The organism is Myxococcales bacterium (assembly GCA_016716835.1).
Taxonomy (GTDB): domain Bacteria; phylum Myxococcota_A; class Polyangia; order Haliangiales; family Haliangiaceae; genus JADJUW01.
The window spans coordinates 1260001-1317671 of record JADJUW010000001.1 but is presented as its reverse complement, the minus strand read 5'-3'; the positions used below and the strand labels follow the sequence as shown (position 1 = coordinate 1317671).

Here is a 57671-nt window from a genome sequence, read left to right as displayed (position 1 = left end):
GGCGATGAGCTTTGGCAAGTCCAAGGCGCGCCTGCTTGCCGAAGGGCAAAACAAGGTGACCTTTAAAGACGTCGCCGGCGTCGAAGAGGCCAAGGAAGAAGTCGAGGAAATCGTCGAGTTCCTCAAAGACCCGAAAAAATTTACCAAGCTCGGCGGCCGTATCCCGAAGGGCGTGCTGATGATGGGCTCGCCGGGCACCGGCAAGACCCTGCTCGCCAAAGCGATCGCGGGCGAGGCTGGCGTGCCCTTCTTTTCGATCTCGGGTTCAGACTTCGTAGAAATGTTTGTCGGCGTCGGCGCCTCGCGCGTGCGCGACCTCTTTGAGCAAGGCAAAAAGAACGCGCCGTGCATTATTTTTATCGATGAAATTGATGCGGTAGGCCGCCATCGCGGCGCGGGCGTCGGCGGCGGCCACGACGAGCGCGAGCAAACGCTCAACCAGTTGCTCGTCGAAATGGACGGCTTTGAGGCCAACGACGGCGTTATCATCATTGCCGCGACGAACCGCCCAGACGTCCTCGACCCGGCGCTGCTCCGCGCTGGTCGCTTTGACCGCCGCATCGTGGTGCCAAGGCCCGACGTGCGCGGCCGCGTTGGCATTTTGGAAGTCCACGCCGCCAAGGTGCCGCTGGATGCCAACGTTGACCTCGCGGTCATTGCCCGCGGCACCCCTGGGTTCTCCGGCGCCGATCTCGAGGCGCTGGTGAATGAAGGCGCGCTGATTGCGGCGCGCAAAAATCGCGAAAAGGTCGCGATGGCGGATTTCGAAGAAGCCAAGGACAAGGTCATGATGGGCGCCGAGCGCCGATCGATGATCATCTCGGATAAAGAGAAGAAGACGACGGCGGTGCACGAAATCGGCCACGCCCTGGTCGCGCGTTTTGTTGGCGTCGATGCCGACCCGGTGCACAAAGTGACCATCATCCCGCGCGGTCGCGCGCTGGGACTTACGCAACAGCTGCCGACCGAAGATCGCCTCAGCATGACCGGCGAGTTTGCGCGCAATACGATTTGCATCCTCATGGGTGGCCGCGTCGCCGAAGAGCTGGTGTTTGCGCAGAAAACCACCGGCGCCGGCAACGACATCGAGCGGGCGACCGAATTGGCGCGCTCGATGGTCACCGAGTGGGGCATGAGCGATGAGTTCGGTCCGCTCAATTTTGCCGGCAGCAAGCAAGAGGTCTTCTTGGGCCGCGACCTAAGCTCGGGCGAGCGGCACTCCGAAGACACCATGCGGCGCATCGATGCTGAAATTAGAAGCATCGTCGTGGCTCAGTATGAGCGTGCCAAGCAAATCCTCACCGATCAACGCGCCTTGCTCGACAGCATGTCGGAGGCGCTGCTTGAGTACGAGACGATTGATCACGACGACATCGAGGTCTTGTTGCGCGGCGAGAAACTCAACCGGCCGCTGCCGCCACCGCGCCGCAAAGGGCCTGAGGTCAAGCCGGAAGCCAAGGACGAAAAAAAAGACGGTCTGGCCGGGGTATTGGCCACCGAGCCAGCGCCAAAATTGGCGTAGCGCGCGATGCAGACGATGCGCCGCGCGGCGCTGCGCGCGACCTTTCGCACGGGCACGTGGGCCGCTTCGCGCCCCTACTGGCTCGGCGTCCTTAATGTCACGCCCGATTCGTTTTCCGATGGCGGTGAGTTAGTCGACGTTGCGGCCGTGATGCGGCGAGCCGAGGCGTTGGTGGCGGATGGCGCCGATATGCTCGACCTCGGCGGCGAATCGACCAATCCTCGCGCCACGCCCGTTAGCGAAGCCGAGGAGCTAGCTCGCGTTTTGCCCGCCTTGCGCGCACTGTGTCGCTGGGGCGTCGTGCCGATCTCGATTGATACGACCAAGGCCGCCGTCGCCGCGATCGCGATCGCAGAGGGCGCCGAGGTCGTCAACGACATCTCGGGCGGTCGCTTCGATGCCGGGATGCGCACGCTCGTCGCCGCGCAGCCGGTCATATATATTGCCGGCCACGTGGCGTCGTCGTCGCTCTCCGCCATGTTTGTCGACGAGCAATGTCCGCGAGCCGCCCAGATCGCCGACGCGTGGCACGCGCAGGTTCTCAGTTGGCCGCCCGGTCGCCGAGGCGATGTGTGGTGCGATCCGGGGCTCGGCATGGGCAAGGGCGCCTCGCCGGGCGCGCACCTCGAACTGATTGCCGAGATGCCCACCTTAATGGCGGCGACCGCCACGCCGGTGGTGATCGGTGCATCGCGCAAGCGGTTTATTCGCGCGCTGCTCGCCGACGAGGCGTGGGCGGCATCGCGAGGCTTGCGCGCGACACCGACACCCACCACGGCCGAGCTAGACGTCGCCACGGGCCATGTAAATGTCGCCGCGATCGCCGCCGGGGCGCACGTCATCCGCGTCCACAACATTGCGCAATCTCGCCAAATCTACGCGGCTTGGCGCGAGAGTGAGGCAGCGCCCGCCATTTCGCGGTAGCATGCAGCCCAGCATATGACGCGAAAGCTCTTTGGAACCGATGGCATGCGCGGCTTGGCGAATGTCGAGCCTATGACGCCCGAAACCGTAATGAAGCTAGGGATGGCAGTGGCGCTGCGCCTGCGCAAGGGCAACCGCGGGCCGCGCATCGCGATCGGCAAAGACACCAGGCAATCGGGTTATTTGTTCGAGTCGGCGCTCGCCGCCGGCATCGTCGCAATGGGCGGCGACGTGTGGCTCACGGGGCCACTGCCCACCCCTGGCGTCGCGTTTATTACGTCGTCGATGCGCTGCGATGCGGGCATCATGATTTCGGCGTCGCATAATCCGTTTGAAGACAATGGCATCAAGATCTTCTCGCACGACGGCTTCAAGCTCCCCGACGAGGTCGAGGCATCTATTGAGGCGCTAATGGCGTCGCCTGAGCTGGCCGATGGGCGTGTGCGTTCGAGCGAGATTGGTAAGGCCACTCGCATTGAAGACGCGCGCGGCCGCTACATCGTGTTTTGCAAACAGACCTTCCCGGCTGAGCTCACGCTCGAAGGCCTGCGCATCGTCATCGATGCCGGCCACGGCGCGGCGTACAAGGTCGCGCCGGCAATTATGGAAGAGCTCGGTGCCAAGGTCATCAGCATCCATTGCAAGCCCGACGGCCAAAACATCAATCGCCAAGCCGGCGCCTTGCACCCCGAGCAGCTCGCGGAGACGGTGCGGCTGTATCATGCACACCTTGGGCTGGCGCTCGATGGCGATGCCGATCGGCTCATCTTGTGCGACGAGCGCGGCAACGTGATCGACGGCGACGCGGTGATGGCGATCGCCGCGACGCGCATGCTGCAGCGTGGGACCTTAGCGCACAACACCTTGGTCACCACGGTCATGTCCAATATTGGGCTCGAGCGCGCCATGAAGGCGGCGGGCGGCGCCTTGGTGCGGACGCAGGTTGGCGATCGCTACGTGGTCGAGGCGATGCGCAAGCACGGCTACAACCTCGGCGGCGAGCAATCGGGGCACATGGTGTTTCTCGACCACTGCACCACGGGCGATGGCATCATCGCGGCGCTGAGCGTGCTCGCGACCATGGTGCGCGAAGACAAGCCGTTGTCGGAGTTGGCGCGCTGCATGGAAAAAAGCCCGCAGGTGCTGGTCAACGTCAAGGTGCCGCGCAAGGTGCCGCTGGCGCAAATGCCCGAGGTGGAGCGCGCGATCGCGGCGGTCGAGGCGCGGCTTGGCGACGAAGGCCGCGTGCTCGTGCGTTATAGCGGCACCGAGGCTAAGGCGCGCGTGATGATCGAGGGCCCGGACGAACCGATGATTCGCGAGCACGCCGAGGCGATTGCCGCCATGCTAGTCCAGGCCTGCGGGGCCGCTGCATGAGGCCGGTGGTCTCGATCGCCGACATGCTGGCGCTCGAGACCGCGCTCATGGCGAGGGGCGTACCGCAAAGCGAGCTGATGCGGCGCGCCGGGGCGGGCGTCGCGGACGTGGTGTTGGCGCGGTGGCGGCAGGCGCCGGCGGCGCGCGTGGTCGTGGTGTGCGGCCCCGGCAACAATGGCGGCGATGGCTACGTTGTCGCGCGCGTCGTGGCCGCGGCGGGCGTGCCGGTGCGCGTATGGGCCGTGGCGCCACCGCGGACGGAGGCGGCACGCACGGCGAGCGCCGACGCGGCCGCAGATGGCGTGATAGCGCGCGAGCTTAAGCCATTTGCCATGGCCGCTTATCTGGCCGACGTCGAGGGTGCCTTGGTCGTCGATTCGATTTTTGGCACCGGCGTGGCGCGCGCGGTGGATGGCGCCGCGGCGCAGGCGATCGCCGCGTATCCGCGCGCGGCTTATGTGATCGCGGTGGATGTCCCCTCGGGGATAAACGCCGACACGGGCATCGCGGCGGCGGCGGTACGCGCCGACATGACCGTCGCGTGTGGCGCCTACAAGCTCGCGCACGCGGTTTCGCCAGGCCTGGGGCTGGTGGGCATTGTCCGATTTGCGGACATTGGCCTCTCACCGGCCGAGACAAATGCCGTGGCACGCGCGCAGCTCATCTCGCCGCGCGATGCCGCCGCATGGCTGCCGCGTGAGGCGGCGGAGGCGCACAAGGGCGTGCGCGGCCATGTGCTCTGCGTTGGCGGCGGGCCAGGCATGCGCGGCGCGGGGCGGCTGGCTGCCTATGGCGCCCTACGCGCAGGGGCGGGCACCGTCGTGCTCGTCGCGCCAGATAACGTAGAGGTGCGTGCCCCAGCACCGGTGATGACCTCGTGGGCGCAGGATGCCGCGCTGTGGACGCGACCGGCGCATGCGTGTGTGGTTGGCCCAGGCCTCGGCCGCGATGCCGATGCCATAGAGGCGCTGGCGCGAGCGCTGCGCAGCGACCTGCCGCTCGTGATCGATGCCGATGCGCTCAATTTGTTAGCGGCGGGCGAGGTGCGTATGCCCGCGGCGCGGCGCGACGCCGGCGTCACCGTGCTCACGCCTCATCCCGGGGAGGCGGCGCGATTGCTCGACCTTTCTGTAGCCGAGGTGCAGGCCGATCGCGTTGCGGCGGCGCTCGCCTTGGCAGCGCGCTTCCGCGTAACCGCGGTGCTCAAGGGCGAAGGCACGGTGATCGCGCATGGAGCCCGCGTGTTGGTGGTCGCCGCGCACGTGCCGGCGCTGGCCACTGCAGGCAGCGGCGACGTACTCGCCGGCGTGCTGGCATCGCTGCTCGCGCAGGCGGCCGCCGCGCCGCGCCGAGACGATGCGACAGGCCTCGGCTTGCCGTCGCACGTAAGCGTCGTCGCGGCGGGCGTTGGCCTGCACGCGCAAGCAGGTGCGCTCATGGGGCGCCGGCTCGGCGCGCGCGGCGCGACCGCGCTCGATATTGTCCGCTATTTGCCGCGGGCACGCGTGTCCTTACTGACACGCCTGCCGCCGGCAACGCCTGCCGCGATAATTTAGCGCCATTTTTTCAGTAGGTTACAAGGCGCCGCGGGCGCGCGCGGCTTGGCATTTTGCTTGCTCTAGCAAGCCTCATGATCGCAGCCAAAGACGAATTCGCCGCCGTTTGCATGCCGCTGTACCCCGATGTGCTGCGCCTCGCGCGCTACCTCTGCAAAGATCAGGAGCGCGCCGCCGACCTCGCCCAGGATACGTTTGCGCAGGCGCTATCACATTGGCATCAGTTTACGCCCGAGACCAACGCGCGCGCCTGGCTCCTGCGCATCGCCCGCAATACGTTTATCAATCAGTATCGCCGCCGCAAGCGCGAGCGGCGCGCGGTCACCGAGCAAGGCGAGGTCTTGGTGAACGCCACCCACAGCCATGTCGCCCACGTCGACGTCGATGCCGCAAAATTGCGAGACGCGCTTACCAGCGCGGTGGCGCAGCTCGACGCGCGCTTCGCCGAGGTGTTTGAGCGCGCCGACGTCGAGGAGATGGCCTACGCCGCGATCGCCGCCGATCTCAAGATTCCCATCGGCACCGTGATGTCGCGCCTGTCGCGCGCGCGCGGCGCCCTGCGCAAGCAGTTAGCTCCTTGGCACAGCCAACATGAGCCACTGTACGCCGCCTGATCGCTTGGGCTCGACGCCGCCGTCCAGTACAATGCGGCGATGCAGCTCATTGCGTTTCCGTCGCTTGGCAGCGCGCCCCATGAAACGTGGGCCGGCGCGGCCATGGCCTTGGCCGCCATCGCGCAGGATGGCGAAGATGCCGTCGCCTGTCGCGCCCGTCTGCTCGGCGTCAAGCATATCGACGCACCCGCGGTCCCGATGTGGTTTGCGATGTTTGGCGTTGCGGTGGGGGCGGGCCGCGCGCGGCTCGACGCCCCGGTGCGCGACGCGCTTACGCCGCAACCCGGCGCTCGCCTCGCGCAACGGCTGTGGCAGGTCAATCCGCTGCTCGCCGCGACCGTGCATCGGTTGCTCGCGGAGCGGCCGCATAGCCGCGATGAAATTTACAAATTTCTCGGCAGCGCCGCCTATCAAGGCGAGCTCCCGTCGCATCCCGAGCTAGCGAATTGGCTTGCATGGGCTGCGCTGGTTGGGGTGGTGCGCCCGCTTGGCGTCGCGCTCGCCGCGGGCCCAGGCGCCACCGGATGGGATGGACTCGCCAAGGCGTTTGATGCCGACGCGTTTGTCGCGGAGCACGCTGGCGCCACAGTGGAGGCGGCTCCAGCCCCCGCACCTGACCACGCCGATGGCGCGGTGCGCGCGCTGAGCGTCGACGCCAACACGGCAGCCGTCGCGCGTACGTATGCGGCGTCAAGCCCTGGCGCGGCGGCCGCGGATGCTCATCGCGAGGTGCCACCTGCCGTCCTGCGTATCGATGAAACGGTTCCGCTCACGCCAGCCGCGCGGCTCGAGGCGCTCGCCGATTTGCCTGCGACGGCGCAGGCCGCGGTGCCCGCGCTAGTTGCGCGCGTGACGCCCACCGTACAACTGCTCACCGCGCAAGACGCGCAGCTCGATCCCTCGCTGTGGCAAGAAGATTCAAGTCGCGCCTTGCTGCAACTCGGGTTGCTCGCGGCGCTGGCGTTTCGCCCCGCGCCGTCTGGTCACTATCGCGATCGCACGGCGAGCCTCGCGCTGTATCGCACCATGCTCGAGGCGAAGCTGCTCGATGCGCTGATCGAGGGCCAGCTACCGGCAGGCGTCCCCGCCAGCGTCGATGCGTCGTCGTTGCTCTTGGCGTCCGTGCTCGCGCGTCGGCTCGCCGAGGCGCCGATGCTGCCCGACCAACTCGCGTCGGCAGGCAGCCTGCACGCAGCAATGGTTGCGCTTGACGTCGTGATGGGACGCGGCCTCTTAGGCCTCGAATTATTTTGGGTCGCGCGCGCGTTGGCGCAACTCGGCGTGCTGCGCTACCCCGGGCTCGGAGCTGGGCCGGCGATACCGTGGCGCGAGGCACGCAACGCCCTTGCGCGGTGGGGCGTGCTGCCGACTCCGTACGCTGCCGATATGGAAGCGCTTATAAAAGCTTCGAGCGAACTTTCCAAGTTTGCGACCGCAAGCCTGCCCGGCGACGCCGTGGTGCTCGCCTGGCAGGCGCATGGCGGGTGTGCGGCGTGGACGCAAAGCGCGCAAGCGCATGCGCAGGGTTGCCTTGGACGGTCGGCCTGCCTGCCATTTTGCCTTGAGCATAGCGACTTGGCGTAAGCAGCACGGCGAGGGGTGGGGGAAAAGTCCCACAAGGCCGGGGGAGAAGTCCTCACTGAAAATCGAAATACTGACGTAAATACAATTGCTTAGTAAGGTCTTCCACTCCGAAAGCCTGGCGCGACTTGGCGCCGCACTTGCAACATGTGGCTGTATGACGCGTTTATCTAGGCTGCTCGCGGTGTTTGTCTGCTCCTTCACGGCGGCGTGTACGGTCGGCGACGTCACCGATGGTCAGCCCGGCGGCGGCCGTTCGACCGACGACCCTGCGACCGAACCCGGCGCGCCTGGCACCCCAGGTGTCCCGACTCCTCCAGGGCAAACTGGCATCTCGCTGTCAAATCCTGCGGCCGTTTCCACCAAGCTTGGCACTACGATCGAAATCCCCATCGCGGTCTCCGCGGCGGGCGTGGCGGGCAACATTGCCTTGACCGCCACCGGCGTACCGGCCGGCTGGACCGCCAGCGTCGTACCCGCCAGCGTCTCGGGCACCGAGGCCACCGAGGTTCACCTCGTGGTGCAAGTACCAACTAATGCCACCGCGTCGGCCTATCAGCTTGGCGTATCGGCATCGGGCAGCGGCGCAAGCCAGGCAGTGGTTGCCCCGGTTACCGTGCAAAACCAACTCGACCTTTCGATCGCCAGCGGCGGCGTGCACAGCTTCAGCGGCGTCGTCTACGTCAAGGCGGGCGCGCAGCTCCTCATCAAAAATAATGACACGGTGAATCACCAGGTCCACGCCTCGGCGCCGCTGCAGCATCAGGGCAGCCCGATGGCACCGGGCGGCACGTATACCCAAACGCCGGGCGGGGCCGGACAAGTGACCGTCTATTGCCACATTCACGGCCAAGGATCTGGGGCGCTCAACATCATCGTGCAGTAGGCTAGCATCTGCCCAGGAGGGTGCATGACGACGCAACTAGCAAGGCCGCAATCATTTCGCGAATTCTGGGACTACTACGTTAGCCAACATCTAAATCGCACCAATCGCCGCTGCCATTTTGTCGGCACGACGATTGGCTTTGGCTGGCTCGTGCTCGCCATCGCCTGGCGCCAGCCATGGTTCATCTTGGCGGGCCTTGCATCGGGTTATGCCGGCGCGTGGTTCGGACACTTTGTTTTCGAAAAAAACAAGCCCGCGACGTGGGGTTCGCCGTTATTTGCGGTTTGGTCGTTTGGCAGCGATTGGATCATGTGGGCAAAGATGCTGACCGGTCGCATGGATCGCGAGGTAACCAGGGTTGGCGCGCTGGCCCGCAACGATTCATCGGGTGTTGCGCAGGCGATGGCTTGAATCACGCGTCACATCCCGGTAAAAATAGTTCATCTATGGATCTAGATGAAGTCAAAGAGGTCGCCGAGGATTTTTTTGCAGACAAAGACTCGGATCGCGGCGACGTCGAGATGACCATCGGTCGCGTCAGCACGGACGGCGAGACACTTTTTATTCGCTTCGTCTTTGATGCCGATGAGTTTGAAGACGGCGAGCTTTCGCCGCGAGCGACCAATGCGGCCAACGCCGCGGTCGATAGCTTTCGCGCCGAATACCCCGAATACGAAGATCTCGCGATCGAACTCGATTTCGCGACGGCGCGCTGAGCGCGCAAAGCGCCTCGGGCAGGCTAGCGGCGGCGCAGCCACCAGATAATCAGAGCACCAGCCGCGAGCCACACGGGGGCGTGCGCATCGCTGTGGTGTGCGCCAGCGCAGCTGCCGCATCCGGAATCGTCACACCCCTCGCTGTCCCCCGGGCATATTGCCCCTGGCGTGCCGTCTGGCTCAAGGCTTACGCAAACCTCATCCGAATCGGCGCCAAACTGCACGTCGCCCGAAATAGCGGCCGCGACAAAACAGATCGTACGCGGTGTGGTAACCGTCTCATCCGTCACCGCGTCATAGCGCAGCGGCAGCTCGGCGCGCACATCGACGATGGTGAGATCCGGATAGACGCTGCGGGCGGCATCTGCCGGATAGGTGTCACGCACGCGCAGGGCGTACAAGGCGGCGCCATCGCCGGCGCCCACCGGCGTCACCGAGAAGCTCGTAGCAAGCGCGTCTCCATCGCTGCAATCATTGCTCCCATCTGGCTGCAGCGGTGAGCTGGTGATGTCGGCCGCGGCTAGGGTGAGGTCGGGTGCGGCGGCAAGCGAGATGTCTTCCGCCGTGAACGAAAACTCGCCAAATTCGCTGCAGGCGACCTGATCCGGAGGTGATCCGCATGTTGTACGTCGTGCCGGCGGCGAGCGGCGTGCTAGGCAGCACCATCGCCACGTAGTGCTTTACCTCGGTCGCCTCTCCCGATGGAAAAATTTCGATGATGGCGGGCACATCGCTGCCACCGCTGGCGACAAATTCGGCGGTTGTCGGCGCGCTACCTGGCGTTGCGTCGTAGCGAATGAACACCGGCGCCTCAAGCGGCCGCTGCGCGACGTCGTCGCTCACGGCATCGCGAAAGCAAACCCCGGGGTCGCACGCCTCCGCGAGCTGGTGCCCGAGCAGCGGGGTAAGGAGGGCCGCCAATAAAGCGGTAGATGCTAACGCGCGCAGACCCATCATGCGGGCAGGGTAGTCGTTATGGCGCGCTATCGTCAAACCCAAGCGTGCGATAAGCAGAAAACAAGCGCACGCGCTTGGCGTAAAGGTCGAGCAAGAACAACGCCGCCGCCGCGATCAAAAAATAACCCCAGACGTCTTGCGTGTAGGTAATGCGGCCGCCTGCTGAGCGCAGGGCATCGCTGGCTGCGGCGCGTGGTCGACCCGCCGTGATGCTGCTCACGCTGGCGAGCAGCTCCTGCTGGACGGCAGTCGTTTCAAACTCGGGTGGGTACGGCAAGGCCAGTGAGCCCAGCGATTCGGCGACGATGCTGCCGCCGCGCTTATGCGTCGCTTTGAGCAGAAAGCTGCCATAGTCGCGCAGGTGGGCGCCGGCGCCAAAGCTGGCGCCATAGCGGCCGGCGGCGGTTTGCTGCATGGGCAGCACGAGCAGGGCCTTGCCGGTGGCGGGGTCGATCACGGTTAGCTCGGTATCGAGCTCGTTGACAAATTGTTCCGAGGCGTCAATCGCATCGACGGTGACGTGCGCGACGCCGCCGGCGACCTGCACGGAGAGGTCATAGCTGTCGTACGTCTTGCGCCGCATGGTGCTGCGCACCACCTGGGCCCAAAACTTGGGGTAATTGCTCCATTTAATCCATTCGCTGCCCCAGCGATTCTTCACGTCACTTGTCCACGCGACGCTGGTGCCGGTGCCGTGGCGCCAGCGCGCCAATATCGGTTCGCCAAGATCCGATACCAAGATCACCTCGGCGGTCGGCTTGGGCTTGGTCGTAACATAGCCGCGCAAGGGCGGGGCAGCCTCGACGCCTGTGCCCTCGATCGCCTCGACGCGCTTGGCGACGCGCACCGCGACCAGGTCTTCCACCAGCTGCGACTTTTGGACCTCGGTGGTTTCCTTCATAAAGATGCGCGGCAACGACCCGATGTCTTCGACCATGTAGAGCCGCCCGTCGCCCGCATCGACGATCATCTGCAAGAGCGAGCGGCTGGCGCCGGCGACGCCAACCGCCGACACCGTGATGCGCGAGGCGCGCATATCGCGCACTAGATCGGCGAGGCCATCGGTCGGCGCCTGGCCGTCCGAAAGCAAGATGACGTGCTTGACCTTGGCGTTGATGTTTTGCAAGAGCTCAAACGCATCGCGCAGGCCGGGATAAATATTGGTCCCGCCGCCGGCGCGCAGCGTGGCAATCTCGCTGGCGATGCGCATGCGATTGCTGGCGCGTTGCGGCCGCACGAAGACCTTGGCCTGGGTGTCAAACGCCACGACGCCGATGATGTCATTTGGCGATAGCACGCCCGCGGTGGCGCGCGCGGACTCCTTGGCGGCCTCGGCCGGCCACCTTCCTCCATCGAACCCGACTTATCCATCACCAGCATGAGCGCGATGCTCGGCTCGGCGCGATCGCGCTCGGAATCAAAACGCACCGGCATCATGGCCTCCATCTTGGTGCCCTGATAGCCACCCGAGCCAAATGAATCTTCGCCGCCGGCCATGATAAGCCCACCGCCGAGCTGGCGCACATAGGTGTCGAGCGCGGTCATCTGCACGCTCGAGACAAATTGCGCCGCGACGTCCGAGATGACCACCGCGTCAAACGGTTCCAGCTCGCGCGCGGTGGCGGGCAGGCCGCGCGGGGTGCGCAGGTCGACCTCGATATTTTCGTGCTCGAGCGCGCGTTTGAAATAGCTGGCGCTCTGCGGATCGCGCGCCGCGCCACCCTCGACGTAAAGCACCCGCGGCCGCCCCTTGACCGGTGCGGTCATCACGGCCTCGTTGTTGCGCGTCTCGCCATCCGCGGCCATTTGGCCAATGGTGAGCTTGTAGGTCGTCGTGCCGGCGCGCTGAGCTTGCGACTTAAACGTCACGCGATTGTCGCCGGGCTCTAGCGTCACGCGCTTGCTGGGCTCGAGCGCATTTGGAAAGGCGTCTTGCCGCAGACTCGCCACGACCGCGTCGGCGTGGGACGACCAGATGGTGGCCGTGACCTCAAACGGTTGGCCGGCCTTAATTTCGTCGGGCAGGGTTAGCGCTGCGACGCGCACTTCTTGCCGCGCATTTTCGCCAACCTCGGCCCACGACACCGCGATTCCGAGCGATTTGGCGCGATACGCCTCGGCCAACAGGTCGCCATCGGTTTGGTTGCCATCGGTGAGGAGCAGCAAACTTGGGACATAGCCGTCGGGAAACAGGCCATACGAGAATTGCATGGCGCCCTGGATGTCGGAGCCGGGCGCGGCACCGGCGTGGCGGGCGAGGGTAAAGCGGCTGCCCGACTTGGCGACGACGCGCGGCGTCGCGGCAAAAGAAACCACGCCTAGCCATTCGTCTGGGCCCGGCGCCAGCGCGTCGACATAGCGCTGCGACGTGGCTAGTTGCTCGTCCGAGATCGACGCCGAAACGTCGACCAGGACCACGGTGGCGGTGCGCTGCGAGGTCATCTCGCGGGTTGGCCGCGCCAAGGCCGCGATGACCAAGATGATGGTTGTCAGGCGCAGCGTCAGCTGCAGCGCGCGTTGCGGCCATGCCATGTCGGTGAGCGAAAAGCGCGCGCCGAGCCATAACAGCGGCAGCGCGGCGAGCAGCAAAAACCAACGCGGCGCGAGAAACACCACGTTGCCGCCGAGAAATGGCGCGTGCAGCACAGGGTGGCCGGCGAGGCCGCGATGCAGCAGGAGCAACACGCTTACGCACAGCGCGCCGATGGCCGTCGCCATCACCGCGTGGCGGCGGACGCCTTGCCACAAGGCACGCAGCCGCGCGCTCATACCGTCACCCGCCGATGATACGTGAACCATTCCACGGCCAAGAGGGCCAAGGCGATGATGACCAGGTAGAGCCAAATGCGGCGCGACACCGAGACCACCATGGCGGGCGGTGGCGTGAGTTGCTTACCGCCAAGCGTCCACGTCGTTTGCGGCGCTATGCGCGATTCACTCGGCGACGCGAGATTCGCCGAAAAGTCGACGTCGCCGCCGTCGGTGCCGGTTGCGCCGTAAAACCCCACTTCTTGCGGATAGTACGTCAAAATGCCGTCGATAACCGGCGCGCGGGTGCTGGTCCCCGAGGGCGTGGTGATTGCGGTCTCCGCGAAACCGATCGCTGAGCCGAGCGGCAATTGCGCTTTGGTGCCGGTGACCAGCGTCGTCATCATGTCGATGTTATCGCCGGCGAACCAATCCAAGGCGTTGATCAAGAGCACCGGAAACGACACGCGCATGACCAAATCGGTGCCGCCGAGCGAAAAGCCACACAGCACTTGGCGAAAGCCCCCGTGCGCCGAGGCGACGATCACGGGTGCGCCCAGCGAGCTGGCTAGCGTGACCTCACCGCGGTCGCGACGCGGCGCAAAGGTCTTAGCCTTGTCAAAGTTAGTATCTGACAGCGTTACCCACTTCGTCACTGGGTGGTCGGTTGCCACGTCCGTGATGCGCGGCGCCGCGAGCTCACCGGCAACTGGCACGGGGCTTCGCGCCGGGTCGGGCGCAAAATAAAGCGCGTGCGTCGCCGGCGGCGTTTGCGGCGTATAGTCGTTAAAGACCACGGCGTCATAAGTCGCAATGACGTCGGGCGCCGACTCGTAGGCCTCGGGCGAAATGACCTCGGCGTCGATGTTGCTGTAGGCCGAAATCGCGCCCTCAAGAAATTCATTGCGACGGCTGACGATGACGATGGTTTGACGCTTGCGAGGCGGCAGCAAGGCAAACGCCGCGTCGTCGAGCGCGAAGCTGTCGGCGAGGTCGTCCGCCGCGAGTGGCAGCAATGTCGCGGTGAGGCGGTGGTCATCGCTGCTGGGGATATCGCGATAGATTTGGCGCAGCGTCGCGCCAGCGCCAATTTCAATCTCGCGCGTGTCAACCGGCGTGCTGCCATTGGCAATGACCAGCTTGCGCTTGGCGGCGGCGTCGCCGGTGTTGACTACCTCGAGGTAGACCTCGTAGGCCTCTTTGTTGGCGACGTAGCGCCGCGCGCCAAAGGCGATGATGCCGACATTGGCGACATCGCGGCCGACGCTGAGGTAGTGCGCCTCGATGCCGGTAAGGTCGACCTGTGTTAGCTCGCCTGCCTTGGCGTCGGGTGTCGTAGCGGCGGCGGTCGCGGCCGTCCAACGCACCGCTGGCATCATGGCCTCGGGCAGGGCGCCATCAGAAATGACGATCAACATGGGATTGCTGCGGCCGGCGAGCGCGTTGGCTGCGGTCGCCAGGGCGCGCCGCATGTCGGCGGGTGTTTGGGCTGGCTTCGCGTCCGCCAGCGGCGCCAAGACGCGTGCCTTATCGCTCGAAAATCGCGAGAGCGGCGTCGCCTGGCTATCGGCGCGAATGATGAGGAGTTGGTCATCGGCGCCGAGCCCCGCAACGGTCTTGGCGACGAGCGCCTTGGCGGCATCAAAGCGGGTCGCACCGGCACCCGCCTCGCCGCCGTCGGTGGCGGTCATCGACGCCGAGGCGTCGAGGACGATGACGACGTGCCGACGTCCCTTGTTGCTGAGGCCCAAGATGGGATCGAGGGCGGCAAACATGAGCAAGAGCAACATCGCGATGATGAGCAAAAGCGACAACAACCGGCGCAGCCGCCGCCACAAGGCGCTCGCATCCTTTTCGGCCAGGACTTGCTCCCACAGCGCGGCAAACGGCACCTCGACGCGGCGGTGCCGCGTGCGAATGAGATAGGCTGCGCCCGCCAAGGCCACGGCGCCCAGCGCGAGCCACAGCATGGTCATGGGGGCAAACAGGCCGCCCCAGCTCATCGCAAAAAACCTCCGGTGCGAAAGATGCGCAGCACCAATTCTTCGAAGCTCACGGACGTGGCGGTGCGAAACTGTGCGATCGCGTATTTTTTGCAGTACGCCTCAAGTTGCTCCTGGTAGGCGGCGAGCGCGGCCTTGTAGCGCTCTAAGATCGCGGGCGAAATTGTCACCGATTTTTCGTCGCCGGTTTCGCAGTCGACCAAGGTGAGGTCGCCGTGTAGCTGCGGCGCCGCCTCCTTGGGGTCAAACACCTGCAGCACAAAAGGCTCAAACTTGGCGTAGCGCAAAATATTGATCGCCTCGGCAAAGCCGCGGGTGTCGTAGAAATCTGAGATGACGAGCGCCAGCCCGGGCCGCTTGGTCTGCGCCACGAACGCCCGCATCGCCGCGGCCATGTCGGTGCCGCCGCCCAGCGTCGCGCCGCGGAAGAAATCCAAGATGCCAAAAATACGCGACTTGCCGCGCGTGGGCGCAAAGCGCCCCGTCACCCGATCTGAAAACGATACGATGGACACTCGGTCGAGGTTGGCAAGCCCAACATATGACAGCGCCGCGGCGACCTTCATGGCATAGTGCAATTTGGGCGGCGAGCCGAGTGCCATCGAATCGCTGACGTCGACCAAGAAATAAATGTGGAGGTCTTGCTCTTCCTCGAAGAGGCGCAGCAGCAGCTTGTCGAGGCGGCCGTAGAGATTCCAGTCGATGTAGCGAAAGTCGTCGCCGCGCGCGTATTGACGGTAGTCGGCAAATTCGATGCCGGCGCCGACGATCTTGGTCTTGCGCTCGGCGCGCTGGCCACCGGCCTGCAGCTTGCGCGCCACCATGTGGAGCTGCTCCAGCGTGCGAATAAACGCTTCGTCAAACAGCGCGCTGCGATCGGTTGCGCGCGCGGCGGCAGGCGATTGGTAGCGAGATTTGGTGGCGGGCTCGGTCATGCGGATGGGCTAGCTAGTCGTGCAGGCGGCGGACGGGCGGGGAAGGCCTTACTTGGCGTCGCCGAGATGGGCGATGACCGCCGCGATGACCGCGTCGGGCGCGATGCCTTCGGCCTGGCCTTCGAAGCTAAGCAGCATGCGATGGCGCAACGCCGCCGCGCTGACGTGGCGGATATCGTCGGTCGCCACCGCGTAGCGCCCTTGCAGCAAGGCGCGCGTTTTCGCGGCCAGCACCATCGCTTGCAAGCCGCGCGGCGAGGCGCCATAGCGAATATATTTTTTAACCATCGCCGGGACGCCAGGTGACGAAGGATGCGTCGACTCAAGCAGGCCAACCGCATAGTCCTGCACATTCTTCGCCATCGGCACCTTGCGCACTAGCTCCTGCATTTCGCCGACGCGCGTCTTAGATAGCACCGGCCGCGCGACCGCGGCTTGATCGCTGGTGGTGCGCTCGACGATGGAGTTGAGGTCGCTGCGGCTGGGGAAGTCGACGATCAGCTTGACGAGAAAACGATCGAGCTGCGCCTCGGGCAGCGGATACGTGCCTTCCATCTCGAGCGGGTTTTGCGTCGCCAACACAAAAAACGGGCGCTCGAGCCGGTGCGTGGTCTTGGCCACCGTGACCGAGCCTTCGCTCATCGCCTCGAGCAAGGCGGACTGCGTCTTGGGCGTGGCGCGGTTAATTTCGTCGGCGAGCACGATGTTTGCAAACAGCGGGCCGCGCTGAAATTCAAAGCGCCGAGCGTTGCCGTCGTCGACTAACACCTGGGTGCCGACGATGTCCGCCGGCATGAGATCGGGCGTGAACTGAATGCGCGAAAAGCTCGCATCCATCGCGCTCGCGAGCGTGCGCACGAGCAAGGTCTTGCCTAGGCCCGGGACGCCCTCGAGCAGCACGTGGCCGCCGCCGAGCAACGCCATGATGACGCCGTCGATGATGTCGGCCTGGCCAACGATGACCTTGCCAATCTCGTTTCGAAACGCCGTGACGTCGGTGATGAAGGCGTCGACCTTGGGCTTGATGTCGTCGGGGGGGAGGGTAGTGGCTTTGGTCATGGCAGTCCTTGCGATCGCGTTAGCGGGGCTTGATGGAATCGAAATAGCGCTTTACGTAGTGGCGATAAGCCGACGGAACGTTTTCATTGCGCATTACCTCTTCGACAATTTTTTGATAATCGGCGTACACCGGCTTATAGGCCGCGCTGGCAAAGCCTTTTTGCGCCGCGGCCAAGATGGTCTCGCGACGCGATGGCCCCTTGCCGTGCAGCCCTTGGAGGTCTTGATCTTTGGTGTCACCCGAGACGCTGGTGGCGGCGCCGGCAAAATCTGGATCGTGGCCGTCGCCATAGTCGCTGTTGCCTTGCCCAGGCTGAGTGCCGCCTTGTCCGGGCGCGCCGCCTTGCCCCGGCTGCGTGCCGCCTTGGCCTTGTCCCTGTCCTTGACCCTGGCCTTGTCCGCGTCGCGCCGCCGCCGCGCGCCGCGCAAACTCGGATTCCTTTTTGCCAAAAGGGTTTTGCGGCCCCTTGCCGCCTCCGCGCTGCTTGGCGCGACGCAAGGCCTCACGCAGATCGTCCATTTGCGACGTCGCCTTGCCCGCCGCGGCTTGCTTGCGCTTGTCGCGATCGACGCGGCCGGTCTCGCGCGCGGCGTCTCGCAGCTTGCGCGAGGCGGGCGATTTGCCCTCGGAGGCCTGCTCGCCCTCATTTTCGCCTTCGTCGCCGCCGGCTTTGCCATCTGGGTCATCTGGCTTATCGCCGGGCCCGCCCGCTTGCTTATCAGGATCTTTGCCGTCTTTTGGATCGCCTTGCTCAGGTTTGTCCGGCCTTTGCGCCAAGTCCTCGGCGACCTTTTCCATGTCTTTGTGCAGGCGCTTGAGCGCGCGGCGCTGCTGTGACGCCTGCTCTTCGGCTTGTTGTTTTTCGAGACGCTCGAGCTCGCGCTTCGCCTTTACGAGGCGGCGCTCTTTGTCGGCCTGCTGGGCCGGCGATTTGGCGTCTTGCTTTTCTTTTTCAAGTCGCCGCACGGCCTGTTTGGCCTGCTCGACCTTGTCTGCCGCGGCGGCGTCCTTGGCCTCGTCCTTTTTGGCAAACGCCTTCGCCGCTTCATCGAGGGCCTTGGCGAGCTCATCTTTTTGTGCGGGCGAGAGTTGGTCCTTGTCGAGCTGCTCGGCGAGCTTGTCGAATTCCTGCTCGGCCTTGGCTAGGTCTCCCTTGGCGAGGGCTTGCCCAAGCGTCTTCGTCATGGCGGATTTGCTCAAGGCGGCGCCAGTTTGCGCGAGCGCCTGATCGACATCGGTCGGGGAGGGCTCGGCGCCAGCCGCGAGCTCTTCCTCGGCGCGGCGAAGGGCGTCGAGCAGCTGCTCCTTGGTGACCTCACCGCGCTCGGTGGCAGCGACCATGGTCGCGATGGCGTCGGCAAAGGCGGCTAACTCGGGGGCACGCTCGTCTTGCGCAATTTGTTTGAGCCGCGTGATGAGGCCCGCGATGTATTCTTTTTCTTCGGGCGATAGCACGACCGCCTCGGGCGAAAAGTAGCGCGCGTCGCGGGCATCGACGACATTGAGTGTCAGCCTGTCGTCGCGCCCAAGCGGCGTAGTGAGTTCGATTTTTGCGGCGCCGAGCGGCGTCTGCGTCGCGACCTTGAGCAAGATCTTGTCGCCTGACCATTCCAGGACGTTGGCGGTCTGGCCGCCAATACTAACCGTGCTCCCAACCGCGCCATTGCCAAGGCGTGTGCCCACCAGCGTGACTTCAGCGCCAGGTGCGGCGTTAGCGGGCTGCACCGATACCAACAGCGGCCCGCGATCGATAGTCGGTACGCCGATGCTCGAAAGCAGCGCGGCCGCTGCGGCAAAGGCAAGCGCGGCGCGGCCATGGCGCGGCATCGCATAGGGCGCAGCGCGCCTCGCGTCGACCGTGGCCGCGGCGGCTCGGCCGTCCGCAATCGCCGCATGCATCAGCCCGATGGTTTCGCTGTCGATCGCCGCCCGGCGCGCGTCGGAGAGTGAGTCCTCGAACGCCACCGCGTTGCTTACGCGATCAGCAAGCCCATGGCTGTCATCGATACGTCTCGCGACGTGGTGGTCACTTAGATGTCGCAGTTTTGCCCACAGTAGCCCACCAACCGCAAATAGGGCCCCGACGGCGAGGATGGCCAGTGCCGCGCCGCGCCCCAGCCATGTCATGCGATGGGCAAAGACCACCACCGGCGCGATAAAACTCGCCGCAAGCAGGGTAATCGCTGCGATTTCAAAGGTCTGCTGCCATTGCAGGCGCCGTCGCGTGGCGGCGATGGCGAGTGGCAGCGGACCCATGGCATGTATCATAGCACTTTCATTGCACGCATCACCCCCGCCCGCGGTCTATCAATGTGGCGCTGACCGGCCGATATGGGCGGCAGATCCGGCGGGGTAAAAAGCCAACCTCCTACCGTGGGAGGCGTTGGACCGCCCCGGGATCGTTTTCTGCAAACATCAATCCCACAGACGAGCTAGGCACATCTCGGACGGCGCCGGAGTGCTTCCCGCTTGCGTGCCCAGACACACGGGCGATAGGGTGCATTGCCCCGAGACCTCATGCAGCCAAATCTACGAACAACAATCGCGCTGCTCGGCGTGCTGCTTGGGTGCTGTACGCTCCGCGATGCGCAGGTCGCCCCCGATGCGCCCGCTACGATTGTGGACGGAAGCGATGATGGCCCCATCCCAATTTCGCACCGGGTCCTTTTTGTCGGAAATAGCTACACCTATGTCAATGATCTGCCAGCTGTGGTGCAAGCACTCGCGGCTGCAACGCCCGGCTATGCGTTTGATGTGGAATCGGTCGCTCCTGGTGGCGCGCGGCTTGCTGATCACTGGTCGACAACCGGCGCGCGGACTCTTATTGAGTCTGGAAACTTTGATGTCGTCGTGTTGCAAGGGCAGAGCCTAGAACCGTTGATGCAAACCGAGAATTTTGACGAGCACGCAACACTGCTTGCCGATGCGACCCACGCAGCAAGCGCGCGCGGGGTGTGGTTTGCCACCTGGGCAAGGCGCGAAGGAGACCCAGTTTACGCAAACTTGGGGTTGGTCGACCCGGCGTCGATGACGACCAATCTCGAGCTACGCTACGAAGCGGCGGCTGCGCTGCACGAAGATGCAGTGGCTCGCGTTGGGGCGGCGTGGCAGCTCGCCTTGACAACCCTGCCTGAGGTTGTCCTTCATAGCGACGATGGCAGCCATCCTACTGCGGCGGGGACCCTTTTAGCCGCCTGCGCAATGTTTCGCGCCATTAGCGGAATCGCGCCCCAACTGCCCAGCCCGCCGCCACTAGGTATTCCCATAACCACGGCGGAAGCGCTATGTGCTCTCGCGACCTCATCCATCAGTCAAGGCACCGCAATCCCCCGGTGAGCTATTGATGCGTTGACACTTCTTGAACGTCCAACCCCATCGCGGCGGGAGCCATCCCGTTTCCCCACCGACGTTGACGATCTCAACGGTAGCCCCGGCTGAATTGGCCGCGGCATCGGACACAAAATAGAGCTCAATGGGGCGTGGGATGTTATCCGAACACGCCCCATCGATCACCATGCGCTCGCTTCCAATACTGCGCCAGCCCGCGCCAAAGAAGCATACAGGGGCGTCAAGGTCGTCACTTGGATGGCGCACGTGGCCTTGCGAATGCATCTCGCCGTAAAGTCCCGCATCCCAAATCATCGCAACCGAACCGTCGGCGGCGAAGCGAAACAGGGATTCTCCATAGAGTGCGTGCGGTTCGGTCTCGGATATCAACCACTGCCCGACAAAACGCTCGGTTGCCTCTATCGGAGGGTCCATGTCGTTGTCGCCACAAGCGAACGTGCCGAGCACCTGCCCGAAGATGAAAGGTAGCAGAAAGGATGTTTTCATCAGGACGAACCTAAAGCGATTGCCGGCGTGCCGCAAGACTGCACTGCCCAAACCGGCCACGAGGACCTAGCGCGCCGATGCTAATTGAGACGGCGACCAGGTTCGTATTCTCGCTTAGGGAATCAGCTCGAACGGGAATTTTAGGTAGATAATGCCTACGGGCGTGATGTGCGCCGCATGACACGCTGGGCGAGGTTAGCCACTAAAAGTCGGGTTGAGTCGACTCAAACATCTGACGCGAGAAGGCAGCCTCGAGAAATTCGTTGTAGTGCGGATGGCTCTTGGCGAACGCGGCGGGCGACGTCTTCCATTTCGCTACCAAGGCCGCGTGGATTTCCGGCAGGCCGGCCTTGGCGGGTATCCCCTCGGCAGGCGCATCTAGCGCAATCGCTACGCTCATCGCGCTATGATCAAAATCCCAGAACGCGAGCGTTCCCAAGGCATAGATTTCTAGGCGCGTCGGCACGGCCGAGTCGAGCTGGCCATCTGCGCCCGTATACAAACGGAGCATGGGGCGAAGTTGTTTGCCTGGCGCATTCGCGTACGTTGTATTTGAGTCGACCATAGTCCCAATCGGTTCGGCTCGCTTGGCGCCGGTAGCGTCTAACGCGACTTCAATCGATGGCATCACGATGGGTGCGGCGCCAAAGCTTCCTGTGTGGGCGCTGACCCGCTTCAAGTAGTGCATCGCAATTGGTGAAACCTTTGACATCGCGACGGCGATAGCCCGGGCGGATGCCTCTTTCCACGGTTTACTGCCGCCACCGACGATTTTTCCCTTGAAGCCCTGGAACACATTTTCGTTGGCGGGGGCATCGGGCCCGACTAAGTCAAAACCGGCTTCGTCTTGACTCGCAATCTTGAAAGGAATTTTCCCGGCGGGTGGGCGGGTTGCCCATGGATGGTCCAGGGGAATCGTAAACTCTAGAAGCTCGCGCGAAGGCAGCTCCCGTCGTGACTTGTGTGCCTTTAGTTCACTTGGAGAAAGCTTTCGCAATGCGCCATCTGGCAGCCTTTCAAACATCGCAATTTGCGGAGCCTGGTCGGTTTCTGCGACGGCGAGAATTAAATCGTTTGCGTTGAAGTTTGGGTGTAGCTGAGAAATGTCGACCGTTCGAAACACGCTGCCATCGCTGACGATATGTCGTTCGCGATCGCGACGAGCGGGAAACCCACCCAACCCACCGCCGACCAAATAAGTGCCCTTGCCGAGCCGTGTTTGCGCAAGCTTCTGCGCGCCGGCCTTGAGCCTTGCTCCCTTGGCCTGGACGTCTTTTGGCAACCGGGTGGTGACGGCGACCTTGGCCCGTGCCGCTGACTTCCTGGGGTTTGCCTGGGTACTCGGCGCGGCGAGCAACGAAGCCGATACCAGGATATAGCTGGCGAGCGTTGGGTTGCGAAATGCCGACATCCCAAGCGTAAGTGCATAACGCATGCCACCTGAGGCCGCCCCCTCGGCACTAGGGCAGTAGGGGCAATAGATACTTTTGGCTGTCTCTGAGAACGTTCTATCGGGGGCGCTTTGTCGATGCTGGCGCCTTTACTCCCCAGCCCGCGCGGCGCGCCTAAGCGACCAGCGAAAGCTGACACGACATGTTTTGCAGGTCCTGGGAGATGGCAAACTGCGCGCCTACGACATCGCCGGCGCGGACGGCCCGTGGCTCAAAGCCATGCCAACTAAACGTCCAGCTGTTGAGCGGCATGAAGGGGCGATTGCCAACCGTAATGGCACCGTGCAGGTGTGCCCGAAAGTACACAAACGCGCCGCTGAGGAAGCCGTTGCGGGTAACGTGCAAGGGGAATTTTGTCGCGCCATTGGGCAGCTGGGGCCAAATCGGCTGGGTGAGGTCGAGGCTGCAAAGCAAGTGCTCGGCGGTGCGAAAATTGCCGAGCGGAAACATGCGCTCCCCCGCGTTGAGCGTCGGCCGCACGGCCTGCGGTGGCACCGCCTTTTTTAGGGCCTTGGCCAAGGGTTCGAAGTTGAGGTTGTAGCGCTGTTGGTAATCTAACGTCGAGAGCTCAAAGATGTCGGGGGCGACGCGCATGTTGGTATCGGACTCATAGCCAATCGCAAAAATATCCGGCCTGTGTGGCAGGAGTTGACCGCCGGCGCGCAGCAGTTTTTGGCGGGCATCGTCGATGACCGGCAAGATATTTTCATCGATGGGGTCGGTGCCGATGATCTCGTGAATGAGCAGATCGGCGCGCTCGGGCAGGCGGACATTGAGGCTGTTGCCGCGCACCAAGGTGATGCGATCGGCCATGCCGTTGACCTCAAACATCTCTTGCGCGACGTCCGCGATGGCGGCCTCTTCGATGGCGTAGACGTGCTTGGCGCCCGCCTGCGCCGCGATCAGCGATAAAATGCCAGTGCCACAGCCGATCTCCACCACCACCTTATCTTTGGCCGCTTGCTCGATCGCCATCTTGTAGGAAAGCACGCGCTCGGCGTCGTTGAGCATGAAGTAGTGGGTCAGGGCGGAGCCAAAACGTTCGTCGGTTTGTGCGGTTGGGGCCGCGTCATCCGCGGGGGTCAGCGCCTCCATCCGCACCAAGTCATTCAGCGTCGCCATGAGCTCTTCGGGCGAAATTTCATAGTCCGCGGCGAGCAGCGCGGCGACCTCCTTGGGCGTGCGCGGGCGGTGGAAGGCCTGCAACACCGGCATGACGTCTTGGCTGATCGCGTGCAGCTCGCGCGACATCGACGTGCCGACGTGAAAATCCCCGTCGGGCGCGATCTTGATGATGAGCTGCCGCGACACGACATAGCTGGAATCCCACTTCATGGGGCGGAGGCTAGCCACATTTGCCGGGCAGCGCTATCGGTGCCTCGCGGCAATCGCATGCAATCGCGAGCGTCGCGACGCAAATGCGAGATGGTGGCCTGCACGTCAGCGTACCGGCTGACACGGCTACATTGCGAATCAAGCGAGTGGCGCGTCTCGCACCTATGTGGTAGCCAGCCTGCCGCAGGTCGTCGTCGGCTACTACTGCCTCGCCTCTGGTGCGCTCGATCTATTCCAAGCGCCAGGTGCGATACGCCGTAACATGCCCGATCCGGTTCCGATGATCGTGCTTGGAAGGCTCGCCGTTGATCACCGATGGCAGGGCAAGGGCCTGGGCGTCGCTCTCTTGCAGGACGCCGTCTTGCGCACCGTGCAGGCCGCGGCGATCATGGGCATTCGCGGCGTCTTGGTACATGCGATATCCGAGGAGGCAAAAGCCTTCTGCGAGCGCTATGGGTTCCGCGCCTCGCCCAAAAACCCAATGACGCTCGTGCTGTCGGTCAAAGCCGCCGCGGGCTAACGCCTTGGGCATAATTGAATCCGCGAGATCATGCGCGTGCTCCCTCGTGGCGTGGTAGAGTCGGGTTGTCATGCGGTCATTTAATCCTAAGACCGTCGAGGGCTGGCTGCGGGCGCACGCAAACGTTGCGAAGCTTACCCGCAAGGTCCAAAGCTCGATCAAGTCTCAACAAACTGCGGCAAGCTTACTGAGCGCGACATGGGCAACTCTTCAAAACCCAAACCAACGAAAATTGCACGAAGAAAGAGCGCTCCCGGTGCGCGCGCTGTGGGTCGAATTCGCAAAACGGGCGGGGCGGCATCCGCTGTACAACCGGGATTTAGCCAGGCGATCAAAGATCTAGTTGCGTGGCTCGACACCGTCGGTCAGCCGTACTCCGTCATTGGCGGCATGGCTGTCATCGCGCATGGCCAGGCTCGCACCACGCAAGATATCGATCTGGCGTGGGTGCCAACCGGGCCAACCGCGGCAGCTAAGTTGCTCGCCGCAGCTAAGGCGTATGGCTTCGCGCCGCGAATCAAAAATGCGGCGGCATTTGCCGAGCAAAACCTTGTGTTGCTCGTAGTCCACCAGCCCACGGGCGTTCCGATCGACATTAGTTTTGCAATGCAGGAGTTTGAACTTCGCGCCGCACGCAATGCGAAGCGACGAAAGCTCTTTGGCGTCGCCATCCCGGTGGTGGGGTTGAGTGACCTGATTATCTATAAAATGATCGCCGCGCGAACCCAAGATGTTGCCGACGTCGAGATGCTGTTGACGTCAAACGACATTATTGACCCAAAGGCGATCCGGCGCACGTTGCGAGAATTTGACGCGCTGCTCGAAACCGACCGCGCTGGCGAGTTCGATCGCGCATGGCGTGTCAGCGGACGTCGCGGCTAGACAAGATGGTTGGACGGCCGCCAACCATCTTGTCTAATGTAACTGGCCGTGCGTCGCGCTGAAGCTATCAATGCGTCGCCCGTCGAACTGCTTGAGGGTCGTCCCCACGTCCAATTATGATGCCGGCAGCTCGAAGGCATAGCCACGCCAGGGTCGGGTGTCGTTCGCCAAGTCTTCTGCCATTTCAATGGTCGTGGCCGTGAACGAGCGCGGCAGAAAGTCGAGGGGGATGGCAATGACGAGGCAGTGAGACATGGCAAGGTCGGTGCACATGATGGCCTCGCCATCGGGTCCCGGTGCGTCGGCGTGATGCTTAACTTCTAAGGTGCTGGAGGCGGAAAGCGCCAAGCCTCTCACCTGCTTGCGGCACGGATTGCTTTCATAGGTTATGCCGACGACCAAATGGGTGGCGAAGTCCACCGTTGGCATGGGTGGCAGGGCCCAGCGATCAGCCATGAACCTGAGCTCCTCATGGTTGGTCGCCAAGAAACTACCGCCGCCGTGGTGGGCGTCGCCATGGTGGAGCACAACGGCGCCATCAGGGGCGTCTACCGAGATTGTCCGCACCACGTCGAGCAGGTTGCGCGGATGAAATTTGACGAGCTTGCCTCGACGAGGACCTGCCTCTGCGGCCGGTCCTGCCAACGTGCGCGTTGTGCCGCAAGCCGCCAGCGTTGCCACCAATGCGCCAATCATGCAGCCTTGCATGCGGCGAGGCTACCAGCGACGCCCAATGACTCAAACGGAAATCTGCAGCGCGCGGGCGGGGCGCCTGGTCAGCCACATCGCGACGACGAGATGGACCCATCCGCCTAGGTAGTCGATGACGAAATTCTCGTACCACATGCGCGGCTGGTAATTTCCAAACCAACGGGTGTAGGCGAGGTGAACCAGGCCGACCGCGATCAGCGTCGTCAACGCGAGCAGGCCGGCGGCACGTGGCAGGCCATGCCGCGCGCCGCGCCAACGCCGGTCATAGGTCTCAAAGACGACCGCATAGCTGGCCACCAGGATCGCTGAGCAGGTCCAAGCGTGCGCGCTCGTCGCATGGGCAAAGCCCGTCACCAGCGACCAAAATACGGTGACGGCGATCCAGGCGAGCGCTCTCATGGGCAGGTGGTAGCGTACCACGGCAGGCTGAGCTGCGGGCGGGCTCATGCAAGCGGTTATCGCGGCCGCGGCGCACCGCTACAACGTAAACATCGACAACGTGAATTTATTGCTATCGGTGTTGAGCTTGCGGAACGTTGCCTTGCTGACGTCGGTGGGCATGGCGCCTTGTGCGGTGCCGGCGTGGCGCGCTTCGGACAAAATGAAATACGTGCGACCGGCGGTGGCGCGGCTGGGGTCGCTTAGATAGTTGGTGAGATACGAAGCTTCGGTGCTCTGACCCGACGAGGTTTGATAGGACGGCAGCGGGCCGTAGATTACGTCGCTTGTCCAGAAATGCTCGCCGCGCCAATATAATGCCCAGGCGAGCAAGCGGCTGGCGTCGACCAAGCGAATTGGCGCGGCAGGTGCGGCGCATGGTGCGCCCTTGCGGGTGGCCGGCACGCAATCGGAGGTGCGCGCGGCTAGGAGCTGCTGTCCCTTGGCCAGCGCGGCGTGCCATGAGGCGAACGCCTGGTCCGCCAGCGCGGGCGCGACCAGCTGCAAATCAATCGCGTGCGGCGATAGGCTAACCACATGCGCCGGCAAGACCCATTGCTGCGCACCCTCGCCGCGCAGCGCGATGCGAATCGCCATCGGCTGGCCGATGGTCACGTGCGCGGGCACCACGGTCGGCAAGGTCCACGACGTGCGCCCTTGCCATTCGCGCGCGAGTTGTTGTGGCGAAAAATAAACCAGCTCGGCGCCATAGATGTCGCGCTCGGCATAGTAGGCGCGCATGGCATCGCGCATGCCCCAATGCGTGCCGGCGTCCTTCATATAGCCATGCGCAAGCCACCCCGCTTGCGCGATCGCCAGCGCAAAAAAAGCGGCGATGGCTGGCCGGGCGGCGCGTCGCACCAGCCCCGCGATCAGCAGCAGCACAAGTGAGAGCAGGCCCACCGCAAAGATGCGGTCGCTTGGGTCGATGCTCCACGGCGCGGCGAGCGGCCACGGGCGATCAAAACGAAATACGAACATCTCTATCCACATCGCGGGGTCGGCCATGAGGTCGTTTGCGACCAACACCGCCCACGCGCCGCCGATGCCGACAAGAATCAGGGGCAGCGCACGCCGCGCTTGCCACGCTTGACAAACGCTCCACGCGATCAAGACGCCCAGCGGCGGCACCGCGGGCAAGATATAGTGGTGAAACTTAGTCTGCACCATCGCGAAAAATGCCACCGCGACCGCTGCCCAGATGCCATACGTCACCATGACGCGATGCTCGCGCGTCTGCAGCGTGAGGCGCGTCGCCATGCCGAGTGCAAACGGCACCAGCGCGATCCACGGAAACAGGCCAAGGCCGAGTTGCTTGATGTAAAAGACAAACGTGCCGCGCTCGCCAAAGACGCCGCTAAACGCGCGCCCCAGCAAATGCGTGCCGACGTATTCAGAGTAAAAGAGCGGCCCTTCGGCGGCATACATGCCGTAGTGCCATGGCACGGCAATGAGCACCACCAAGAGAAAGCCGCGCCACAGCTCGTAGTCGCCGGCAAAGAGGCGGCGCCAGCGCCCCATGGTCAAGACGGCGATCGCCGCGACCAGGCCCGCGACGCCAAAGGCCGGCAAGCCCTTGCCCAAAATCGACACGCCAAGCAGCGCAAAAAATACCAGCATGGCGAGCTGACGCACCGTGGTGACGCGCCTACCAATGAACAATAAGCCGAGCCCCGCCATCATCGCGATCGCTAGCGTCCGCAGCACCACCGAGATCTCGATCCGCGAACCGCCAAGCGACACCTGCCGCAGCGCGGTGGCATGCGCGCTTGGGTAGGTCGCGAGCAAGTACGCCTGCCAGGCGGTAAATGCGACAAGCAACGCCAGCGCGACATGGCCCGCATGCAGATGCCAGCGCCACACGCGGCGAGTTGGCAGCGGCGTTTCGCCGGCCTCCTGCGCGAGCACAAATGCCGCGATCGCGCCGGTGAGCGCCGCGACCATGGTCATGTCGGTAATCGCCTGGCGCGCGACGAGCAAATAGAACGGCGAGGTTGCGACGACGGCAAACGCGGCCCACGCCACCGGCCGCCCGACCGTGCGGCGCAAGGAATACCAAAGCGCGAGCAGGCCGAGCAGGCCGCAGATGGCAAAGGGCAGGCGCACCGCGCGCGTCGGCGCATCGGTCGCCGCCATTTCGCCGTCGTAGGCGCCTTCGCCGCCAACCCCCGCCGCGTGCATGCTGGCGCTCATCAACCAGAATGTGAGAACGGGCTTGCTGCGAAAGCCCTCGTCGGACCATTGCGTGCGGACGTAGTCGTCATCCGCCACCATGCGCCGCGCCACCTCGGCATAGTGCGTCTCCCACGGATCGACCAAGGAGTAACGCCCAAGGCCTGGCAAGAACAACGCCGCCCCCATCAGCGCGATGATCAGCCACTCGGCGGCTCTCGGCGCAGGCAGCAGCGGGGCCGGAGAATTCTCCACCGCCGCAAGTTAGACCAAAATGCTCCATGCTACCATGGCCACGCATGCCATCGTTGCCGCCACTTTCTCTCGCCGCGGCCTCGCTGCCGCCTTCGATTTTTTCGCGGCTCTACGAACGCTTGGCGCGATTTTCGGGCGACGCAATCTCGCTGCAAATTGGCGATACGTACCGCGATCCCCCGCTCGCGGCGCGCCTTGGGCAGCAGGGGTTTACCGCGGCCGATGCCGCCGAGGCGCAGGCGCGAGAGCTCTATGCCTATGCGGCCCCCGCGGGTTGGCCGCCACTAATTGACGCCATCGCCGAAAAAGTGAGGCAGCAAAATAAGCTGCAGATTTCGTCGGCGGGCGTGCAGGTTACGTGCGGCGCCACGCATGGCTTGTCGTGCGCGGTCGCGACCTTGCTCAATCCGGGCGACGAGTTGCTCGTGCTGTCGCCGCATTGGCCGCTCATTAGTGGCATCGCGCAGGCGCATCAGGTGGTGCCCGTGGAAGTCGATGTCTCGCAGGCCTTGCTCGCCGGGGAATTGAGCGGTGACGACGCTATCGCCGCGCGGCTCGCCTCGGGGCTGTCGCCGCGCACCAAGGCGATTTATCTCGGGACGCCGAATAACCCCGACGGCTATGTCTACGACGAAGCGCAGCTGCGCCAAATCGCGCAGTTCGCTCAGGCGCATCAACTTTGGATCTTGGCCGACGAGGTCTATGAGCACTATGTGTATCGCGGCCAGCACGTGAGCATCGGCTCGCTGCCCGAGGCGGCCGCGCGCACGCTCACCGTGTTTTCGTTTTCAAAGAGCTACGGCATGGCGGGCCTGCGACTGGGCTATGTGGTGGGCCCAGATGACGTCATCGCGGCGTTGCGGAAGATCTCAAATTACACGGTCTACAACGTGCCGCAGGCGCTGCAGCGCGCCGCCTTGGCCGCGATGCGCGCGGGCGACGAATTCCTCGCGCAGGCGCGTGAAGAATACCTCGCGGCGGCCCACGCCGCGGCGGCAACGTTATCGGTCCCGAGTCGATTGCCTCACGGCAGCACCTATCTCTTTCTCGATCTTAGGCCGTGGTGCGCAGGGCAGGACGGCATGAACGTGCTCGAAAATTTTGCCGAGGCGGGCGTCATGCTCGCGCCAGGCTCGGCATTTGGCGCGGCCTACGCCGGGTTTGCGCGCCTGTGCTTCACCGCCGTCGACGCGCGCCGCTTAGCCGTCGGCATCGACCGCATCAACGCGGTTTTGGCGCGCCAGGCGCCGCGATGAGCGAGCCGTGGACGACATTGGCGGTGCTCGATTGGACGAGCAAGCGCTTTGGCGACGCCGGGCTCGAGACGCCGCGCCTGGAGGCGCAGTTGCTCGTCGCGCATGGCCTGGGTTGCAATAAGATGCAGCTCTACACCGGCTTTGACCGGCCGTTATCGGCCGACGAGCTGGCGCGCATTCGCGACCTCATAAAGCAGCGGCTCGCCGGCGCGCCGCTTGCCTACTTGCTCGGCACGCAGGAATTTTGGTCGCGGACCTTCGCGGTCACGCCGGCCGTGCTGGTGCCGCGCCACGATACCGAGGTCTTAGTCGAGACCGCGCTCGACGCCTTGGCAGACAAGCAGGCGCCGTGGCGCATCGCGGAGGTTGGTGTTGGCTCAGGCGCGGTGATTATCACGTTGGCGCTCGAACGACCAGCCAGCCGCTGCGTCGGCATCGACATCTCGCCCGAGGCGCTCGCCGTCGCCGCGGCCAACGCCGCCCAGCATGGCTGCGCGGATCGCATCTCGTTTCGCATAGGCGACTTGCTCGCACCCGCCGCCGACGAGGTCTTTGACGCCATCGTCGCGAACCTACCTTATATACCTAGCGGCGATATCGCCGGGCTGGCGGCCGACGTCCGCCGCGAACCGCGGTTGGCGCTCGACGGTGGCGACGATGGCCTGGTGCTCTTCGGGCGCCTCATCGCCCAGGCCCATCCCCGCTTGCAACCGGGTGGCCTGCTGGCGCTCGAGCACGGCTTTGATCAGGGCGCGGCGGTGGCACGCCTGATCGATGCCCACGGTGGCTATACACCTGCCGCGACGCGCCACGATCTAGCCAACCATCCGCGCGTGACGTTTGCCAAACGGGCGTAGATCTGGCGTACAATAAGGCGGCGCCGTCCCATGCTCACGCCCTATTGTCACAGCGTTCCCCGGCGCGCCTTGCTCGTGCTGATGGTCATGGTGGCCCAGGTCGCCGGCGACGCGCACGCGGACGAGCCTAGCGCCCCCAGCGAGCCCGGCGACGCCTGCTATGGCGACTGCTTCGTAAAAACGCTTGGCAGCCTCGAGCGTCAAGCCTTAAAGGCCGCGCTGGCGGCCAAGCGCGTCGAGCTCGAGCCCGAGCCCGCTGGCAAGCGCGTGCGGCGCGTGCTGGTGCACAATCTCGATGTGTTCGTGAAGTCCGATGGGCGCTTTCTGCGCTGGTTTAATCGCTTCCACGTTACGACCAAGGCCCGTGCCATCGCGACCGAGTCCGTTATCATGCCGGGCATGGTGTGGAGCGACAAGCTGCTCTATGAAACGGTCCGCAATTTTCGCGATCCGCGCTTTTCCTCGGTCGCCATCGCGACAGCCGTCAAGTCCGACGAGCCCGGCACGGTGGACGTTCTGATCGTCACGCGCGACATCTGGAGCCTGCGCGCCAATTCGGATTTTCGCTTGCAGGGTGGGCGGCTGTCGTATCTGCGCGGTTCCATTTCGGAGAATAATGCGCTGGGCCTGCGCAAGCTGGCGTCGGTCGTCATCGAGATGAACGAGAGTGACTTCTACGTCGGCCCTTTTTGGGTCGATAAGAACGTCGCGGGCAAACGCTATAATCTCGCCGCTACTGGGGGGCCCGTGTTTGGGCGCAGCAGCGGCGCGCGCGAGGGGTCCTACAGCGAGGTCGATCTATCGCGTCCATTTTTCTCGTTGGCGACGTCGTGGAGTTATGGCCTGGTCTGGTCACAACGCGACTACGTCGCGCGATCATTTATCGCGGGGCGTCTCCGAACCTATGACGCACCCGAGACCGAGATCGACGATGCGGTGTCTTGGGAATACCGCTATACGCGCTTTAAACTGCGCTCCTACGCGGCCCGCCGGCTGGGCGACTATGATGACTTTGTCCATCGCCTCACGTGGGGGGTGCAGGTCGCCTCGCGCCGCGCGCGCTTCGAACGCCTACGGCCGGACGATCCAGAGGTCGCGCAATCGTTCATCGACAACGTGTTCCCGCGCTCTGAATTCGCCAACGAGCCGTTCGTCGGCTACGACATGTTCGAGCCTGACTACCAAACGATTCGCAACGTCGAAACTTTTGATGTCGGCGAGGATTTCCGCTTCGGCCCGACCTTGTCCGCCGAGGTCGGCGCCACCGTCGAGGCGTTCGGCTCGGACGTAAGCTATGCGCGGGGCACCATCTCGGGCTCCTATGCCTGGCGCCTCGCGGCCGACGGGTTGTTGCGCGTATCGGCCAGCGCGGAGACGCGGTACGAGCACGGCGATGCCATCGACAATGGCGTCGCGACGGAAATGTGGGCGGTGTTGCCGACCACTGGCCCCGGGCGCTTTGTCACCAAGGTTCGCGTCGCCACCTTGTTCGAGGACACGCAAAATCGCTTTTACGAAGTCGGTGGCGACACCGGCCTGCGCGGCTATGAGACCGGCCAATTCACCGGCCCGCGGCGGTTGCAATGGTCGGCGGAGTTTCGCACGAAGCCAGTTGATGTTGGCTTTTTGCGCGTCGGCGGCGTCGGGTTCTACGACCTAGGTGGCGCGGCGGCGACCTTCAGCGACATGAAGCTGTATCAAGATGTCGGGGTCGGCATGCGGGTGCTGATTCCGCAGACCTCCACCGAGGTCTTGCGCATCGACTGGGCGCTGCCGCTTGAGACCTACCACGGCGGCTTTCCTGGCCGCATCACGGCCGGGTTTCTCCAGGCATTTTAAGCCTCGGCGAGTGAATTTATACCGGCGTCGCGGCGCGCGGTTCGGTGCGTTTCTTGACCTTGGCCCGCAGCAGCTCGAGCTTGACTTCGAATTCATCGGCGAGCAAGTCCGCCTTGCGCAGCATTTCTTCTGGCTTAAAGGCGCGCGCATCCGCGGTGGTGAAGAGATCGATGGTGAGGACGTTGCGCTGCTTGCTAACCACGAGCGACTCGACGGCTTGGCGGTGGTCGTAGTCGAGGCCATCAGCGAGGCGGAGGATGCCGGCGAGTTTGCGCGCGATGGCACGCCCCTCGCGCAACAGCGGCAGCTCTGCCAGGATCTTGCGGGCATCGCTTGCCGTCTTGCGATGGCAACGCGCGATGGCGGCGACGATGTCGCGGCGTTCGCCGTCGAGGCCCGCAATGCGCCCGGTGCGAATTAGGTATTCGCTGTGCTTGTGGTGGCCGCGAGAATGTACCACCTCACCAATGTCATGAAGGATCGCCGCCACCTCCAGCAAGACGAGTTGGCTATCGTCGAGCTGGTGCAGATCGCGCGTCTGGACAAAGAGCGAGCGCGCTAGCTCTCGCACGTGTTCGCTATGGCGAATGTCGTGGCCCATGCGGTGCGAAAAATCGCGCGCCGCGGTGAGCAGCGCCTGGTCGGTGGCCTCGACCGCCTTGACCTTTTCGTCGGCCACCGCATCGCACAGCTCAAACAGCACCGCATCGCGCAGGCCAACGCCGGGCGAGATGAATTCGGTGATGCCCAGCTGACGGCCCACCACGGCAAAGATGAGCGAGGCCATGCTAAGCACGTCGGCGCGGTCTTTGCGAATCTGATAGCGCGCCATCCGCTCGGCGACGGTGGCGCCAAGAATATCGGGCAGGGCGGCCTCGAGCGCGTGCAACGTCAGCGACGGCAAGGCGCCGGCGAGCCCGAAAATCTTGGTGAGGGCCTCGGCGTTGCCGCCGCAAATCGCCGCCGCGCCAAGCACGGGCAGCTCCGACCCGAGCGCCGCCTTGAGCGACGTCACGGTGTAGCGGCGGACCATCGCCGCCTCTGCGTCGGAGACCTTGTCGCCAATGCCGAACATCTCGAGCATGCGCACCGTGCCCACCGGCAACGAAACGCCGCGCCATTTGGCTTCACCGGGCAGCTTGGCGTTGATCTCAAGGCTGCCGCCACCCAAGTCGATGATGCAGGGCGGGCAGGCGTCGCCCAGCGTGCGCGCCACCGCGGCGCGGACCAGGCGGGCCTCTTCTTCGCCGTCGATAACGCTCAGCTCGATTTGCGCCTCTCGCATGATGCGATGGCGCAGGGCTTCGGCATTGCTGGCATCGCGCACCGCGCTGGTCGCGACGGCGCGATAGGCGGTGACGCCGTGGCGGTCAAACATTTCACGGCAGCGTTTAAAGGCGTCCACCGCGGCATCCATGGTGTCGCGGTCGAGCCGGCGGCGGGTGAATGCGCCAGCGCCCAGCCGAACCTCCAGCCGCTCCAGCTCGAGCTTGCGGATCACACCGCCCTTGACCTCGGCCACCACCACGCGAATGGCGTTGGAGCCCGCATCGACCGCGCCGAGAACCGCTGTGTGCACGATCCACTAGATATCACATCCACGTGCGGCGCCTGGGCCCGATCTCGGCGGGCATTTCGCGCATTTTGGGCGTTTAAGCCAAAAGGCCGTCAATTAGCGAAAGTGGCGGCGCCTCGGCCTCGCCGCGCCGCTTGGTCTCGCTCGCGAGCTGCTTGCGCAGGCGTTGCCGCGCTTGGTGGATGCGCCACGAGATGGTGCCTTCCGCGCAGTTCATAATGACGGCGCATTCGGCATGGGAGAAGCCCTGCAAGATGACCAGCGTGACCGCGGTCTTGATGTCGGGCGGCAGCCCGTCAAAGGCCGTGATGAGCTGCCGATACGTGCGCCGCAAATCGATGGCGCGCCATGGATCGCCATCGGCGTCGACCTCAAGCGCCAACGAAAGCCGCGTATCGTCGGTGGGAATCATGCGCCCGCTGCGGCGCCGCGTGGTGAGACACTGGTTGAGCGCGATACGGTAGAGCCAGGTGAAAAACTCGCTCTTGCCGGCAAATTGCCCGAGTGCGCGATACGCCTTCATAAACACGTCTTGCGTGACGTCGTCGGCGTCGCTAGCGCTGCCGGTCATGTGCAGCGCCAGCGCATAGATGCGGGTGCGATAGCGTGCCACGAGCTCGTCAAACGCGCGCCTATCGCCAGCTTGGGCTTTGCCCACCAGCAGCTCGGCGATGGCAGATTCACGGGTCGTCACGGTTACTTATCAGACGCCCCAGTTTACTAAAGGCTTTGCGGAAATGTTCAGAAACTCGTAACTATATGTAATTACACTAGTTGAGCTCATCCTGATGGCCGGCCCAGGGGCTAAGCAACGAAAATGGGGCAATCGTGACGTCAAAAACGCGACCCTCGTCGGTCACCATCTGATAGCTGCCGTGCATGACGCCGACCGGGGTTGCCAAGATGCAGCCCGACGTATAGCGAAAGGCTTGTCCTGGCTCTAGATGCGGCGTCTCGCCGACGACGCCCGGGCCACGCACTTCCTGAATCTCGCCGCGGCCATCGGTAATTACCCAGTGTCGCGTCTGCAATTGCGCCGACGCCGTGCCGCTATTGGAAATGGTGATGGTGTAGGCGAAGACAAACCGTCCGAGCTGCGGCGCTGATTGTTCCGCCAGGAACGCCGACTTGACCGAGACGGTGATGCCGTCGGTCGTATGCGTCGAGGTCGTGGCCGCCGCGGTGGTTGGCATGGGCAGGCCTACGAGCGCTTCTCGATGGGCACGTAGGCCTGCGAGGTTGGCCCGGTGTAGATTTGCCGCGGGCGGCCGATCTTGGTGGTCGGGTCGTCGACCATTTCTTTCCAGTGTGCAATCCAACCCGGCATGCGGCCGATGGCGAACATCACCGTAAACATGTTGGTCGGAATGCCCATCGCCTTGTAGAGAATGCCGCTATAGAAGTCGACGTTGGGGTAGAGCTTCTTGGACAAGAAATACTCGTCCTTGAGCGCCACCGCCTCCATCTCCTTGGCGAGATCGAGCAAAGGGTCTTTGACCTTTAGATGGACAAAGAGCTCGTCGCACATGTTCTTGAGGATCTTGGCGCGCGGGTCGTAATTTTTATAGACGCGGTGGCCAAAGCCCATCAGGCGGCGATTATTCTTCTTGTCTTTGACGTCGTTGATAAACGTCTTGACGTCGCCGCCTTGGCCTTGGATTTCCTCGAGCATCTCGATGACGGCTTGGTTGGCGCCCCCATGGAGCGGCCCCCACAGTGCCAAAATGCCGGCGGCGATAGAGGCATAGAGATTGGCGCCCGACGAGCCCACCATGCGCACCGTCGAGGTGGAGCAGTTTTGCTCGTGGTCGGCGTGCAAGATGAGAAGCTGATTGACGGCTTTGACCATGATCGGATCGGGGACATAGTCCTCGGCCGGCACGGCGAACATCATGTGCAAGAAGTTGGCGCAGTAGTTGAGCGCGTTGCGCGGATACATGACCGGCTGGCCGATGCTCTTCTTGTGGCTAAACGCCGCGATGGTGCGGATCTTCGACAACGCGCGCGTGATGTGCAGCGAGTTGGGCGAATCGCGGTCGAGGCAGTCGGGGTAGTACGCCGAGAGCGAGGTGACCATGCTAGAGAGCACCGCCATCGGATGGCTGGTGGGCGGGAAGCCATTGAAAAAATGCAGCATGTCCTCGTGGATGAGGCTGTGGTAGGTAAGTTCCTTAGAGAACGTCTCGAGTTCCGACTTGGTAGGCAGCTTGCCGTTGATTAGCAGGTAGCTGGTTTCGACAAACGTCGACTTTTCGGCCAGCTCTTCGATCGGGATGCCGCGATAGCGCAAGATCCCCTGCTCGCCGTCGAGATAGGTGATGGCGCTGGTGGTGGCGCCAGTGTTCATATAGCCACTGTCGAGCGTGACGTAGCCGCTGTCGCTACGCAGCGAGCGGATGTCGACGGCGGGCTCTTGTTCGCTGCCAACGATCACGGGCAGGGTGACGTCGCGCCCATCGGGCAGACTAAGCTTGGCGGTTTTTCCTGACATCTCTATGCTCCCTAATGAGCCTATCTAGCCCAAGCTAGAATAAGCCGTGGAACCCTAGCAGATTGCCGCCACCTTGGCGCGTTCGCCGACGGTTTTTGCGGGTGGTGGACGCCATAAAAAGCGCCGATTTGGCGCGCTATTCGAGGCGCCACGTAAAGGCCGATGGCGTCTCATTCCACGCCTTCGCAAACCGCCGCGCGTAGCCGATGCCGAAAAACGACATGGTCATGTTGTCGTCGAGGCCAAACGTATCCGAGCCCTCGGCGTTGCTGCCGGCAAACTGTCGAAAGGCGGCCTGCGCGTAAATCAACCCGTCCTTCTTGGCGCCGACCGCTAGGCCCGCTGCTAGCTCAGCGGTGACGCCCCAGGTCTGATAGGTCTCGCCGATATACAGCGAATTATAGGCATTGCCTGGATCGAAATCCGCAATCAGCACGCCAAGCCGTGGGGTGACACAAATAGCGCCGCCGCAGAAATTTTTGTAACCTGAAACGCCTAGTTCGACGATCGACATTGGGTCGGTAAATGAGTCTGCCGACGGCAACGAGATGTAGCTCAAGAAGGCCTGGACGCCAGCGCCCATCGGCTTGTGGAGCGTAAAATCCGAATTGATCTGCAGGCCAACGCCGGCATCGTAGTCGTTGTCGTGCATGCCAACGTTCGTGCCAACCGGCACGAACACCAGGCCGCCAAGCGACCACATATAGCTCTTGGCGAGGCTCGGACGCGCGGCCGTCGGCGGAGGCGGCGGGGCGCCAACCACCGGCGAGCCCGTGGGCGGTGTTGGGTAGGTGGGATTCACCGGATTCGTAGGATCTGCGGGCGCGACGGGGGTTACCGGCGTTGGCGTGAGGCCTTGGCGCGCCATCTCATCGGAAATCTTTGTCTTGAATTTGGCAACTTTTTCGTTGAGCGCTGCATCGGCGCCATTGGGCGCGACGCTGTCGCAGGAGGCAATCGCCTCGCCGAACTTGCCTTCTTGAAACTGCGCGACGCAAAGATTGTAGTAGAAACGTCCCTCCGGGGAGATCGCGATCGCGAGACGAAACTTGGCCGCTGCCTCGCTCGGCTTGTTGTCGTAGAGCAGCTGCTTGCCTTCCTCGTTGAGCACCTCAGCCGAGGAGGCCGCCGTAGGTTGGGCATTCGCGTGGGTTGCGAAGGTGGCCGTGGCCGCGGCGGTGACGACGAGCGCCAGCCACACCGAACGACATGACGATAAGAGGGAGGCAGGAGAAGGGCTACGCATTGCGCGGCAGCGTAGCATACGTTGCGCGCCCACACGCTGGCCGCGCGGGGATTGCGACGTTGACGCGATCACTGTAGCGTCGCGCCATGCCTGGCTTGGTTTTGGATATTCCGCGCACAAGCCTCTCGGCCGAGATGCTCAGCGACACCTTTGCGGCGGTGACCGAGTCAAGGCTGGCAGGCGCGCACGGGTTCTGGACGTTGCCCCACGAGCACGCGTGGGCGACCGATTTGGCCGAGGCGGTAGGGCGCAACGCAGCCTTGCGCGCGCCGCGACATGTGGTCGTGCTGGGCACGGGTGGCTCGAGCTTGGGATGCAAGGCCATCGCCACCGCGCTCGGCATGATGGGACCGCTAGGAGATCGCAACCCGGTGCGTTTATCAGTTTGCGACAACATCGATCCCGCCGTGTTCGTGCCGACGTTGCACGCCCACCCGGCGGCCTCGACCATCGTATGCGCGATTTCAAAATCCGGCCAAACCATGGAGACCACGGCTCAGCTCGCGATCGCCGTGGCCTGGCTGCAACGCGAACTCGGCGACGCGTGGCGAGCGCACGTGGTGGTGATTACGGATCCTCTCGCGGGGCCGCTGCGCGCGTTTGCGTCGCAGCATAGCCTGTTGGCACTTCCCGTGCCCACCAACGTCGGGGGACGTTTCTCGGCGTTGTCGGCGGTTGGCCTTGCGCCACTTTCCCTCGCCGGACTTGATGTGGTCAAGGTGCTGCAAGGTGCAGCGCGGGTCTTGCCGAGCGTTGCGGCAAAGCCGGCCCAGGAGGGCAGCAATTTGGCCCTCGCCCTCGCGGCCTGGTTATATGAACAAGACCGCGTCGCCGGGCGCGGCGTCGTGGCGATGATGATGTATTCGGATCTCTTGGGTGAGCTAGGTGCATGGTTTACCCAGCTATGGGCGGAGAGCCTGGGCAAGCGCGGGCTTGGCGCGACGCCGCTCATTTGCCGCGGCACGACCGATCAGCACTCGTTGTTGCAGCTGTTTGCCGAAGGGCCCGATGATAAGGCATATATCGTCGTCGATGTCCCGTCGTCTGAGGCAGCCAACCCGATGGTGCAACTCCCGCCGGTAATGGCAGCGGCATGGGGCGACCCCGCGTTCGCCGGCAAGCCTATGTCGGCGCTGATGACGGCCTCGCGGCGCGGCACCATCGCGTCGCTGGCCGCGAAAGGCCGACCGCTCGCGTCCGTATCGTTTGGTGCCGTGACGCCAGAAAATCTCGGCGCGTTCATGATGGTTTGCGAGGCCGCTTGCGCCTATGCCGGGGCGCTCTACGGCGTAAATGCCTTCGATCAGCCCGGGGTCGAAGACGCCAAGCAACGCGCCCACGCGCTGCTGCGTGGCGGCGCGGGCGATGCGGCCGAGGCGGGCGGCCTCGGCGTGCGTTTTGCGGTATAGTCGACCGCGCATGAAAAGACGATGGCCTCGAGGCTTGCCGGTGCTGCCGTTGGTGTTGGCACTCGGCAGCGTCGTGGCCTGCCAGCGCGCGTCTGGACCGCGTGCGGTGATTGGCAACGCCGAGGTGGCCGGGAGCGCCAGCGAATTGCCGCTGGGCGTGGTTTACTTAGACACCGACGATGCCTGCGCGGCCGAGCTTACTTCGCACGGCGGCACGCCGGCGCCGCAGTGGGTGCGTTCCGATCGCGATTTCGACGGCGACGGCGGCATAGATGTGGCGATAGCGGATCGGCGCGCCTGTGATGACCTGGGCAACTGCTACTGGCAATTGTACAAGGGAGCGGCGTCGACAGCCGCGGGTTTGGCGTGTCCACACTTCGTTGGCGAGGTGGCAGGCGCGACGTTGGCGGTGGTTGAAAACGATGAGAGCCCGATGCGCTTGCAGGGTATTTGGCGCCTTTCGGACGCGCGGGTCATGCGCCACGAGTATCGCGTGGTAGGCGGACGTTATGAACTACAGTCGGCCGCCGTTTGCGCGTTGACCGAGGCTGCCATCGTCTGCAGCACGCAGTAACGCGGCCGGGCGCCGGGGGAATATGCTGGCCCCTGGGCTAGAAACCAACCTGCGCCCTACGGTATGACCGCGCGTCGTGAGGGATAAGGAGCGGGAGGTTACTAAGCGGACGGACGTGTCCGCGCTGCCAGAAATGGAGGGCGCCAAGGGGGCCTGCTTGGTGGTGCTACATGGGCTTGAGCTCGGCCGCCGCTTTTCGCTCACCGACAAAGAACTCGCCATGGGGCGCCTGGCCCGCAGCCAGATCCAAATTGACAGCGAGGCCGTGTCGCGCAAGCACTGCAAGGTCGTGTCGGCCGGTGGCGCCCATGTGCTGCGCGACCTCGATTCGACCAACGGCACCTATGTCAACGATCAGCGGGTCAAGGAGCACATCCTGGCCGATGGCGACATCATCAAAGTTGGACGCTGCATCTTTAAATTTCTCGCCAGCGGCAACATCGAAAATGCCTACCACGAAGAAATTTATCGCATGAGCTCGGTCGATGGGCTGACGCAGATCTTCAACCAGCGCCACTTCCACGACACGCTCATCCGCGAGGTCGGCCGCGCCAGGCGATATCGGCGGCAGCTCTCGCTCGTCATGTTTGACGTCGATTACTTCAAGCACATTAATGACACCTACGGGCACCTCGCCGGCGACGCCGTGCTCAAGCAATTGGCGCAGCTGGTGCGGGGCAACATCCGCCGCGAGGATGTCTTTGCCCGCGTCGGTGGCGAAGAGTTCGCGGTGCTCTTGCCTGAAATTGATCTGGCCAACGCGTGCTTGTTTGGCGAAAAAATTCGCCAGCTCGTCGCCGACGCACCCTTTCGCTACGACGACGTCGCGATGACGATCACGATCTCGGTTGGCGTCGTGGCCATGCAAGGCGATGTGAAGTCCGCGGACGAAATCATGCGGCGCGCCGATGAACAACTTTATGCCGCCAAGCACGGCGGCCGCAATCTAGTGTCGAGCGTCGCGCTGACACCCCCGTAATCGCGCCCATCGTGGCAAGTTACAGCCGCGTTACTAAGGCATCGAGTTGCGCCTGCAGTTTTTTGCGAATGGTATCGGTCATGCGCGAGACAAAAATGCGGTCGTCGGCGGCGGCCGCGGGCATCGTAATGGGCTCGCCAATCGCGATGCGCCACGAGGTTGGCAACGGCAAGAGTCCCAGCGGGCCAAGCAGCGGGAAGGTTGGCGTGACGGGGATGCTGGGGCCGCCGAAGATGTTTTGCAGCGCGTTGATGCGAAACAGCTGAGGATTGGCATCGTCGCTGCCGACGATCGCGACCGGCAACACGGGCACGCCCATCCGCATCGCGAGCCGTACAAAACCGCCGCGGCCAAAGCGCGCCAGCTGGTAGCGCTGGCGCCACGTCTTCTCGGTGCCCTTGACGCCTTCGGGGAACACCACCACCAGCTCGCCCCGGCGCAGCAGGCGTTCGCCGTTTTGCGGGTGCGCGCGCACCGCGCCCATGGCCGCTAAGCGAGAGCCAATGAACGGCATATGAAAAAATTCGTCTTCGATGAGCGGACGGGCATCGCGCCCGGCCGGGTGTTCGCGGCGAATCGCGTGCATGAGCAAAACGCTATCGAGGGGCAACAGGCCGCCGTGATTGGCGACCAATATCGCAGGGCCGGTGGCGGGCACATGCTCCATGCCGGTGACCGCGACGCGAAAGTAATGGCGATAGAGCCACTCGAGCCGGCGCTCCCAACGCGCGGTTGCCTGCGGATCGCGGCCAAAGTCGTCGACGACGCTCGACCGCCCGCGCATCGCGAGCGCGCGCCACGCCGCGCTGACATTGTTCCACCCAAGCACGCGGCGCACGTCGAGAGGAAACGCGGGGGTGCCAAGGGCGTTGACGCGCCGGTTGAGTTCGTTCCACGCGGTGGCCCCCTCGCTAAGCATGGTCCAGCCGGCGTGCTTGGTGCCGTACTCGCCAGGCGGCAGCGCGGCCTCGCCGCCGAGATACATGTCGTCGTCGGCCGACTCCTCCTCGCCCAGCGATTCGTCGTCGATAGGTGCGTCGGTGGTACCCGCTTCGTCGAAAGGAGGGTTGGTCATCGCTAGCCCACCGATTGTGCCACGTCGGTGGCGCCATCTTCCGGTGCCAGCCCGAGAAAATCCAAGATCGTCCGACGGATGTTGAGCTGCGGCGAAAAGCCCAAGGCGGCGCGACCGCGCGTGCCATCGGCGACACACGGATACCGCAAATACGGCAAGAGGTCGGCGGGGGCACGGGCAATGTGCGAGGCCCACAGCAGTCGGGTCGCGCTGCGAAGCAGCGGTGGCGGCAGGTAAACCGGCACGCGACCCATCATCGCCAGCACGGTGGTGTAGGGCAGCACGCCCTTGCCAACGATGTTGATTGGCCCCGTCGCGCCGGCATCGACGGCGCGCTGCAAGGCGGTGATAGCATCGCGCTCATGAAGGAATTGCATGAGGGGATCTCGGCCAAGCAAGACGGGGGCCCACGGCTTGGCGAAGAAACGGGTGAATAGATTGCGCACCGAAGGCCCGAGCACCGGCGCAAAGCGCAGCAGCGACACGGCACACTCGGGATGCTCCACGGCAAATCGCATGACCTGGCGTTCGGCCCGCACCTTGCTCGCGATATAGGGCCCGTGCAGCTCACCGCGCAGCTCGGCGTCTTCGGTCAAGAAGTTGGGATTGTCAGGACTGGCGCCATAGACCAAGGTCGACGATGCCACGACGAGGCGCGCGGTCTGCGCGCCCGCGCAGGCATTGAGCACGTGCATGGTGCCGACGTCTTCGAGCTCATGGGCATAGTTGGGGTCGTGGCGCGGCACGTCGGTAAAGGCGGCATGCACGACGGTATCGATGTGCTGGGTCGAAAGCAGCGTCGCCAGGCTGCCGTCGACGCCGGGCTCGGTGAGATCGAGGTGGACAAATTCCGTGCGCACGAGCTGGGTGCGCGCGGCGGGCGGCTCGATGTCCAGCGCGAAGATGCGATCGTAGCGGTCGTCAGCGTCGAGGCGCGCGATCAGTTCGGCGCCAAGTGAGGTGTGGGCCCCGGTAATCGCGATGCTGCGCGATTCGACGCCGGTGAGGCTTGAGTCGCGCGACCGTCGGCCGTACGGCGGCACGCTGTCATCCATGTCGGGTGCCAGGGAATGTGGCGTGCGGCGCATTGGCCAACGATAACGAATGGCCGTAGACGGCGCAATCATGCTAGAGCGTATCTCATAACCCCGGACCAAGCTGGCCTCGCTCGCGATGGGAGGGGTTTTGAGGTACGCTCTTGAGCCAACAGATGTCTGGGCCGGTCCCTTCTCAACGCGACGCCGTGGGGCGGATCGCGCGCCTGCCGGACCATGTCATCGATCAAATCGCCGCGGGCGAGGTCATCGAACGGCCCGCCTCGGTCGTCAAGGAACTCGTCGAAAATGCGCTCGATGCCGGGGCGACCGATATCGTCATCACCTGTGCCGGCGGCGGCGCGCAGGCAATCACCGTTACCGACAATGGTTGCGGCATGTCGATGGCGGAGGCGCATCTCGCCTTGATGCGGCACGCGACCTCGAAGCTGCGTCGGACCGAAGACCTCTTGCAGCTGGCGACGCTTGGCTTTCGCGGCGAGGCCTTGCCGTCGATCGCGAGCGTGTCGCGCATGACGATTACCACGCGCAGGGCCGACGACCTCGCGGGCGTGAGGCTGCGGATCGAAGGTGGCGTCGTGCAGGATCAGGCGCCGCATGGTGCCGCGGTAGGCACCTCCATCGAGGTGCGCGATCTCTTGTTTAATCAGCCCGCGCGGCAAAAATTTCTGAAAAGCGAGGCCACCGAGCTCTCGCACATCGCCGATTGGGTGCTGCGCCTGGCGCTCGCCCATCCGGAAGTCGGGTTTGTCTTACGCCATGAGGGGCGTGAAATCTTTGAGTTGTCGCCGGGCGATCAGCGGCAGCGCGTGCTCGCGGCGCTCGGGTTGCGCTGGCAGCCACATTTGCTCGATGTGACCGCCGAGATCGACGGCGTGCGGCTGCGCGCGCACGTAACCGATGCCTCGCAGGCGCAGCTTTCAGGGCGATCGCTGCACGTCTTTGTCGGGCGGCGCTGGGTTCGCGATCGCGGCTTGGCCCACGCGGTGGCGATGGCGTATGGCGAGCAGCTGCCGCGCGGGCGATTTCCGCTCGGCGCCGTGTTCCTCGACGTGCCACCAGGTGGCAGCGACATCAATGTGCACCCACAAAAACTTGAGGTGCGGTTTGCCGACGCGAGCGCGATTTATGCGGCGGTGCGGCGCGCCTTGCGCCCAGTAGTTGATCGCAGCATGTCGCCCATCTCGTATGCCGCGTCGTCGAGCGGACAGCTTGCGGCGGCATCGAGCGTTCAGCTCAGCTCAGCCATGGCTGCGCGTTACGTCGCGAGCGTGACGCGACCCAAGCCGCCCGCGCGCACGGCCGCCGCTAGCATCTCCACCTCGGCGCCGCCGCGCGCCGCGCCGTTGGCCATGGCGCCAATGGCCCGGGAACCCTCGCCGCGTTGGCAGGACCTCGCCGCGAGCTTTGTGCCCCATGCCGTGTATTGGACGCGGTTTGTGGTCGGCGCGTGCGACGAGGGCCTCGTCGTCATCGACATGCGGCGCGCCGTGCTCACCGCCATGCAGACGCAGCGTTGGCGCGGGGACGCGCCGCCCCCCGGCGACATCGCGCGTGCCGTCGAGGCCGCCCTTGCCACGCTCGAGGTCGCGTCGTTTCACGCGCTCGTGGAGGCATGTGCCGATGATTTGGCCGATGCGGTATGCGTGCTTGACGCGGCAGGCTTGCAAGCGCTGGTTAAGGCAAGGCCATGACGCCCGGGCTCATCGTCGTCGTCGGCCCGACCGGGTCAGGCAAGTCGGCGTTGTCGCTGCAAATTGCGCAGCGCCTTGATGGCGAGGTCATTTCAAGCGATTCGCAACAAGTGTATCGCGGCATGGATATCGGCACCGGCAAGCTGACGCTGGTCGAGCGGCAAGGCATTGCGCATCATCTCATCGACATCGCCACGCCCGACGAAGAGATGACCGCGGCGCGCTTCGCGCAGCTGGCGGACGTGGCGATCGCCGAGATTGCGGCGCGCGGCCGGCGCGTGATTGTGTGCGGTGGTACCGGCCTCTATGTGCGGGCGCTGCTGCTTGGCTTGTTTGACGGCCCGCCCGCCGATCCCGAGGTGCGGGCCCAGTTGCATGAACGCATCGCGCGCGAGGGCCTGCCGAGCCTATGGGCCCAGCTGGCGCGGGTTGATCCCGTGCTCGCGGCCAAGGTGGATGCGCGCGATCAAAAACGCATCGTGCGTGCGCTGGAGGTTTTCTTGTTAACCGGCGTGCCGATGAGCGACCACTGGAAAACTCATGACCACCGCGCGCTGCCACCGCGTTATCCGGTACATTTCGTCGGGCTTTCGCCGCCGCGCGAGGCGCTCTACGCGGCGATCAACGCCCGCGTCGACGCGATGATAGCGGCCGGCCTTGCGCGCGAGGTCGAGCAGCTTGCGGCCGCGGGCTATCTGCCGCCGCTGCGGTCGCAGGCTGCCATCGGCTACGCCGAGCTGCACGCGTGCCGTCGCGGCGAGCACTCACTCGCCGAGGCCGTCGAATTAATCAAAAGGAATTCAAGGCATTATGCTCGTCGTCAGCTCACCTGGTATCGCGGCGATGCGCGCGTGCAGTGGTCGCCTGAGGCCGCCCTGGTCAACTGGTCGGCAATTGATCAGTTCGCGCTGGCCAATACCGTGGCACCGCGCAGTGCCCCATTGTAGAGTGCGCGCCGCTGCCCAGCTAGCCAGCCACCATGACCCAGCCGCAACGCCCCGATGCGATTTCAGATCGGATGATCCTCGAGTTCGAACGGCCGATCATCGAGCTGCAGCGCAAGATTGCCGACCTGCAGGCGATGTCCGACGAGGGCGCCTCGGTCGATTTCACCAGCGAGATCCGCCGCCTCGAGCAAAAGGCGCACAAGCTGCAGCAGGAAATCTTCTCGGCGCTCACCGCGCAGCAAAAGGTCTTGCTGTGCCGCCATCCCGGGCGGCCGTATACTCTCGACTATTGGCAGCACCTGTTTACCGATGTGGTCGAGCTCCACGGCGACAGATCGTTTGGCGACGATCCGGCGATCATTGGCGCGATGGCCATGTTTGATGGCGTCGAGGTGCTCGCGCTAGGTCATCAAAAGGGGCGCAATACCAAAGAAAACCTGCACCGCAACTTTGGCATGGCGCGGCCCGAGGGCTACCGAAAATCGGCGCGGCTGATGCGCATGGCGTCGCGCTTTGGACGCCCCATCTTGTGCTTCATTGATACGCCGGGCGCATACCCAGGCCTTGGCGCCGAAGAGCGCGGCCAGGCCGAGGCGATTGCCAAGTCGCTGCAAGTGATGGCCAGCGTCGAGGTGCCGGTGATATCCGTCGTCATCGGCGAGGGCGGCTCCGGCGGCGCCTTGGCACTTGGCGTCGCCGATCGCATCCTCATGCTCGAGTACGCGACCTACTCCGTCATTTCACCCGAGGGCTGCGCCTCGATCTTGTGGCGCGATCCGGCCAAGATTCCCGACGCCGCCGAGCAATTGCGGCTCACCGCGCCGGATCTGTTGTCGTTTGGCATTTGCGACGAAGTCATCGCCGAGGCGCCAGGTGGGGCGCACCGCGACGTGCCGCGCACGGCCGCCTCGCTGCGCGCCGCCCTGCGCAAACATCTCAGCGATTTGCTGACGGTCAGCGTTGGCGATCGGCAAAGCCGGCGCTACGAGAAACTTCGCCGCATTGGCACCTTCTCAGAAACCGCCTCGACCTAATGTGGTTTGACATTTTGCTCCTCTCCACGTTGGCCTTGGCCGTGGTGGCGGTATGGATGTGGCCGCCGCCGCTGCGGCGCACCACGGCGTTTTTCATGATGGTCGCCGCGGGCTTGCTCGCGCTGGTGTGTTGGCTGTCGGTGCAGGCGCAGGCGCCAGGGCCTTGGCGCATGCTGGGGTGGGCGGCCATCTGCGCGGTGTTGCTGATGCGCGTTGTCGCGCCGCTCGCGCGGCGGCTGGCGTTTGCAGCCATGGAACGCGAGTGGACGTGGTTGGCAAGTGTTGGCGTCGAGGTCTTCGTCGCGCTGCAGCCTGGGCTCGGCGGCGAGCGCGATCGCGCGATGGTGCGGGCGTATCGACGCGCGATTTCTGGAAATATCGACGCCGAGTTGGCCAACCTCGATCGCGCCAAGCGCAACGTGCCACGCACGCTTCACGTTGCCATCGATGCCAATCAAATTTGGCTGCTGCTGCTCGCGCGACGGCATCGTGATGCCGTGGCCTTGGCCGAGGCGTCGTTTGCCGACGTGCCATCGGGGCAGGGCGAGGCCGCCACCCTCACGATGCCGCTCGAGCTGCGCCTGCAACTGCTTGGCGCCCTGGCCGCGCTTGGCGAAGACGTTAAGTTGGCAGGTCATGCCAAGCTCATCTTAGAGGCGGCGCGCGACGTCCCGGCGCTCACCAAGCTGCACCGCTATACCGCGATGGTGGTGCTCGCGGCCGCCGGTAGGGTAGCTACGGTCGAGGCGTGGGCCGCCTCGCTGGGCAACACGACCACCAAGTATGTCCGCGCGTATTGGCGCGCGGTAGCGGCAATTCGCAGCGGCGATGCCGCGATGGCCGTCGCCGCCGTCGCGCGCGTCCAGCAAGTGGCAACCACTAAACGTCAACGTGAAAGTGCCGCGTTGCTGGCGAGCGAATTCTCGAGGTCACCGGCAGCTCCTATGGCGCCGGCGCTGGTGGCGCTAGCCGATGAATTGACCGCCGAGGTCGCGCCGGTGGCGTTGCGCGCATCGCGCACCATCGCGACGTATGCGCTCATGGCCGTTATGGCGGCGTGGGCGGCGGCCATTGCGTGGGCGCTGCGTGGTTCGCTTGACACCGGCTCGCTGGTCCGAGGTGGCGCGGGGGTCAAGCACTTGGTGGCGGGCGGCGAGTGGTGGCGGCTGCTCACGGCGTCGTTTGTCCACGTCGGGGCGGCGCATCTTGCGATCAACGCGCTCAGCCTGTGGAGCGTCGGCCGCATCGTCGAGCGCCTGATTGGCAGCTGGCGCATGGCCGCGGTCTTCTTGTTTGCGGCGCTATCGGGCGCGGCTTGCAGCCATCTGCTGCGCGAGACGCAGGTGGCCGCGGGCGCCTCGGGTGGCGTGATGGGGCTGCTCGGCGCGCTGCTCGTCGAAGTTAAATTTCGCAAGGCGCACGCGCAGGCGCGCGGCATTTCGGCCAAGGCCTTGCCGGTCTTGTACTTCGTCGTCGCGGTGCAGGTGCTCTCGGATGCGCTGGTGCCCGCGGCGGATGGCGTGGCACATCTGGCCGGCTTGCTCGGCGGCGCGGGCTTTGCGTTGGCGTTTGGCGCACGCGACGGCCTGCTCGACCGCGCCGTGCGCGGCAGCCAACTCGTCGTGCTTGCGCTGACGTTCGCAACGTTGGCGGGCGCCTGGCTGCTTTTTACCCACGGGCCTGCGACGTGGCTCGCCGCCTCGGCAGGCGACGACCGGTCGGCGGCCTATGCGGCGCTAGGCATCGATGCGCAGGTGGATCAGCGCGTCGACATTAGCGATGAAGCCGCCTTTGTCGCATGGACCGCGCGCGAGGCGACGCGGCTGCAAGACGTTGTCGATCGCCGAGCCCTGGTGCTGCCTGCCGACCCGACGCTTTGGCTGCGGGGCGAGACGGGGCGCGTCGCGAGCGAGCAACTAGGTGATCACGTGGTGGTGATCTGGTTCGCACAGCGCGCGCCGTCGGAGGGGGCAGCGGCCACGCGGGTTGGGCGATTGGTCTTACCACGCGTTTATTTAACCGATGCCTGGCCCCAGCTTGTCGCCTGGATGAACTCGTCGCGCTAGCCGTCGCCATCGCCGCGTGTTAGCATCGCAGGCGTGTTGGCCGCGCTCATGCTTGCGTTGCTTGCTACGGCGAAGACGCCATCGCCGTGTCAACTCGAGCTAACCGCACGCGGCGTGCCATTTGCGCCGGCGAGGCTTGGGTGGATTGCCGACGGCGTTCGCCTTACCGGGCCCATTGAGGGGATCCGCTATGTGTATGGCAGCGCGGCGCGCCCCATCGTGATCGATTGCTCGCTCGCGTTGTCGCTCGCCGAGGCAGCTCGTTATTTGCGGCCCGCTGGCGTCGACACGGTGTATGTCGCGTCGGCGTATGCGCGCCGCTACGTTCGAGGCACCACGCGGTGGTCCAAGCACGCCTACGGCCTCGCGCTGGATGTCTATGCGCTAGGCGGGCCCGAACTTGGCACTCTTGAGGTCGCACGGCATTACGAGATGGGCCTTGATCGCGGCTATGATTGTCTCGGCGCGCCGGGCGACGATGCCGCCAAGCAGCTGAGGTTAATCTTTTGCCAGCTCACCTATTCTGAGCTATTTCACCTCGTGCTCTCGCCCGACTACGATAGCGATCACGACGATCATTTTCATCTCGAGGCCGCGCCCTGGGCCAAGCGCCCCGCGCTGCGCTCGGGCCGGCCGGCGATTCATTAGGGCGCTACGGCTGCGTCGCGCCGCTGTCTTGTTCGCGCAACATTTTCAGGCTGAGAAAAAATGCGAGCAGCGACCACGCGATCCACAACGAGGCCCAAAACCACACCGCCCAGGTCGCCTCGGTGCCAAACGTCGCCAGCGCCATGCTGTGGGCGTCCGAGCCACCGATGACGACGCCGTCGACGACGAGGGTTGGGCGATACAACACGCGAATGTCGACCACGGCGTTGATGCAGCTTTGCACCGCGACCAAGAACGCGACGAACTGCACCGCGCGCACCGGCAGCGCGATGCTGGCGATGATGAGGCCGCCGCCCACCGCGAGCATGGCGAGCTGGCCAAACGTGTTGGCGATGAGCAGGCCGGCCGACAGACACAGCGCGACGCCAAGCGCGACGACGCTAAGGCGCGCGCGATCTTGCCGCACCGCGATCATGAGCAAGGCGGCGCCAAATATCGGCGCACCCATGTAGCCGGCGGCGGCGATGATCGGGCGCGCAACCGGCGACGCGGCGCGATTGGCAGACGCCAGCCCGCTGCCATTGGGGTAGATGTTCATCTCAAAAAAGCCGGCGCCCGAGAGCAACATGACCATGCCGTGGGCAAACTCATGGATCCAAGTGGCGAGCAGCTTGAACGGGTAAAAGACGTAGCCCGCAAACGGCAACGGCAAGAGCAATAAAGAAAGGAGCAACGCCAGCCCAATCACGCGATTGGGCGCGCGCGCCGACCGCGCCGCACGGGGAAGCGTCTTGTGCCCAGCCACCTCGCTCATCGGCGCGCTTTCTTGGCGGGCCGCTTTTTGCGCGCGGCGCCTTTGGGGTGAACACCCGGTCTGACGCCGGAACGATTCGCCGCGACGGCCGCGACGGCCGCTGCGGGCGCGCGCTTGCGGGACGCGGCGGCGGGTGATCGACAGAGCAGGCCGATTAGGACGCCCCCAAGTCCGCCGGCGAGCGCCGCCCGCCACAAAAGTGGCAGGATGCGTTCGCCGTATTCCTGGGCATGAGTTGCCGCCACGGGCAAGCCCAGCGCGGTAAAGCCGATCAGGCCGCAGGCAATGCCGATCACGGCGCCCGACAGCATGGCCAGCAGCAGCGTCACCAGCCATTTGGATCGCAAGGACCGGCGCCACACGGCGCGGCCAAGCCCGCCGGTTGTGATCGTGCAGGCAAGGCCTGCAAAAACGACCGTATTGCGCAAGGCTTCAATGAAGCCGACGCGAGGCGCACCCGCGCCGTCGTCGGGCAGCGGGATATCGGCATCAAAGACCAACGATTTGCAGGCGTGCCACAGCGCGGTGGCCACCAGCGGCAGCATCACGCCAAGCCCAATCCAAAACCCCCGCCAAAACGGAAGCTTACGGCCCCCCATCGCAAACGGCAACGAAACCGCGATGCGGCGTAGGCGAGGCCGCGTCGTCTGCGCGGGTGGTGGTGGCGACGCCGGATCGTTGATGACAGATTGGTCGCGCATGATTGGGAGAGACGGCAGCCGGCAAAGCGTATAACATCCGGGCGCCGATGAGGTTTATCGATCGCCTGATTAGTCAGTCCATCTACACGCGGGCGCATTTTCAGCTCGTGCTTGATGGCGTGCCGGTCGGGCTAATCAAATCCATCGAAGGCGGCGCGCTCAAGGCGGAGGCCATCGCCTATCAAGACGGCACGGACCAAGTGCCACGTCGGCTGCGCGGGCGGACCAAGTTTGAGGATCTGCGGCTTAACGGCGGCATCGCCATGGGCGTGCCCTTCCTTGACTGGATGGCGGACTTCATGGCGGGCAAGGTGACGCGGCGCAACGGGGCGATCGAGATCGCCGATTTCGACGGCTACGTGCGGGCGCGGCGTGAGTTTTATGGCGCGATGATCACCGAAGTCGGGTTCCCGAAATTCGATGCGGACGACAAGAACAACGTCTACCTCAGCGTGGCGTTGGCGCCCGAGGCCGTGACCTTTCAAAACGCCCTAGAGGGCAAGCCTCGGCGCATCAGGGGACACGATGACACCGTTGGCCACCGCGCGACCAAGGCCAATAGCTTTCGCTTTTCGTTCGATGGCAACGAGGACTGGTGTCGGCGCGTCACCAAGGTGGATGGGTTTTCGATCAAGCAAAAGCCAGTCGAATACGCGGATAATAATCCAAACGGCATGCACCAACTTGGCAATGGCGCGACGTCGATGGGCGCGCCCGCGGTCGCGCGCAAATTGCCCGGCAAGATCGAAATGCCGAGTGCGATCTCGGTGTACATGCCCGAGGTCGACTCATTCGGCCTCGCGCAGCGAGTTCAGGCGGGCTTGGCACGACGGGACGGCTCGGACGTATTGGCGGGGGCGCGCCTGGTTGCGATCGACCCCGAGAAGAATGAGCTGTTCGAGATCGAGTTTGTCCGCCTCCATATCTTGAGCATCGCGGTTGATGGCAGCAGCGCCGATGCTGACGCCATCAAGCAGGTGAAGATCGAATTCGTGCCCGAGCAGATCAAATTCACGCCAAATCAGACGGCTTTCAAACAGGGCGCGCGGCTGTCGGAAAAGGGGCAAAAAATGTTGTCCGACGCCATGAAGAACGCGGTCCGCGACGCCAGCAAGGTCATCCAAAAAGATCTGCGGTCCCAAGGCAAGGTCGGCGGCGTCGCGGCGGACGCCATGTCGGCCGTCGTCGACAAGGCCCTTGGCAAAAAATAGCCGGCCGCCAAAAATTTGCGCATTGAGATCCGGGGTGCGATGGTGCCGGCATGTTCGACGCCGGCGAGACCATCTACTGCCATCCTCAAACTGGCGGTCCGCAATCGGCGATCGACGTGTTGGCGTTTGTATTAGCGAGGCCCGAAGTCATTTTGCCGGGCCTGCCTGAGGACGAGCTGGAGGCCGCGGGCGAGCTCCTTGACGAGGTCAAGGCCAGCGTCATCGCGCAGTGGCATGAGCGCGATCAGGTCCGACTCATTAATTAGCTAGCCGCGATGACCCGCGACCGCGCTCGGCCGTGCGCGCTACTTGTACGCAGCCAACACGTACCGCAACCGAATGAGCGCCTGTAAGTGCAGTCGGCTGGCCCACGATCGCGAGAGCCCGAGGGTGTCGCCTGCCTCCTTGAGCGACATGTCCTCCCAATAGGTTTTCTGCAGGAGCACGCGCTGTTGCTCGGGCAGCTGGGCAATCGCCGCGGCAAGCGCGCTCGCGGCGCTCGCGGCATCCAATTTATGGGCGGGGTCCACGGCGGCGGGATCGGCGAAACGCGCGTCGTCGCCGCCCGGCGCATCAAGCGAGACCGACGTCGAGGTCGCGACTAATGCGAGCGCATCGGCGAGCTGGCGCATCGTGTCGAGGGTTGAGGCTGCGGCATGGTCCTGCTTGTCGGCCAAGGCCGCTTCGATCGCTTTGGCCTCGAGGACATCGCCGGCGTGGCGCAGGGCGGCGAGTTGTTTCCAGATGGTCGCGGGGACGTGGGAATTCCGGCGCAGGCCATCGAGAATCGCGCCTTGGACGCGATACCAAGCATAGGTCGAAAAACTAGCGCCGGCATTTGCGTCGTAGCGGCTGGCCGCCTCGGTGAGCCCGGCATGCCCAAGCGCGAGCAACTCCTCCCACTCTATATGGTGCTGGACGCGACGGAAAATCAGCTTGGCGGCCTTGTCGGCCAAATACAGATGCTCTTCCACGAGCCGCTGGCGCAAGGATGACATCTTGGCCAAGCCTACAAGAATTCGCGCGCCAGATTGGCAACGCGTCGTCGAATTTGCGGGACTCGCCATGGCTGCCGTGCCCATGCCGCTGGCACTCAGCTCCATATGTGCACGGCGAATCTTGGCGCGATTCGTGCACACGGTGTACGGTGTCACCGGTACCTTTACTCAACCTGTTAGGAGTCATCGCTTATGGTTCGCTCGGTCGTGTTTGTCTGCATGTTGGCGTCGGGGATAGGCGCGTGCGCCAAAAAACAGCAGACCATCCCAGGTACGCGCATTCCCGATACCGCGATGAATCAGGACGTGCTCAAGGTGCTCGAAACTTACCGCAACGCCGTCGAAAGCGGCGACGCCAAGACCTTGCTGCTCTTGGCGTCGGAAAATTATCGTGAGGATGGCGGCACCCCGAGTATCGCCGATGACTACGGCTACGAAGGCCTCAAAGAGGTGCTCGCGAGCCGCTTTCAGCGCGTGTCTGACGTGCGCTATTCGCTGCGCTACCAGCATATTCGGCGCGAGTGCCCAAGCGAAGGGCGTGACCTAACGCCAGGTTGCCTGGCGCGCGTTGAGGTTTTGGTGGACGCGAGCTTTACGGTCAAGGATATGAACGACAGCGCCAGGCGTCCAGACAAGCGCGATCAGAACGAGCTCGTGCTGGAGTGGAACGGCGACAAGTGGCTTATTGTTGCGGGGATGTAGCGGCCGTGCGGGCTAGCCGCTTGCCGTAGAAATCGCGGCGCGCCTGCCAGTCTTCGCCATAGTGGCGATCCATGGCAGACTGGCCGGCTTCGGCGAGCACGCTGAGTCCCAGCGCCAGCGCCGCATCATCCTGGGCCCGCCACGCCGCTTCCACGATGAAACGCCCGAGTGCGCCGCGATACAGCGTCGCCTTTACGGCGGCTAGCGCCAGCGGCGCGTCGCGCAGCACGCGCGCATCGTCGCCGGCAACGGCGGCGTCGCGCATGCGCAGGTACGGCCCTAGCCAGGCTTCCGCGGGCGGTTGCGCAGCATCTACATCCGGCAGGACAAGCGGGTAGCTAGGCCGCGGCGCGGCGCTAATCTCGGCAAACAGGTAAGGCAGGATCGCGTGACGCCACGACGTCGGTCCGCGCACGATGGCGTCTAACATGGTCATGCGGCGCCGCCACACCAGCGGCAAATGCAGTCGCAGGGCCTCGTCGACAAGCACCTGCGCGTTGGGCCCTTCAAGCGCCAAGATCGTCAAATGCCAGTAAGCCTCGCCGCGGTTGCCGGCATCCAGCCCCGGGTTGCGCGCCACCTGATAAAAATAGCCAATGGCTAGCGCCCGCGCGCTTGTGATCGACCACTGGCCAAGCGCCAACATCATGTCGGGCGTTGGCATTAGATTGCAGATCGCGTGCAATGTGGCGAGCCGACCGGACGGCGAGGCCTCCCCCGGCGTGCGCGTGCGCAGCGTCTCCATCAACGCGGCGACGTCGTGCGGGCAGCGCCGCACAAACACGCTCGGGCGGGCATAGCGCTCGCGCACCGCTTCAACCGCGCCGTCGGGCAATGCGACGCCTGCAAGAAATTGCCGCCAATTGGCCTCTAGCTGCGAAAGCGATAGTTGCAGCGCAGCCTGCGTATCGCCGCCATTGCGATACAAGGCCTGCCAAGCCGCCACGCCATGCGTCTCGTGCACATAGCGCATGAGCGAGCCCGCCGAGGTATAGCCCTGCGCTGACGCGGCGCCGAAAAACGCGAGCGACATTAATTGCGACGCGCTGGGCGCCCAGCCGAGTTGCTGCAGCACCGCGGTCGCTTGATGTGGTGTCAGCTCGCTGCCATAGGAACCCGGCCAATCAGCCATGACAGCCGAGCCTTCGATGACGCCGGGGTTGGCCAGAATAGGCAAGCCATGCCAGCGCCTTGAGCTAACGGCAAACCACGGATCGCCGAGTTCGCCCGCCACGACGTGTGCGATCTCATGACGCAGCGAGGGATGCGGGAAGGCCGCATGCGCGAGAAAAATTTCGCGCTGCCACGGCCTTGCCATCTCGGTGTAACGCGCGCCGAACCATCGCGTCTTTTGTGCTGGCGAGGAAAAATAGAACGAACGAATCTTGCCACCAAGCCGGTCGATGGCGAGCACGCGCTTAACTTGATCGAGGCGAAATTCGTGCTCGCGCGCAATGTCGTCGATTGCCGCCGCGACCTCCGCATCGGCCACCTCGTAGTAAATTGAGAAATGTTCGTTTTCTCGAACGCCACCAAGCGCACGCGCGATGTCGTGGCGATCAAGGCGGTACTCGTGGGCGCCGCTGTGCGAGGCCAGCGCGATTGCGCAGGCCGTTGACGCGAGCGCCACGCGGCCAACGCGCACGGAGGGGCCCACCGTGATCGCGCTGCGTACGCGGCGCTGGCGATGCCATGCACAAGCCGCCAGCGCCGCGAGCGCCCACGCGCCTTGCTCGAGCCGCGCCCACCACAAGGCCGCTGGCACCTCGATCAGCTCGTCATAGAGATTGCCGGGAAAGTAGCCGACCCACGGGCTGTACGAGCGCGCGGTCGGGTGGTGGTAGACGCGCCACAGGGCGCTGCCGGCGATCGCGAGCCAAACTAGCAGCGCTACTATGGCCGATACCGCCGGGCGCCATGCGGGTTTTACGGCCAGCTCCGAAACAACATAGGCCACCGTGGCGCCGGCGGCCGCACCCAGCAGCAGCGAGGGCAGCGGCAGCAACGCGAGCCAACCCATGGCTTGATGCAAATCGCAGGTTGGATGCCACAGCCCACGAAGCCCGACCGAGGCGATGACAATCAGCAGCCCTGCCGCGCCTCGCTTGGCGCCGGTTACGGCCGCGCTTTTAGCGTCAAAGGGTGCGGCGGTGGGTGCCGTCGCGGCCAAGAGCAGGCCGGCAAGCGATCCAAGCACGGCGAGCGCCGCCGCCGCTTCATAACCTAGGGTGTTTAGCAGCGGCGTTTGGACAAACACCATCGCGATCGCTAGGGCCATGCCCAGGCCAAAGGCCCACCCTAGCGCCGACCATAAGGTGCGTCGTCGCTGCACCTTCACGTTTTAGCGACCGCACACGGGCAGGGCAAGTAACTTTGGCAGCTCAGCGGTGCGTAGGGAGGGATGATTGAGCCGGCCGTAAAAGTGTGGTACGGCGCCATCCATGAGCGGGGAGCCTGATCGTCGCGATGGCGATCGCCAAGCAATCGAATTGCGCGTCGAATATACGCGGGTAAACGCCTTCTTCGCCGACTACACCAAGAACATCTCGCAGGGTGGCACGTTCATTCCGACCAAGAACCCCGTCGCCGTTGGCACGGAGTTCGCGTTCGCGCTGTTTTTGCCTGGCGAGGCGGAGCCGATTCGCTTGCGAGGCCAGGTCGAGCGCGTGATCGAGGAAGGCGACGCCGAGGGGCGCGAGCCTGGCATGGGCGTGCGATTTATTTACGTCGACGCCGCCGAACGCGCCGCGCTTGAACAGTCCGTGCAAAGTCTTATGGTTAAAAATCTTGGTGGACGGCTCGCGGAGCATGTGCTGGCGCCGCCACCTGCGGGAGAGTCCAAATGAGCCATCCCGTGGTGGCCGTGGGCGCCGACGATCCGAAGCGTTTTTGGCGCTATCTCGCCCCCAACTCGATCACCGCGCTTAGCCTAATTCTCGGCCTAGGCTCTATCTGGGGCGCAAGCCACGGTCGCTATGATCTCGCGGCGTGGCTCGTCGTGTTGGCGTCGCTGACAGATCGGCTCGACGGCTTTGTCGCAAGGCTGGTGCGCGGCACCTCCGAACTCGGTGTGCAGCTCGACTCGTTTGCCGACTTTTTAAATTTTGGGATTGCACCGGCGTGGCTGTCGTTTGCCTTCATCGAGGCTAATCAGCGCGCCTTTGGCTATTCCGACGCTTACCTGTGGTTTTGCGCCGCCTGTTCGCTGCTATGGGTGATTGGCGCGGTGTTTCGCCTCGCGCGTTACAACATTCACAGCGACGAGGCGGTGCCCACGAAGATCTTCTTTGGCGTGCCGACGACGTTGGCAGGCGGGCTATTTGCCATCTGGTTTTTAGCGTTTTACAAATATGCGCAGCCGGGCGCTGCGACATTTGGCGGGGCCAAGTTGCTGCCGGAAACTTGGACGGTGAGCGCAGCGCAATGGCGTTATTTGCCGATCGCGATGCTAGTCGGCGCGTTCTTGATGGTCTCGTCGCTGCGCATGCTAAAGGCCGGCAAGACCAACAGCCGGTGGAAAACGTGGACCGTCGGCCTGGTCATGGCGTACGGCGCGCTGTTTGGGATGCTGCAGCTCTATCCCGAGACCCTGGTGATCGCGCCAAGTCTGTGGATCTTGGTATTTCTCATTTGGGGGCAGGTCGTACCAGAAGTGAAAAACCTACGGCCGCCGCCCTTGTTTCCGCGGGCCACGGAGGCTGGTCAGCCGCACATGCGCCACCAAGAAGACCTCGCTGATGAGGAGCAGGATTGACCGATTTCACGGGCTTACCAGCGCTTGTTTTTGATTCCGCAGGATTCTCCAAAAATAAAATCTATGTGCTTGACGCCTAGGGCACTTTTCTCTAGTGTCCGTATCCCTTCCAACGGCTTTTAGCCGGTGAGAGTGGGCACCAGGAAACTGGCGCAGTTCTCTGAAAACTAGATAGCAAGCGATAAGATAGAGTGAGTTTTATCGTCGAAGTTACGGACCAACCCCTGTTGGCTCTGAAGAACGCGACGACGTAGTAAGATAGAAGTAAGAACTCGATAGTCTTCTGGTTGAAATGCCAGCAAGACGG

General features: G+C 64.1%; 52 protein-coding genes (1 of these 52 running past the window's edge). 28 read left to right on the top strand and 24 right to left on the bottom strand.

Translation table 11 applies throughout. The features are described from left to right. The 9 genes from ftsH to IPL79_05850 all read left to right on the top strand — a co-directional run. Positions 1-1522, top strand: partial view of an ATP-dependent zinc metalloprotease FtsH gene (ftsH, locus tag IPL79_05890; protein ID MBK9070517.1) — the 3' portion only. The gene continues 422 nt to the left of window position 1, outside the view; the window shows 1522 of its 1944 coding nt (coding positions 423-1944); its start codon lies beyond the left edge, outside the window; its stop codon occupies positions 1520-1522. Positions 1523-1528: 6 nt separating this feature from the next. Next, positions 1529-2446, top strand: coding sequence for a dihydropteroate synthase (gene folP / locus IPL79_05885; protein ID MBK9070516.1), 918 nt, complete (start codon positions 1529-1531; stop codon positions 2444-2446). Between the two features lie 15 nt (positions 2447-2461). Further along, positions 2462-3823: a phosphoglucosamine mutase gene (locus IPL79_05880; GenBank protein ID MBK9070515.1), complete on the top strand. Its 1362-nt coding sequence runs from the start codon at positions 2462-2464 to the stop codon at positions 3821-3823. Beyond that, positions 3820-5379: an NAD(P)H-hydrate dehydratase gene (locus IPL79_05875; GenBank protein MBK9070514.1), complete on the top strand. Its 1560-nt coding sequence runs from the start codon at positions 3820-3822 to the stop codon at positions 5377-5379. The genes IPL79_05880 and IPL79_05875 overlap by 4 nt, the downstream gene beginning before the upstream one ends. 74 nt (positions 5380-5453) lie before the next feature. Further along, on the top strand, positions 5454-5993 hold the full coding sequence (locus IPL79_05870) for a sigma-70 family RNA polymerase sigma factor (protein MBK9070513.1): 540 nt from the start codon (positions 5454-5456) through the stop codon (positions 5991-5993). Between the two features lie 39 nt (positions 5994-6032). After that, on the top strand, positions 6033-7577 hold the full coding sequence (locus IPL79_05865) for a hypothetical protein (protein MBK9070512.1): 1545 nt from the start codon (positions 6033-6035) through the stop codon (positions 7575-7577). A 154-nt stretch (positions 7578-7731) separates the two neighbouring features. Then, complete coding sequence (locus tag IPL79_05860) at positions 7732-8460, top strand: hypothetical protein (GenBank protein MBK9070511.1); 729 nt, start codon at positions 7732-7734, stop codon at positions 8458-8460. Positions 8461-8484: 24 nt separating this feature from the next. Beyond that, positions 8485-8871 (top strand): DUF962 domain-containing protein, encoded by a 387-nt coding sequence (locus tag IPL79_05855; protein MBK9070510.1) that lies wholly within the window; start codon positions 8485-8487, stop codon positions 8869-8871. 35 nt (positions 8872-8906) lie between these two features. Next, positions 8907-9176: a hypothetical protein gene (locus tag IPL79_05850; GenBank protein MBK9070509.1), complete on the top strand. Its 270-nt coding sequence runs from the start codon at positions 8907-8909 to the stop codon at positions 9174-9176. Positions 9177-9199: 23 nt separating this feature from the next. Here the strand turns inward: IPL79_05850 and IPL79_05845 are convergent, their stop codons facing one another. The 7 genes from IPL79_05845 to IPL79_05815 form a co-directional block, all read right to left on the bottom strand. Next, positions 9200-9610 carry a hypothetical protein gene (locus IPL79_05845; protein ID MBK9070508.1) on the bottom strand — a complete coding sequence of 137 codons (411 nt, stop codon included), beginning with the start codon at positions 9608-9610 and terminating at the stop codon, positions 9200-9202. Between the two features lie 37 nt (positions 9611-9647). Beyond that, positions 9648-10097 (bottom strand): hypothetical protein, encoded by a 450-nt coding sequence (locus IPL79_05840; GenBank protein ID MBK9070507.1) that lies wholly within the window; start codon positions 10095-10097, stop codon positions 9648-9650. A gap of 52 nt (positions 10098-10149) precedes the next feature. After that, a complete protein-coding gene (locus tag IPL79_05835) occupies positions 10150-11400 on the bottom strand; it encodes a VWA domain-containing protein (GenBank protein ID MBK9070506.1) in 1251 nt (416 codons plus the stop codon). 1498 nt (positions 11401-12898) lie between these two features. Continuing rightward, positions 12899-14884: a VWA domain-containing protein gene (locus IPL79_05830; GenBank protein MBK9070505.1), complete on the bottom strand. Its 1986-nt coding sequence runs from the start codon at positions 14882-14884 to the stop codon at positions 12899-12901. Further along, the gene (locus IPL79_05825) at positions 14881-15819 is read right to left on the bottom strand and encodes a DUF58 domain-containing protein (GenBank protein MBK9070504.1); all 939 of its coding nucleotides are present in this window, start codon (positions 15817-15819) and stop codon (positions 14881-14883) included. Before IPL79_05825 ends, IPL79_05830 begins: the two co-directional genes overlap by 4 nt. Positions 15820-15867: 48 nt before the next feature. Continuing rightward, on the bottom strand, positions 15868-16878 hold the full coding sequence (locus tag IPL79_05820; GenBank protein MBK9070503.1) for an AAA family ATPase: 1011 nt from the start codon (positions 16876-16878) through the stop codon (positions 15868-15870). 19 nt (positions 16879-16897) lie between these two features. Next, entirely contained in the window at positions 16898-19135 is a 2238-nt protein-coding gene (locus IPL79_05815; protein MBK9070502.1) for a hypothetical protein, read from the bottom strand. Between the two features lie 261 nt (positions 19136-19396). Here IPL79_05815 and IPL79_05810 point away from each other — a divergent pair, with 261 nt between their 5' ends. Next, complete coding sequence (locus tag IPL79_05810; protein MBK9070501.1) at positions 19397-20215, top strand: SGNH/GDSL hydrolase family protein; 819 nt, start codon at positions 19397-19399, stop codon at positions 20213-20215. On the opposite strand, the gene IPL79_05805 is transcribed toward IPL79_05810, so the two are convergent. The 3 genes from IPL79_05805 to IPL79_05795 all read right to left on the bottom strand — a co-directional run bounded on the left by IPL79_05805 (position 20180) and on the right by IPL79_05795 (position 23499). Further along, the gene (locus IPL79_05805; GenBank protein ID MBK9070500.1) at positions 20180-20713 is read right to left on the bottom strand and encodes a hypothetical protein; all 534 of its coding nucleotides are present in this window, start codon (positions 20711-20713) and stop codon (positions 20180-20182) included. The two genes, IPL79_05810 and IPL79_05805, sit on opposite strands and share 36 nt — an antisense overlap. Positions 20714-20915: 202 nt before the next feature. Then, positions 20916-22124, bottom strand: a complete 1209-nt coding sequence (locus IPL79_05800) for a hypothetical protein (protein ID MBK9070499.1) — start codon at positions 22122-22124, stop codon at positions 20916-20918. A 154-nt stretch (positions 22125-22278) separates the two neighbouring features. Then, entirely contained in the window at positions 22279-23499 is a 1221-nt protein-coding gene (locus IPL79_05795; protein ID MBK9070498.1) for a 50S ribosomal protein L11 methyltransferase, read from the bottom strand. Between the two features lie 130 nt (positions 23500-23629). Here IPL79_05795 and IPL79_05790 point away from each other — a divergent pair, with 130 nt between their 5' ends. After that, on the top strand, positions 23630-24019 hold the full coding sequence (locus tag IPL79_05790; protein MBK9070497.1) for a GNAT family N-acetyltransferase: 390 nt from the start codon (positions 23630-23632) through the stop codon (positions 24017-24019). A 267-nt stretch (positions 24020-24286) separates the two neighbouring features. After that, positions 24287-24901 carry a nucleotidyl transferase AbiEii/AbiGii toxin family protein gene (locus IPL79_05785; protein MBK9070496.1) on the top strand — a complete coding sequence of 205 codons (615 nt, stop codon included), beginning with the start codon at positions 24287-24289 and terminating at the stop codon, positions 24899-24901. A 114-nt stretch (positions 24902-25015) separates the two neighbouring features. Here IPL79_05785 and IPL79_05780 read toward each other — a convergent pair whose 3' ends face one another. The 3 genes from IPL79_05780 to IPL79_05770 all read right to left on the bottom strand — a co-directional run bounded on the left by IPL79_05780 (position 25016) and on the right by IPL79_05770 (position 28477). Next, on the bottom strand, positions 25016-25597 hold the full coding sequence (locus IPL79_05780) for a hypothetical protein (protein ID MBK9070495.1): 582 nt from the start codon (positions 25595-25597) through the stop codon (positions 25016-25018). Between the two features lie 42 nt (positions 25598-25639). Further along, on the bottom strand, positions 25640-26011 hold the full coding sequence (locus IPL79_05775; GenBank protein MBK9070494.1) for a hypothetical protein: 372 nt from the start codon (positions 26009-26011) through the stop codon (positions 25640-25642). 78 nt (positions 26012-26089) lie between these two features. Then, positions 26090-28477, bottom strand: coding sequence for a glycosyltransferase family 39 protein (locus tag IPL79_05770; protein ID MBK9070493.1), 2388 nt, complete (start codon positions 28475-28477; stop codon positions 26090-26092). Between the two features lie 44 nt (positions 28478-28521). Here IPL79_05770 and IPL79_05765 point away from each other — a divergent pair, with 44 nt between their 5' ends. The 3 genes from IPL79_05765 to IPL79_05755 are packed head-to-tail and all read left to right on the top strand — an operon-like array spanning position 28522 to position 32429. Beyond that, positions 28522-29733 carry a pyridoxal phosphate-dependent aminotransferase gene (locus IPL79_05765; GenBank protein ID MBK9070492.1) on the top strand — a complete coding sequence of 404 codons (1212 nt, stop codon included), beginning with the start codon at positions 28522-28524 and terminating at the stop codon, positions 29731-29733. Beyond that, positions 29730-30590: a peptide chain release factor N(5)-glutamine methyltransferase gene (prmC, locus tag IPL79_05760; protein ID MBK9070491.1), complete on the top strand. Its 861-nt coding sequence runs from the start codon at positions 29730-29732 to the stop codon at positions 30588-30590. The genes IPL79_05765 and prmC overlap by 4 nt, the downstream gene beginning before the upstream one ends. A 30-nt stretch (positions 30591-30620) precedes the next feature. Further along, positions 30621-32429 carry a hypothetical protein gene (locus IPL79_05755; GenBank protein MBK9070490.1) on the top strand — a complete coding sequence of 603 codons (1809 nt, stop codon included), beginning with the start codon at positions 30621-30623 and terminating at the stop codon, positions 32427-32429. A 16-nt stretch (positions 32430-32445) separates the two neighbouring features. On the opposite strand, the gene IPL79_05750 is transcribed toward IPL79_05755, so the two are convergent. From IPL79_05750 to IPL79_05730, 5 genes are all read right to left on the bottom strand, one after another. Further along, positions 32446-34008, bottom strand: a complete 1563-nt coding sequence (locus IPL79_05750) for a Ppx/GppA family phosphatase (protein ID MBK9070489.1) — start codon at positions 34006-34008, stop codon at positions 32446-32448. A 73-nt stretch (positions 34009-34081) separates the two neighbouring features. Then, a complete protein-coding gene (locus IPL79_05745; protein MBK9070488.1) occupies positions 34082-34699 on the bottom strand; it encodes a sigma-70 family RNA polymerase sigma factor in 618 nt (205 codons plus the stop codon). Between the two features lie 76 nt (positions 34700-34775). After that, on the bottom strand, positions 34776-35198 hold the full coding sequence (gene apaG, locus IPL79_05740; protein MBK9070487.1) for a Co2+/Mg2+ efflux protein ApaG: 423 nt from the start codon (positions 35196-35198) through the stop codon (positions 34776-34778). Between the two features lie 8 nt (positions 35199-35206). Next, positions 35207-36496 carry a citrate synthase gene (locus IPL79_05735; GenBank protein ID MBK9070486.1) on the bottom strand — a complete coding sequence of 430 codons (1290 nt, stop codon included), beginning with the start codon at positions 36494-36496 and terminating at the stop codon, positions 35207-35209. Positions 36497-36632: 136 nt separating this feature from the next. Beyond that, the gene (locus tag IPL79_05730; GenBank protein ID MBK9070485.1) at positions 36633-37742 is read right to left on the bottom strand and encodes a hypothetical protein; all 1110 of its coding nucleotides are present in this window, start codon (positions 37740-37742) and stop codon (positions 36633-36635) included. Positions 37743-37828: 86 nt separating this feature from the next. Here IPL79_05730 and IPL79_05725 point away from each other — a divergent pair, with 86 nt between their 5' ends. The 3 genes from IPL79_05725 (at position 37829) to IPL79_05715 (ending at position 40704) form a co-directional block, all read left to right on the top strand. After that, positions 37829-39151 carry a glucose-6-phosphate isomerase gene (locus tag IPL79_05725; protein MBK9070484.1) on the top strand — a complete coding sequence of 441 codons (1323 nt, stop codon included), beginning with the start codon at positions 37829-37831 and terminating at the stop codon, positions 39149-39151. Between the two features lie 10 nt (positions 39152-39161). After that, positions 39162-39725 carry a hypothetical protein gene (locus IPL79_05720; protein MBK9070483.1) on the top strand — a complete coding sequence of 188 codons (564 nt, stop codon included), beginning with the start codon at positions 39162-39164 and terminating at the stop codon, positions 39723-39725. A gap of 115 nt (positions 39726-39840) precedes the next feature. Continuing rightward, the gene (locus IPL79_05715; GenBank protein ID MBK9070482.1) at positions 39841-40704 is read left to right on the top strand and encodes a GGDEF domain-containing protein; all 864 of its coding nucleotides are present in this window, start codon (positions 39841-39843) and stop codon (positions 40702-40704) included. A 19-nt stretch (positions 40705-40723) separates the two neighbouring features. On the opposite strand, the gene IPL79_05710 is transcribed toward IPL79_05715, so the two are convergent. Together IPL79_05710 and IPL79_05705 are read right to left on the bottom strand one after the other, a co-directional pair. Next, positions 40724-41779 (bottom strand): acyltransferase family protein, encoded by a 1056-nt coding sequence (locus IPL79_05710; GenBank protein MBK9070481.1) that lies wholly within the window; start codon positions 41777-41779, stop codon positions 40724-40726. Positions 41780-41781: 2 nt separating this feature from the next. Further along, positions 41782-42867, bottom strand: coding sequence for an NAD-dependent epimerase/dehydratase family protein (locus tag IPL79_05705; GenBank protein ID MBK9070480.1), 1086 nt, complete (start codon positions 42865-42867; stop codon positions 41782-41784). Between the two features lie 122 nt (positions 42868-42989). On the opposite strand from IPL79_05705, the gene mutL reads away from it, so the two are divergent. The 5 genes from mutL (at position 42990) to IPL79_05680 (ending at position 49223) form a co-directional block, all read left to right on the top strand. Beyond that, positions 42990-44528, top strand: coding sequence for a DNA mismatch repair endonuclease MutL (mutL, locus tag IPL79_05700; protein ID MBK9070479.1), 1539 nt, complete (start codon positions 42990-42992; stop codon positions 44526-44528). Beyond that, positions 44525-45475 carry a tRNA (adenosine(37)-N6)-dimethylallyltransferase MiaA gene (miaA, locus tag IPL79_05695; protein MBK9070478.1) on the top strand — a complete coding sequence of 317 codons (951 nt, stop codon included), beginning with the start codon at positions 44525-44527 and terminating at the stop codon, positions 45473-45475. Before mutL ends, miaA begins: the two co-directional genes overlap by 4 nt. 71 nt (positions 45476-45546) lie before the next feature. After that, positions 45547-46509, top strand: a complete 963-nt coding sequence (locus IPL79_05690) for an acetyl-CoA carboxylase carboxyltransferase subunit alpha (protein ID MBK9070477.1) — start codon at positions 45547-45549, stop codon at positions 46507-46509. After that, a complete protein-coding gene (locus IPL79_05685; protein ID MBK9070476.1) occupies positions 46509-48575 on the top strand; it encodes a rhomboid family intramembrane serine protease in 2067 nt (688 codons plus the stop codon). Before IPL79_05690 ends, IPL79_05685 begins: the two co-directional genes overlap by 1 nt. A gap of 33 nt (positions 48576-48608) precedes the next feature. After that, the gene (locus tag IPL79_05680; protein ID MBK9070475.1) at positions 48609-49223 is read left to right on the top strand and encodes an extensin family protein; all 615 of its coding nucleotides are present in this window, start codon (positions 48609-48611) and stop codon (positions 49221-49223) included. A 4-nt stretch (positions 49224-49227) separates the two neighbouring features. Here IPL79_05680 and IPL79_05675 read toward each other — a convergent pair whose 3' ends face one another. Both IPL79_05675 and IPL79_05670 read right to left on the bottom strand, forming a co-directional pair. After that, a complete protein-coding gene (locus tag IPL79_05675; protein ID MBK9070474.1) occupies positions 49228-49998 on the bottom strand; it encodes a M50 family metallopeptidase in 771 nt (256 codons plus the stop codon). Further along, positions 49995-50699 (bottom strand): hypothetical protein, encoded by a 705-nt coding sequence (locus tag IPL79_05670; protein MBK9070473.1) that lies wholly within the window; start codon positions 50697-50699, stop codon positions 49995-49997. Before IPL79_05670 ends, IPL79_05675 begins: the two co-directional genes overlap by 4 nt. Before the next feature lie 47 nt (positions 50700-50746). On the opposite strand from IPL79_05670, the gene IPL79_05665 reads away from it, so the two are divergent. Next, the gene (locus tag IPL79_05665; GenBank protein ID MBK9070472.1) at positions 50747-51910 is read left to right on the top strand and encodes a phage tail protein; all 1164 of its coding nucleotides are present in this window, start codon (positions 50747-50749) and stop codon (positions 51908-51910) included. 50 nt (positions 51911-51960) lie between these two features. Further along, entirely contained in the window at positions 51961-52176 is a 216-nt protein-coding gene (locus IPL79_05660; protein ID MBK9070471.1) for a hypothetical protein, read from the top strand. Between the two features lie 39 nt (positions 52177-52215). Here IPL79_05660 and IPL79_05655 read toward each other — a convergent pair whose 3' ends face one another. Then, entirely contained in the window at positions 52216-53064 is an 849-nt protein-coding gene (locus tag IPL79_05655) for a sigma-70 family RNA polymerase sigma factor (protein ID MBK9070470.1), read from the bottom strand. Positions 53065-53100: 36 nt separating this feature from the next. Here IPL79_05655 and IPL79_05650 point away from each other — a divergent pair, with 36 nt between their 5' ends. Further along, complete coding sequence (locus IPL79_05650) at positions 53101-53610, top strand: hypothetical protein (GenBank protein ID MBK9070469.1); 510 nt, start codon at positions 53101-53103, stop codon at positions 53608-53610. Here IPL79_05650 and IPL79_05645 read toward each other — a convergent pair. Then, complete coding sequence (locus IPL79_05645; GenBank protein MBK9070468.1) at positions 53591-55942, bottom strand: hypothetical protein; 2352 nt, start codon at positions 55940-55942, stop codon at positions 53591-53593. The genes IPL79_05650 and IPL79_05645 overlap by 20 nt on opposite strands. A 109-nt stretch (positions 55943-56051) precedes the next feature. Between IPL79_05645 and IPL79_05640 the strand changes: the two genes are divergently transcribed. Both IPL79_05640 and IPL79_05635 read left to right on the top strand, forming a co-directional pair. After that, positions 56052-56456 carry a TIGR02266 family protein gene (locus tag IPL79_05640; protein ID MBK9070467.1) on the top strand — a complete coding sequence of 135 codons (405 nt, stop codon included), beginning with the start codon at positions 56052-56054 and terminating at the stop codon, positions 56454-56456. Further along, positions 56453-57364 carry a CDP-alcohol phosphatidyltransferase family protein gene (locus IPL79_05635; GenBank protein ID MBK9070466.1) on the top strand — a complete coding sequence of 304 codons (912 nt, stop codon included), beginning with the start codon at positions 56453-56455 and terminating at the stop codon, positions 57362-57364. The genes IPL79_05640 and IPL79_05635 overlap by 4 nt, the downstream gene beginning before the upstream one ends. Positions 57365-57671: the final 307 nt, after the last annotated feature.

Bases quoted from the DNA above. Each gene is read 5' to 3' on its own strand.
- IPL79_05815 (MBK9070502.1), bottom strand. From the start codon at position 19,135: ATGGGTCCGCTGCCACTCGCCATCGCCGCCACGCGACGGCGCCTGCAA.
- IPL79_05825 (MBK9070504.1), bottom strand. From the start codon at position 15,819: ATGACCGAGCCCGCCACCAAATCTCGCTACCAATCGCCTGCCGCCGCG.
- prmC (MBK9070491.1), top strand. From the start codon at position 29,730: ATGAGCGAGCCGTGGACGACATTGGCGGTGCTCGATTGGACGAGCAAG.
- IPL79_05670 (MBK9070473.1), bottom strand. From the start codon at position 50,699: ATGCGCGACCAATCTGTCATCAACGATCCGGCGTCGCCACCACCACCC.
- IPL79_05810 (MBK9070501.1), top strand. From the start codon at position 19,397: ATGCAGCCAAATCTACGAACAACAATCGCGCTGCTCGGCGTGCTGCTT.
- miaA (MBK9070478.1), top strand. From the start codon at position 44,525: ATGACGCCCGGGCTCATCGTCGTCGTCGGCCCGACCGGGTCAGGCAAG.
- IPL79_05820 (MBK9070503.1), bottom strand. From the start codon at position 16,878: ATGACCAAAGCCACTACCCTCCCCCCCGACGACATCAAGCCCAAGGTC.
- IPL79_05650 (MBK9070469.1), top strand. From the start codon at position 53,101: ATGGTTCGCTCGGTCGTGTTTGTCTGCATGTTGGCGTCGGGGATAGGC.
- IPL79_05690 (MBK9070477.1), top strand. From the start codon at position 45,547: ATGATCCTCGAGTTCGAACGGCCGATCATCGAGCTGCAGCGCAAGATT.
- IPL79_05875 (MBK9070514.1), top strand. From the start codon at position 3,820: ATGAGGCCGGTGGTCTCGATCGCCGACATGCTGGCGCTCGAGACCGCG.
- IPL79_05720 (MBK9070483.1), top strand. From the start codon at position 39,162: ATGAAAAGACGATGGCCTCGAGGCTTGCCGGTGCTGCCGTTGGTGTTG.
- IPL79_05725 (MBK9070484.1), top strand. From the start codon at position 37,829: ATGCCTGGCTTGGTTTTGGATATTCCGCGCACAAGCCTCTCGGCCGAG.
- IPL79_05780 (MBK9070495.1), bottom strand. From the start codon at position 25,597: ATGATTGGCGCATTGGTGGCAACGCTGGCGGCTTGCGGCACAACGCGC.
- IPL79_05850 (MBK9070509.1), top strand. From the start codon at position 8,907: ATGGATCTAGATGAAGTCAAAGAGGTCGCCGAGGATTTTTTTGCAGAC.
- IPL79_05735 (MBK9070486.1), bottom strand. From the start codon at position 36,496: ATGTCAGGAAAAACCGCCAAGCTTAGTCTGCCCGATGGGCGCGACGTC.
- IPL79_05755 (MBK9070490.1), top strand. From the start codon at position 30,621: ATGCTCACGCCCTATTGTCACAGCGTTCCCCGGCGCGCCTTGCTCGTG.
- IPL79_05865 (MBK9070512.1), top strand. From the start codon at position 6,033: ATGCAGCTCATTGCGTTTCCGTCGCTTGGCAGCGCGCCCCATGAAACG.
- IPL79_05805 (MBK9070500.1), bottom strand. From the start codon at position 20,713: ATGAAAACATCCTTTCTGCTACCTTTCATCTTCGGGCAGGTGCTCGGC.
- IPL79_05860 (MBK9070511.1), top strand. From the start codon at position 7,732: ATGACGCGTTTATCTAGGCTGCTCGCGGTGTTTGTCTGCTCCTTCACG.
- IPL79_05880 (MBK9070515.1), top strand. From the start codon at position 2,462: ATGACGCGAAAGCTCTTTGGAACCGATGGCATGCGCGGCTTGGCGAAT.
- apaG (MBK9070487.1), bottom strand. From the start codon at position 35,198: ATGCCAACCACCGCGGCGGCCACGACCTCGACGCATACGACCGACGGC.
- IPL79_05775 (MBK9070494.1), bottom strand. From the start codon at position 26,011: ATGAGAGCGCTCGCCTGGATCGCCGTCACCGTATTTTGGTCGCTGGTG.
- IPL79_05830 (MBK9070505.1), bottom strand. From the start codon at position 14,884: ATGAGCTGGGGCGGCCTGTTTGCCCCCATGACCATGCTGTGGCTCGCG.
- IPL79_05710 (MBK9070481.1), bottom strand. From the start codon at position 41,779: ATGACCAACCCTCCTTTCGACGAAGCGGGTACCACCGACGCACCTATC.
- IPL79_05870 (MBK9070513.1), top strand. From the start codon at position 5,454: ATGATCGCAGCCAAAGACGAATTCGCCGCCGTTTGCATGCCGCTGTAC.
- IPL79_05800 (MBK9070499.1), bottom strand. From the start codon at position 22,124: ATGTCGGCATTTCGCAACCCAACGCTCGCCAGCTATATCCTGGTATCG.
- IPL79_05675 (MBK9070474.1), bottom strand. From the start codon at position 49,998: ATGAGCGAGGTGGCTGGGCACAAGACGCTTCCCCGTGCGGCGCGGTCG.
- IPL79_05730 (MBK9070485.1), bottom strand. From the start codon at position 37,742: ATGCGTAGCCCTTCTCCTGCCTCCCTCTTATCGTCATGTCGTTCGGTG.
- IPL79_05685 (MBK9070476.1), top strand. From the start codon at position 46,509: ATGTGGTTTGACATTTTGCTCCTCTCCACGTTGGCCTTGGCCGTGGTG.
- IPL79_05855 (MBK9070510.1), top strand. From the start codon at position 8,485: ATGACGACGCAACTAGCAAGGCCGCAATCATTTCGCGAATTCTGGGAC.
- IPL79_05765 (MBK9070492.1), top strand. From the start codon at position 28,522: ATGCCATCGTTGCCGCCACTTTCTCTCGCCGCGGCCTCGCTGCCGCCT.
- IPL79_05795 (MBK9070498.1), bottom strand. From the start codon at position 23,499: ATGAAGTGGGATTCCAGCTATGTCGTGTCGCGGCAGCTCATCATCAAG.
- IPL79_05665 (MBK9070472.1), top strand. From the start codon at position 50,747: ATGAGGTTTATCGATCGCCTGATTAGTCAGTCCATCTACACGCGGGCG.
- IPL79_05635 (MBK9070466.1), top strand. From the start codon at position 56,453: ATGAGCCATCCCGTGGTGGCCGTGGGCGCCGACGATCCGAAGCGTTTT.
- IPL79_05660 (MBK9070471.1), top strand. From the start codon at position 51,961: ATGTTCGACGCCGGCGAGACCATCTACTGCCATCCTCAAACTGGCGGT.
- IPL79_05705 (MBK9070480.1), bottom strand. From the start codon at position 42,867: ATGCGCCGCACGCCACATTCCCTGGCACCCGACATGGATGACAGCGTG.
- mutL (MBK9070479.1), top strand. From the start codon at position 42,990: ATGTCTGGGCCGGTCCCTTCTCAACGCGACGCCGTGGGGCGGATCGCG.
- folP (MBK9070516.1), top strand. From the start codon at position 1,529: ATGCAGACGATGCGCCGCGCGGCGCTGCGCGCGACCTTTCGCACGGGC.
- IPL79_05640 (MBK9070467.1), top strand. From the start codon at position 56,052: ATGAGCGGGGAGCCTGATCGTCGCGATGGCGATCGCCAAGCAATCGAA.